This is a genomic window from Mycobacterium innocens (assembly GCF_900566055.1).
GTDB classification, from domain to species: Bacteria; Actinomycetota; Actinomycetes; order Mycobacteriales; family Mycobacteriaceae; genus Mycobacterium; species Mycobacterium innocens.
Genome location: NZ_UPHQ01000283.1, coordinates 1 through 57,671, shown reverse-complemented (window position 1 = coordinate 57,671; position 57,671 = coordinate 1). Strand labels below are relative to the sequence as shown.

Here is a 57,671-nt window from a genome sequence, read left to right as displayed (position 1 = left end):
CTGCGCACCCGCGCCCGAAATACGACGCCGATCGCGGCGGCCGGTACCGAGGTGATCGAGCGGGTATGAACGCCTCTCTGCGCCGGATCTCGGTGACCGTGATGGCGTTGATCGTGCTACTGCTGCTCAACGCCACGATCACGCAGGTCTTCACCGCCGACGGGTTGCGCGCCGATCCGCGCAATCAGCGGGTCCTGCTCGACGAGTATTCGCGCCAGCGCGGCCAGATCACCGCGGGCGGGCAACTGCTGGCCTACTCGGTCGCCACCGACAGCCGCTTCCGTTTCCTGCGGGTCTATCCCAACCCGGAGCTGTACGCGCCGGTCACCGGCTTCTACTCGCTGCGTTATTCCAGTACCGGTCTGGAACGTGCCGAAGACCCGCTGCTGAACGGGTCGGACGAGCGGTTGTTCGGCCGGCGACTGGCCGACTTCTTCACCGGGCGCGACCCGCGCGGCGGCAATGTCGACACCACTATCAACCCCCGCGTCCAACAGGCCGGCTGGGATGCGATGCAACAGGGCTGCGGCGGCCCCTGCAAAGGCGCGGTGGTGGCGCTGGAGCCGTCGACCGGCAAGATCCTGGCGCTGGTGTCGTCGCCGTCCTATGACCCCAACTTGCTCGCGTCGCACGATCCCGAGGTCCAGGCGCAAGCCTGGCAGCGGCTTCGCGACAACCCCGACTCGCCGCTGACCAACCGTGCCATCGCCGAAACGTACCCGCCGGGTTCCACCTTCAAAGTGATCACCACCGCGGCCGCGCTGCAGGCCGGAGCCACCGACACCGAGCAGCTGACCGCGGCCGCCGAGATTCCGCTGCCCGCAAGCACGGCGACATTGGAGAACTACGGCGGCACCCCGTGCGGCGCCGAGCCGACCGTGTCGCTGAGCGTGGCATTCGCCAAGTCGTGCAACACCGCATTCGTCCAGTTGGGCATCCTTGCCGGCGCAGCCGCGCTGCGCAGCACGGCGCAGGCGTTCGGCTTGGACACGTCGCCGGACCCGATACCGCTGCAGGTGGCCGAGTCGACCATCGGCCCGATCGCCGACACCGCCGCATTGGGTATGACCAGTATCGGGCAGAAGGACGTCGCGCTGACCCCGCTGCAGAACGCCGAGGTCGTGGCGACCATCGCCAACGGCGGGATCACCATGCGGCCGTACCTCGTGGACAACCTCCGCGGGCCCGACCTGGCCAACATCAGCACCACTGCGCCATATCAGCAGCGGCGCGCGGTGTCGCCGCAGGTCGCCGCTAAGCTAACAGAGCTGATGGTCGGCGCCGAGAAAGTCACACAGCAGAAAGGGGCCATCCCCGGCGTGCAGATCGCATCCAAGACGGGTACCGCAGAGCACGGCACAGACCCCCGTCATACTCCGCCCCATGCGTGGTACATCGCCTTCGCGCCGGCACAGGCGCCGAAGGTTGCCATCGCGGTGTTTGTGGAGAACGGGGGCGATCGTCTGTCCGCGACCGGTGGTGCGCTGGCCGCGCCGATCGGACGGGCCGTGATCGAAGCTGCGCTGCAGGGGGGGCCATGAGTCCCCGAGTTGGTATGACGCTGTCCGGCCGCTACCGCCTGCAGCGGCTCATCGCCACCGGCGGCATGGGGCAGGTCTGGGAAGCGGTCGACAGCCGGCTGGGCCGGCGGGTGGCCGTCAAGGTGCTCAAGAACGAGTTCTCATCCGACCCGGAGTTCATCGAACGGTTCCGGGCCGAGGCCCGCACCACGGCCATGCTGAACCACCCGGGGATCGCGGCCGTGCACGACTACGGCGAGAGCCAGATGGACGGCGAGGGTCGCACCGCGTACCTGGTGATGGAGCTGGTCAACGGCGAGCCGCTGAATTCGGTGCTCAAGCGCACCGGCCGACTGTCGCTGCGGCATGCGCTCGACATGCTCGAGCAGACCGGCCGCGCTCTTCAGGTTGCGCACGCGGCCGGACTGGTGCACCGCGACGTCAAGCCGGGCAACATCTTGATCACGCCCACCGGCCAGGTGAAGATCACCGACTTCGGGATCGCCAAGGCCGTCGACGCGGCACCGGTGACGCAGACCGGAATGGTGATGGGCACCGCCCAATACATCGCGCCCGAACAGGCTCTGGGTCACGACGCGACCCCGGCCAGTGACGTATATTCGTTGGGAGTTGTTGGCTACGAAGCGGTTTCGGGTAAGCGGCCGTTCACCGGTGACGGCGCCCTGACGGTGGCGATGAAGCACATCAAGGAACCGCCGCCGCCGCTGCCCGCCGAACTGCCGCCCAATGTGCGAGAACTCATCGAGATCACGCTGGTCAAAAACCCCCAGATGCGCTATCGCAGTGGGGGACCGTTCGCCGACGCCGTCGCTGCGGTACGGGCCGGCCGGCGACCGCCACGGCCCAGCCAGTCACCGCCGCCCGGGCGGGCCGCGCCAGCAGCGATTCCGTCGAGCGCGCCGGCCCGGATCGCGGGCAACCCCACCAGCCGGGCCACGGCCCCGCGCCGCTCCCGGCCGGCGACCGGAGGAAACCGGCCACCCGCGCGGCGTACGTTCTCGTCGGGCCAGCGGGCGTTGTTGTGGGCTGCCGGCGTCCTCGGGGCGCTGGCCATCATCATCGCGGTGCTCATCGTCATCAATTCGCGTGGCGACAACCAGCCGCAGCTACCGCCCCCGACCGTGACCGACACCGGAAGCCCGCCAGCCAGCCAGACGCCGACCGGTCAGGGTTTGCGACTCGGTGGGAAGAGTTTCGGCCCGGTCGACGATGCCGGCCATGACGGCTCGCAATGGGGGCGCTTCCAGCCGCCGGGGGCGAGCCGGACAGACCAACTCGGCCGGACTGTCGCGCTGCGACCGACTCACCATGTGTCGCTGGACCGATACGAGACGTCGCGATGACCACCCCTCGGCACCTCTCCGATCGCTATGAACTGGGCGACATCCTCGGCTTCGGGGGAATGTCCGAAGTTCACCTGGCCCGCGATCTGCGTCTACACCGGGACGTGGCGGTGAAGGTGCTGCGCGCCGATCTGGCCCGCGATCCCAGCTTTTACCTGCGCTTCCGGCGGGAGGCACAAAACGCGGCGGCACTGAACCACCCGGCGATCGTGGCGGTGTACGACACCGGCGAAGCCGAAACGTCCGCCGGTCCGTTGCCCTACATCGTCATGGAGTACGTCGACGGCGTCACCCTTCGTGACATCGTGCACACCGAAGGCCCGATGCCGCCGAAGCAGGCCATCGAGGTGATCGCCGATGCTTGCCAGGCGCTGAACTTCAGCCACCAAAACGGCATCATCCATCGTGACGTCAAGCCGGCCAACATCATGATCAGCTCGACCAATGCGGTGAAGGTGATGGACTTCGGCATTGCCCGGGCGATCGCCGACAGCGGCAACAGCGTCACCCAGACGGCCGCGGTGATCGGTACGGCGCAATATCTGTCCCCCGAACAAGCTCGCGGTGACGCGGTCGATGCGCGATCCGATGTCTATTCGTTGGGGTGTGTGCTGTACGAAATCCTCACCGGCGAACCGCCGTTCACCGGTGACTCGCCGGTGGCGGTGGCCTACCAGCACGTCCGCGAAGACCCCATCCCGCCCTCGGAACGCCATGAGGGCATCTCCGCCGACCTGGACGCCGTCGTCCTCAAGGCGCTGGCCAAGAACCCGGAAAACCGTTACCAGACCGCGGCGGAAATGCGGGCCGACCTGGTCCGGGTGCACAACGGTGAGCCACCGGAGGCACCCAAGGTGCTCAGCGGCGCCGAGCGACGCTCGTTGCTGGCGGCCACCCCCGGACATCCCGCCGGTCCGCGCACCGATCCGCTGCCTCGCCAGGTCCTCGACCACACCGGTCGTGAGCGCACCACCCCCTCGGTAGGCCGCTGGGTCGCCGTGGTCGCGGTGCTGGCGGTGCTGACGATCGCCGTCACGATCGCCATCAACACCTTCGGCGGCAACACCCACAAGGTCCAGGTGCCCGACGTGCGTGGCCAAGCATCCGCCGACGCCATAGCCGCGCTGCAAAACCGCGGCTTCAAAACCCGCACGCTGCAGAAACCGGACTCGACGATCCCGCCCGACCACGTCATCGGGACCGACCCGGCTGCCAACACCTCGGTGGGTGCAGGGGCCGACATCACCATCAACGTCTCCACCGGACCCGAGCAGCGTGAGCTGCCCGATGTCTCGTCGCTGACCTACGCCGAAGCGGTCAAGAAGCTGACCGCCGCCGGGTTCAGCAAATTCAAGCAGGCCGCCTCGCCCTCCTCGCCGGAGATGGCGGGCAAGGTCATCGGGACCAACCCGCCGGCCAACCAGACCTCAGCGATCACCAACGTGATCACGATCATCGTCGGCTCCGGGCCCGAGGCCAAACAGATTCCCGACGTCGCGGGTCAGACCGTCGACCTGGCGCAGAAGAACCTCAACGTCTACGGCTTCACCAAGTTCAGCCAAGCGCAGGTGGACAGCCCGAAGCCGGCGGGTGACGTGGTCGGCACCAACCCACCCGCGGGCACCACCGTTCCGGTCGATTCGGTGATCGAACTACAAGTGTCCAAGGGCAACCAATTCGTCATGCCCGACCTGTCCGGGATGTTCTGGACCGACGCCGAACCGCGGCTGCGCGCGCTGGGCTGGACCGGGGTGCTGGACAAGGGGCCCGACGTCGACGCCGGCGGATCCCAGCACAACCGGGTCGTCTACCAGAGCCCGCCCGCCGGTTCCGGCGTCAACCGGGACGGCATCATCACGCTGAAGTTCGGTCAGTAGTCCCGGCCGTGCCGGCCGCAGCGGTTGGCAGGTGCGGCCGGACGGCGGTGAGCACTTCGTTTTCCAGCCGGCGCACCAACGTGTCGTTGCGCGCCCAGCCGCAATAGGTCAGCCAGTTGGCCAGCATCCGATGTCCGCCCTCGGTCAGGATCGACTCCGGATGGAACTGGACACCGTGAATCGGCAACTCGCGGTGACGCACGCCCATGATCACCTCGCTGCGGGTATGGGCGGTGACCTCCAGCTCGGCCGGCAACGACTCCGGCAGGATGGTCAGCGAGTGATACCGGGTTGCCGTGAATGGGTCCGGAAGTCCTTGCAGTACACCGACATTCGTGTGGTAGACGCTGCTGGTCTTGCCATGCAACAACTCGGGCGCGCGGTCGACGGTGGCCCCGAACGCCACGCCGATGGCCTGGTGTCCCAGGCACACGCCCAGCAGCGGGGTCCGCGCCGCGGCGCACGCCGCGACCATGCTCACCGACGCGCCCGCGCGTTCCGGCGTCCCGGGGCCGGGACTGAGCAGCACACCGTCGAATTGCTCGGCGACGGCGCTCTCGTCAGCGAGCCGGGCGTCGTCGTTGCGCCACACTTGGGCCTCGACGCCCAACTGGCCCAGGTACTGGACCAGGTTGAACACGAAGCTGTCGTAGTTGTCGACAACCAGAATCCGCATCGTGACAGGTTACCGTCCGGCCTCAGTAACCCACGGGTCCCAGCGGCTGCGCGAAATGCATCCGGACCGGTTCGGAATGTCCGACGACCTGCACGTCGGACTTGACCTCTTCGTGGTAGCCCAATCCGAACCGGACCACGTACTGCTTGTAGAGGGTCACCAGCGGAGCCGCGGCCAAGGCTGCTTGCATGGCGGCGGGATTGCCGATCGCGGTGATCGTGTAGGGCGGGCTGTAAGTGCGTCCGTTGAGCAGCAACGTGTTGCCGACGCAACGCACCACCGTGCTCGCGATGATGCGCTGGTCTTGCATCTGGATCGCCTCGGCGCCCGCGCTCCACACCGCGTTGAAGACGGCATCAATGTCCTGCTGGTGCACCACCAGGTCGTCGGGGGAGGCGTCGCGGGGAAAGCGGCCATGGGCGTCGCGCTGCGCGTCGTTCAGCGTCACTACCACGCCAGGGCCGTGGACCGGGTTCATGCCCGCCTCACCGGCCAGTTCGGCGGCCCGCCTGAGCATCGCCGCCAATGCGGTATCCGACGACGGACCGTGCGCCGTGTCGATCCGTTTGGTCAGCGCCTCCCGCTGCGCATCCAGCCGGTTCACCGATGACTGGGCGTTACGGACGAGGTCCACGAGCCGCGGCGCGTCGCTGCGGCGAATCTCCGCACCGCCGGAAACCCCATGCGTGGCGGCCAGCAACAAGCCGGCGAGCAGGCACACCAGCGGAACGCCGAAACGCCACGGCGAGCGGCGCTCATCGGTCATCACGTCTCCGTTTCCTGGTCGCGAGACCAGTTGGGTTAGTCTCGTAGCCAAGCTTTGGCTGCAGTTGCAGTCGCAATCGTTGCACTTTGTCCGCTCACCGTGTTGTTGAGGTATCCCGAGGTATTACATGCCCAAGTCGAAGGTCCGCAAGAAGAAGGACTTCACCGTCAAGCCGGTGAGCCGCACACCCGTGAAAGTGAAGGTCGGACCATCCAGTGTGTGGTTCGTCTCGTTGTTCATCGGGTTGATGCTGATCGGCCTCGTCTGGTTGATGGTGTTTCAGTTGGCCGCCCTCGGTAGTCAGGCCCCCAAGGCGCTGCAGTGGATGGCGGATCTAGGCCCGTGGAACTACGCCATCGCGTTCGCTTTCATGATCACCGGATTGTTGCTCACCATGCGGTGGCACTGAGCCGCACCGCGCCCGAAATGAATTTATTTCATCCCGGGATCTTTACTGATCCAGCAACCTTGTGGTTCGTCAATCACATGGATGTGATTTATCCCCACTGTTGATAGCGTCTGTGGATAACCGAATCTGCGGTGGTCGGAGGGTCTGGATAGCGCATGCAGCAAACACAATGGTCGCCGCCGGCGGCAGGAATCGCTGGCTGCGGCGTTGCCGGCGCATTGATGGCTATCGGTTCTGTGACCTTGGTCACAGACCCGCCGGGGCGCGTGATGGCCATGGTTGCCGCACTGGGTTTGATCTTGTTTGCCGGCGTTTCCTGGCGGGCACGGCCGAAGCTGGCAATCACCGGCGACGGGCTGGCGGTCCGGGGGTGGTTGCGGACGCAGTTATTGCGGCGGCTCGACATCAAGATCATCCGGATCTCTCAGTTCCGGCGTTACGCGCGCAACGTTCGACTCCTCGAAATCGAGACCGTCAACGACCGACTGTTCATCTTGTCCCGTTGGGACCTCGGGACCGATCCGCTGAACGTGCTCGATGCCCTCACCGCAGCCGGCTACGCCGGCCCAGGGCGCGGATAGAGCGGCGGTTCAGGAGATGGTGATCGACTCGATCACCACCGGGTCGGTGGGCCGATCGTTGCCGTCGGTGGGTGTGGTCGCGATGGCGTCGACGACGCGCTGCGACTCCGGTTCGGTCACCTCACCAAAGATCGTGTGACGCCGGTTCAGGTGCGGAGTCTTGCCGACGGTGATGAAGAACTGTGAGCCGTTGGTGCCGGGCCCTGCGTTGGCCATCGCCAGCAGGTAGGGCTTATCGAATTGCAGTTCGGGGTGGAACTCGTCGGCGAACTTGTAGCCCGGCCCACCGCGGCCGGTGCCGGTCGGGTCACCGCCCTGGATCATGAAGCCGTTGATCACCCGGTGAAAGACCGCGCCGTCGTAGAACGGGCCGGCGGTGCCTCCCGATGCATTTTGGGTCGAGTAATCCTTGGTGCCCTGCGCCAGGCCGACGAAGTTGGCGACGGTCTTGGGCGCGTGGTTTCCGAAGAGGGCGACCTTGATGTCTCCGCGGTTGGTGTGCAGCGTGGCGGTGGCAGTCTGAAACGGGCTGTTAGTCACGGGATCACAGTGTGCCATTACCCGGTGGCGCGGCCGCAGCCGGTGCCACCCGACGCGAACCGCGCGGTATTGAGGCAATGGACCCGCAGACGTCCTCGTGGTGGCAGTCTGTGAGGGTATCGGAGTGGCTCTGGGCAAGTGAATCGACCAGCCAGACACCAGAAAGGCGGCAGATGAGCGAGAAGGTGGAAACCCGGTTGACCCCGAGGGAGCGACTGACCCGCGGCCTGACCTATTCGGCGGTTGGCCCCGTGGACGTGACCCGTGGCGTCGTCGGACTCGGAGTGCAGTCCGCGCAGTCGACCGCCTCGGATCTTCGTCGCCGCTATCGAGAAGGCCGGTTGGCCCGCGAGATCGCCGCCGCTCAAGAAACGCTCGCCCAGGAACTGGCCGCTGCCCAGGAAGTGGTGGCAAACCTGCCCCAGGTGCTTCAGGAAGCGCGCCGGTCCCAGCGCCGCGGCAAGAAGCGGGTGTGGGTGATCGCCGGAGCGGCCGCCGTCGTCGTCGTGGCCGGTGGTGCGGTGGCATTCACCATCGTGCGGCGCTCGTCGCGCCCGGAGCCCTCCCCGCGCCCGCCGAGTGTGGACGTCCAGCCGCGCCCGTAGGGCGCGGCATCACCGGGCCAGGCTTGCGATGTCGTTGATTGCCTTGGAAGAGCATTACGCGTGGGATCCGGTCAGCGCCGACAATGTCGTCGGCAGCTGGCTTCGGCTGCACAATCGCACCGCATACGAGCGGCTGTACGACCGGGGAGCGCTGCGGCTGGAGCAGATGGACGCCGCGGGAATCGACTTCCAGATCCTCTCGCTGTTCGACCCCGGCGTGCAGGCCGACGGCGACGTCCACCGGGCGGTCGACGGTGCGCGTCGCGCCAATGACGACCTGGCCGAGACGATCGCCGCCATGCCGGACCGATTCGGTGCGTTCGCGACCCTGGCGCCCCAGGATCCGCAGGCCGCGGCGGCCGAATTGACCCGCGCCGTCAGCGAATTGGGTTTCGTCGGAGGGCTGATCAACGGGCACACTCAGGGTCGTTATCTCGACGACCCGGCTTACTACGGGTTGTTCGAAGCCGCCGAAGCGCTGCGGGCACCGATCTATCTGCATCCGACCACTCCGCACCCCGCGGTGATGGACGCCTGGTTCAAGCCTTACCTAGGGGCCGGCCTGCACCTGGCGTCGTGGGGTTTCGGCGTAGAGACCGGCACGCATGCGCTGCGGCTGATCTACTCGGGCCTGTTCGACCGCTTTCCGCGGTTGCAGATGATCTTGGGCCACCTGGGCGAGATGCTGCCGTTCGCCGCCCACCGGATCGACCGCTACTACGGCCTTGCCGGCGATCCGGATGCCGGCCGCAAACTGCGCCGGTTGCCGTCGGACTACCTGCGCTCGAACTTCTATGTGACCACCAGCGGCAACTTCTCGGCGCCGGCGTTTGCTTGCACGCTGGAAGTCATGTCTGCCGATCGGGTGATGTTCTCGGTCGATTATCCGATGGACGACAACATGGCCGGCGCGAAGTTCCTCGCCGACTTCCCGTTCGACGACGAGCTGCGGCAAAAAGTCGCCGCCGGAAACGCACAGCGGCTGTTCAAGGACAAGATCCCGGCACTGTAGATGCGCTTTAAGCGGTACCGGCTGCGCTTTCGTCCTGTGGAGCCTAGGGGAATCGAACCCCTGACACCCGCCTTGCAAAGGCGGTGCTCTACCAACTGAGCTAAGGCCCCTCGTCGTTGCGAGGTGGGTGACCAGGCGCGTGATCAGAGGTGGGATCCGGCGCCACGTGCCACACTTCGGCGCTGCGCCGCGCCCGCACCGCCGCCACCACCGCAGCGATTGCTGCCAGTGATAACGCGAGCCGCACGCAGCACCTTGACGGGCACATGGTCGTGGGCCTAGGAGGACTCGAACCTCCGACCTCTTCGTTATCAGCGAAGCGCTCTAACCGCCTGAGCTATAGGCCCGGATTCCGGATACGGCCGAGCGACGAGATTACCGCAATCGCCGCCCCACCCCCAAAATGCTAATCCCGGTCGGCCAGCGTCACCTCGATGCCGCCGATCAGATCCGTGGTGAGGTTGTAGACGAACGCCCCAATGGTGGCCATCGTGGTCATCAAAACGATGTTGACCAAGCCGATCAGTACGGCGCCGCCGAAGATCGTGCCGCTGGAGACCAGTTCTGCGCTGCTGCCGCTGGTGTTGTTGAGCAGGTCGCCGACGTTGCTGTTGAGCTTGGCCCACACGCCCATGCCGCCGAGCACCAGGTACAGGAACGCCACCGAGATCATCCAGACGAAGAACAGGGCCACCGACAGCAGCAGCGACACCTTCAGCGTGCTCCACGGATCGATCCGCCGGATCTGCATGCTGGCCCGCACCGGTCCGCGGCCTCGTCGGGGCGAAACTTGCACACGGGATTCGCGAGATTCGGTGGTCACCGGACGGCTGGCGGTGGTCGTAGTTGCCGGCGCGTCGACCGGACGGTCGGGTGCGGACCTGCGTTGTGCCCGAGGGATAGATCCCGACAGATCGGGCAATTCGCTGGCGTAGGCCTCAACCGGTGGACCGTCACTGCGGGCCGGAAGGTCGTCGGGCTCCGGTGGGCTCGTCTTCACCGGCCCGGACGGGGCGCCCGACGGCGCCGAGGTACCGGTGATGAAGCGGTTCAACCGGGCGTCGACGGCCGAACTCGGGCCGGGTGGCCGCACGTCGGTCGGCGGATCGTTCGGTTGCCACTGCCCCGGCTGAGACGGCCAGGCGCCACCTCGGTGCCGCGACGCAGCGTCTGCGGGCTCTGACGGGCGGCCAGCTCCGGTCGTTGCCCGGTGTGCACCGGCACGCTCCGCCACAGCATCCCCATTCGGTAAGTCGCCCGTATTGGGGGCGCCCGGCTCGTTCGGTGAGGTCACCCCGACTCCTAACATGTGTACCCAGGCCGCTGAGTCTAGTTGCCCTGGTGTTCGGCGGCGGATCCGCCATCCTGATCGTCACCGGGCGGTGACGACATCGTCGCCACGTCACCGATGCGGCCGCCAAGCCCGGTGTCACCGCCGACCTCGTGTCCGGCCCGTCTAGCCAGACGGCGCCCGACCGGGCATCCGGACATTACGATCGATCCGCCGCACCGCAACCGCCACAACCGAAAGTACGAGGACTCGCCGTGAAAGCGGGCTCGCACACCGCGTCCCCTCCTCAGTCGGCCACCGGCGGGCCCACGGCCAGTATCGCCATCGTTGGCGGTGGGCTCGGGGTGGTGTTCGGCGACATTGGCACCAGCCCCATCTACACGGTTCAGACGCTCTTCAGCCCCAGCGACTCATCGGCCTGGCCGTGTTCACCGTGATGACCACCTGGCAGCAGGGCCGGGTGATCGTCACCCGGGTGCGCGAGCGGGAGGAAGGGCCGTTGCGGGGTTCGTCGAGGAGCTACGGCAATACGATCCGCCGCTGATGCGTACCCCGGGAACGGCGGTATTCCTCAACCGCGGCAACGAGACTGCGCCGCTGGCGATGCGAGCCGACGTCGAGCACAACCGCGTCGTGCACGAAAACGTCGTCATCATGTCGATCGACACGATGCCGGTGCCGCGAGTGCCGGATGCAGAGCGCACAACTATCGACAGCCTCGGCTATTCGCAAGACAGAATCATTCACGTCAGCGCCCCAACGTCCCGCACGCTCTGAGCCTGCTCGACGCCAAGGAGACGGGGGCTTTCTCGACGTTGACACGGCTTCCTACTTCTTGTCGAAAATCGAATTGACGGCCGGGGCGGAAGCCACCATGTCGCCTTGGCGCAAGCGCCTGTTCATCGCCACGTCGTACATCACCGCCAACGCCGCCGCGTATTTCAGTCTGCCGCTCGACCGAACAGTGATCATCGGTTCACGTATCGAGATCTGACACCAGATCACTTCCGCCACAGCAGTCTCTCGCAACAGGGCGTGGGAGTTTTGCCCGCCTCACCGCGACACGCGGGACCGCGCAAAGCCGTTAGCGGTGGACGTCGCGCGTACTTCCGTTTGGCGGCCGCCGCGCGCACCATGGAGAGATCGGCGGTTCTCACAAGACGGGAAGGAAGCGCGCGATGAAGGCGAAGGTCGGCGACTACCTCGTGGTCAAGGGCACCACCACCGAACGACATGACCAACATGCGGAGATCACCGAGGTGCGTTCCCAAGACGGCTCGCCGCCATACGTGGTGCGTTGGCTGGTGACCGGGCACGAGGCGACGGTGTACCCCGGGTCCGATGCGGTTGTCGTCAGCGCGGCCGAACACGAGGAAGCCGCACGACGCGCTGCCGGCCGGGCCGGACGCCCCGCGACATAGCCGGCACGTCGCTGGGCTTCACCGCGGCTACGGGCTACTTGCCCGAGCCGTTGCCGTCGTCGGTTTCCCCGACCGCCTCCTCGCTTTCCTCGGCGTTGCGTGCGATGGCCAACAGGGTGTCGCCCTCGCCCAGGTTCATCAAGCGGACACCCTTGGTCTGACGTCCCGCCTTGCGAACCTGTCGTGCCGCCGTCCGGATGACGCCACCTCCGGAGGTGATCGCGTACAGCTCGCTGTCGTCGTCGGCGATCAACGCTCCGACCAGCCTGCCGCGCCGACGGTCATACATCACGGTCAGTACACCCTTGCCGCCGCGGCCCTGCACCGGGTACTCCTCGATCGCGGTGCGTTTGGCGTAACCGCCGGACGTAGCGACCAGCAGATAGGTGCCTTCGCGGACGACGTTCAGCGACAGCAACCGATCGTCGGCGTTGAACCGCATGCCCTGTACCCCGGAGGTGGCCCGGCCCATCGGGCGTAGCGCCTCGTCGGTGGCCGAGAACCGGATCGACTGCCCGTTGGCCGAAACCAGCAACAGGTCATCCTCTGCCGAGCACAGCACCGCCCCGACCAGTTCGTCGTTGTCGCGCAGATTGATCGCCACGATGCCGCCGGAGCGGTTGGAGTCGAAGTCGGTCAGCTTAGACTTTTTGACCAGCCCGTTCTTGGTGGCCAGCACCAGATACGGCGCATCCTCGTAACCGCGGATCTGGATGACCTGGGCGATGCGCTCCTCGGGCTGGAAGGCCAACAGGTTGGCGACGTGCTGACCGCGCGCGGTGCGGGAGGCCTCGGGCAACTCATAGGCCTTGGCCCGGTACACCCGGCCCTGGGTGGTGAAGAACAATATCCAGTCGTGGGTCGAGCAGACGAAGAAGTGCGCGACGATGTCGTCCTGCTTGAGACCGGCGCCCTGTACGCCCTTCCCGCCGCGCTTTTGGCTGCGGTACAGGTCGGTCTTGGTGCGCTTGGCATAGCCGGTTTCGGTGATGGTGACCACGACGTCCTCGCGGGCGATCAGGTCTTCGTCGCTGACATCGCCGTCGGCGGCGACAATCCGGGTCCGACGGTCGTCGCCGTGCTTGTCGACGATCTCACCGAGTTCGTCGCGCACGATGCCGCGCTGTCGCTCGGGCTTGGCCAGGATGTCCTCCAGGTCGGCGATCTCGGCCTCGATCTTGGCGAGGTCGTCGACGATGCGCTGACGTTCCAGTGCCGCCAGGCGCCGCAGCTGCATATCGAGGATGGCCTGGGCCTGGATCTCGTCGATGTCGAGCAGCTCGATCAACCCGGCCCGGGCAATGTCGACGGTCTCCGACGCCCGGATCAGGGCGATCACTTCGTCCAGCGCGTCAAGCGCTTTGACTAGGCCGCGCAGGATGTGGGCCCGCTCGTTGGCTTTTCGCAGCCGGTAGCGGGTGCGCCGGATGATGACGTCGAGTTGGTGCTCGACGTAGTAGCGGATCATCTGGTCGAGCCGCAGCGTCCGCGGCACCCCGTCGACGATGGACAGCATGTTGGCGCCGAAGCTCGTTTGCAACTGGGTGTGCTTGTAGAGGTTGTTGAGCACCACCTTGGCCACGGCGTCGCGTTTGAGTTCGACGACGATGCGCACCCCGACCCGCTCGCTGCCCTGGTCCTCGATGTTGGCGATACCGGCGAGCTTGCCGTCGCGGACCTGCTCGGCGATCGAGGTGATGAAGTTGTCGTGGTTGACCTGATACGGCAGCTCGGTGATGACCAGAGAGGTGCGGCCGCGCGAATCTTCTTCCACCTCAACGACTCCGCGCATCCGGATGGAACCGCGACCGGTCTTGTACGCGTCGGCGATACCCTGGGATCCGACGATGAGCCCCGCGGTGGGAAAGTCGGGCCCCTTGACCCGCTCCATGACCGCGGCCAGCGTCGTCTCCTCGTCGGCGTCGTAATTGTCCAGTGCCCAGAACACCGCGTCGGCGAGTTCGCGCAGGTTGTGCGGCGGGATATTGGTGGCCATGCCCACCGCGATGCCGCCGGAACCGTTGGCCAGCAGGTTGGGGAACCGGCTGGGCAGCACCGTCGGTTCCTGCACCCGGCCGTCATAGTTGGGGATGAAATTGACTGTCTCCTCGTCGATTTCGCGCAGCATCTCCATGGCCAGCGGGGTCAGCCGGGCCTCGGTGTTGTGGCTGACGAAACCGTTGGTGAGGAACGCGTGGTCGTCGGTGTCGACCCGCAGGCTGTACACCGGCTGCACGCCGGCGTCGGTGATGGAGGCGACCCGCCCGTAGTAGAAGCGGCCGTCGGTCAGTTCGGTGGCGATGGTGCGGACATCGGGGTCGGCGATGTGCGAGAGGATTTCGGCACCGTCGCGCCGCCACCGTGAAAGGCGGTCGATATTGTGCTTGTGCAACCATTCCTTGTCGACCCACCGGCTGCCGCAGTGCCTACGAATAAACAGAGCTAGTCCTGGCACGTGATCGCTGTCTCTGCCGGCGCACGGGGGCATGCTGGCCAGGATCTTGGTCAGCTTGGTTTGCTTCGCGCCACCGAAACCGATTTGCGTTGCAAATAATTCGGCTTGCGCCCGATTGGTGATGACGACCTTGTACTCGCCGACCGCATGTAAGTATCGCCGGGATATCACACCGAACTCGAGCAACATCTGCTGCACGTCCATGGCCAGCTGCTTGCTGATGGTTGTATATGAGATCTGAATCGTATTGCGCGGCAGCATCGAACACGAACCGCCGCCCTCGAAGAGTGCTTGAAGGAAGGTGCGTTTGACGGCGGCGGGAGAGTGCCACAGCCACTCCGGCACATACTTGTCTGCCGACCGCACGCCCACTATCTGCCACAACCGGCTCTGCTTTAGAGCAGTCACTTTCTGGGTGTAGAGCGGGTGCTGCAGCGATCCCGAGGCGATTGTCTGCTGGTAGACATAGCGTTTGCCGCCGACGACGGCGTCGTAAGCTCCGGCCGCCATGGTGAAGTAGTCGCAGTCCAGATTGGCAAAGCCGGTGCGGGTTTCCGAAACATAGCCCTCACTAATGAATGCCCCCAACAGGAGCGCTTCCATCGTGCCGTGCCAGTCAGCGGGGCCCAATTCCATTGGGGGAGTGCGCTGCAGCGCCACATAATCGTCTGGGTGGATTTCTCCGATCAGCTTCCACAACAACGTGGGCACGCCACCAACGTCGACAAGGCACAGCAACGGGTGGTTTGCGGTGCCGGTGACTTCATAACCCTCGGCAGTGCGCACGGTGTAGGTCTGATGGTCACCGGAATGGAACAGGTGATCAGCCACTACCGGGTTGCCATGGCGATCGAGGACCTTCAGTTCGACCGCATTGTCAGAGTTGGGACCAGCGCCTGGCACCACATCGGCGATTCGGATCGACTGCCCAAATGGCAACCGCACCAACGCATCTCCGGTAGTGCAGTACCTCATCGCTGCCGGCGGGTCGTTGCCCGGCGAACCGAAGTTGCCCTGACCGTCGACGAGCGGATAGCGCAGCGACCATGGCTGCGCCATGCGCACCAGGGTGTCGTAGATCGACGCGTCGCCGTGCGGGTGGTAGTTGCCCATCGTCTCGGCGACCGACCGTGCCGACTTGGCGTGGCTGCGGTCCGGGCGAAAACCCGAGTCGTACATCGCGTAAAGCACTCGCCGGTGCACCGGTTTGAGTCCGTCGCGCACTTCCGGCAGGGCGCGGCCGACGATGACGCTCATCGCGTAATCGATGTAGCTGCGCTGCATCTCCTGCTGAATGTCGACCGGCTCGATCCGGTCGAGCGAGTCGTCACCAGGGGGCAGCGTCGTGTCTGTCATCTATTCCTCGTTTGCAACTGTGCGCGGGCACGCTTTAGACATCTAGGAAGCGAACGTCCTTGGCGTTGCGGGTGATAAAGCTTCGACGTGCATCCACGTCCTCGCCCATCAGGATGGAGAACAGCTCGTCGGCGGCCGCGGCGTCGTCCAACGTGACTTGACGCAACACCCGCACCGACGGGTCCATGGTGGTTTCCCACAATTCCTTGGCATCCATTTCGCCCAGACCCTTGTAGCGCTGGATGCCGTCTTCCTTGTTGATCTTCTTGCCGGCCTTGAGCCCTGCCTCCAGCAACCCGTCACGTTCACGATCGGAGTAGGCGAATTCGGGGTCGGAACGCTGCCATTTGAGTTTGTACAGCGGCGGCTGGGCCAGGAACACGTGGCCGTTCTCGATGAGCGGACGCATGAAGCGGAACAACAACGTCAACAACAACGTCGAGATGTGCTGGCCGTCGACATCGGCGTCGGCCATCAGCACGATCTTGTGGTAACGCAGTCTCGCGATGTCGAATTCGTCGTGGATCCCGGTACCCAACGCGGTGATGATCGCCTGGACTTCGGTGTTCTTCAGCACCCGGTCGATGCGGGCCTTCTCGACGTTGATGATCTTGCCGCGCAACGGCAGGATGGCCTGAAACATCGAGTCGCGGCCGCTCTTCGCCGAGCCGCCGGCTGAATCACCCTCCACCACATACAATTCGGACTTGCGTGGGTCGGTCGAGCGGCAGTCGGCCAACTTGCCCGGTAGTCCGCCCAGATCGGTTGCGCTCTTGCGGCGCACCAATTCGCGCGCCTTGCGGGCCGCAATCCTGGCCTGCGCCGATGAAACTGCCTTGTTGACGACGGTTTTAGCATCAGCGGGGTTGGCCTCGAACCAATGGGTGAGCTGTTCGTTGCACACCTTCTGCACGAACGACTTCACCTCGGTGTTGCCCAGTTTCGTCTTGGTCTGGCCCTCGAACTGCGGCTCACTGACCTTGACCGAAATCACCGCGGCCAACCCTTCCCGGATGTCGTCGCCGGTGAGGTTGGGGTCCTTTTCCTTGAGCAGTTTGCGGTCCTTGGCGTATTTGTTCACCACGGACGTCAGCGCGCTGCGGAACCCCTCTTCGTGGGTCCCGCCCTCATGGGTGTTGATGGTGTTGGCGAAGGTGTGCACCGACTCCGAATAGCCGGCATTCCACTGCATCGCGATCTCCACCTCGTGGCCGGTGCCTTTACCGGAGAAGTCGACGATGCTGCTGTGGATGGCGTTTTTGGTGCGGTTGATGTGCTTGACGAAGTCAACCAGGCCACCGGGATAGTGGAAGGTACGCTTTTTGACCTTGTGCGGGGCGGCGGATTCGGCCGCCTTCTCACTGGCCGACTTCGGGGCCTCGGCGACGTCGCTGACCACCTCGTCGACCACCTCGTCCTGGGTCACCCGTCGATCGGCCAGGTTGATGGTGAGTCCCTTGTTGAGAAACGCCATCTCCTGCAACCGCCGTGCGACGGTTTCGAAGTCGTACTCGGTGGTCTCAAAAACGTTGGGGTCGGCCCAGAACCGCACCGTCGTGCCGGTCTTCTTCGTCGGCGCGCCTTGTTTGAGTCCCATCGGCTCGGATTTCTCGTAAACCTGTGACCACTCATGGCCGTCACGCTTGATCTCCACTTCCAGCCGGCTGGACAGTGCATTGACCACCGAGACACCGACACCGTGCAGCCCGCCCGATATCGCATAGGCGTCGGAATCGAACTTCCCACCGGCGTGCAGCTGGGTCATCACCACGTCCACGGTCGGTATGCCGGAGGCGTGCATTGCGACCGGGATTCCGCGGCCGTCGTCGGTCACCTCGACACCGCCGTCCTCGAGCAGCACCACGCTTACGGTGGCCGCGTAACCAGCCATCGCCTCGTCGACCGCGTTGTCGACCACCTCCCAGATGAGATGGTGCAGACCACGTTCACCGGTCGAGCCGATGTACATGCCCGGGCGTTTGCGGACGGCCTCTAGCCCTTCGAGAATCGTGATGGATGCAGCGCCGTATTCGTCTTGAGCCTTCTTCTTCTGGGCAGCCACGGTCCGAATGCTCTCCTTGGGGTTGCAATGCGAGCGGTCCAGTCACCGCAGCGGGTCGGGTACCTACTCTACCGTGAGCACCTGTCCGCACCGATTCTCTAAGCGCGTTTCCACCTATCTAACTGCGCCGTGCGCTCGATATCTTCTTGGAGGACGCGTCCGGACGTCGGGGATACGGGTCCGCTCCGTCCTGGTGGATTTCAGACGTGGACGACATGCGGCTCGGGCCGACGCTTGATGGACCCCGGTCATGGGCTAGCCATAGGTGTCGCGAGGCCCCCTACCGGCGATGTGTCGCGGCCCTTTGCGCCACGACGGTGCGGCCGGCCCGGTGATTTTCAGCGTGGTCACCACGCCGTTACCCACCGCGGCGGCGATCTTGGCCAGTAGTTGGGATTGCATGATCCGCAACTGCGTGGCCCATGCTGTCGACTCGGCGGTCACGCTGAGCACACCGTCGTCCAGCGAGGTCGGAGTCGCATGGTCGGCGATCTGCTGGCCGACCACTGACGCCCACTGGCCCAGCACGGTGCCCTCGGCAACACGTCCGGACCAACCGCGCTTCTTCGCCAGTTCGCGGGCTAGCTTGCCCAACGGTTGCGGATCGCGAGCATCGGGTCCTGGACCCGACCAGCTTCGGCGCTGTCCGGCGACGCGTCGCGATGAAACCGGCTGCGCCGCCGACCGGCGCCCGAGATCCCGTCCCCGGGCACGAGCGGCGGCCCGAGCCTCTGCCAGGGTGCGTCGAACCAAGTCGATACCGTTGTCGGGTTGCGGGGTGTGCTCCGGGCTTGATTGCTCGCCGTTCACGCGGACACCACCGATACTCGTCCGTCGTCACCCTCGCGCAAATCGATCTGCACCCGTTTCGCGTCCCAACCCGCCGGAATGTCTTCCGGCACCGCCGCGGTCACCACAACCTGTTCGGCCGACTCCGCCACACTCGCCAGGGCCCTACGGCGCCTGGTATCCAGTTCGGCAAAAACGTCGTCCAACAACAACACCGGGTCACTACCCTCGACCCGCAACAGTTCATAGGCGGCCAGCCGCAGCGCCACCGCTATCGACCACGACTCCCCATGGCTGGCAAAACCTTTGGCGGGTTGGTCACCCAACCGCAATTCCAGGTCGTCGCGGTGCGGACCGACCAGACATACCCCGCGTTCCACCTCGGCATCACGACGCGCGCCCAGCGCCGCCAACAGCCGGGCCTCGAGGTATCCGCGATCGGCAGTCCCGTCCGGCTCGTCAGATCCGGGGACCACCGACGTCATGCTGGCCCGGTACTCGATGGACGCCGTGCGTGACTCCGGCGCCAGCAGTTGATACGCCTTCGCCACCTCCGGGGCCAGTTGACTGACCAAATCCATACGGGCGGCCATCAATTCGGCGCCGTGCTCGGCCAATCGGCTATCCCAGACATCGAGGGTGTCCAGCACACCGCGGTCCCCTCGATACCGCGCGCCCGCTACGGATTTCAGCAGTGCAGTACGCTGCCGCAGCACCTTGTCGTAATCGGCTCGCAGGGCGGCCACGGCCGGGCGGCGCACTGTGGCCAAATCGTCGAGGTAGCGACGCCGATCCGCCGGGTCCCCGCGGACCAATGCCAAATCCTCGGGAGCGAACAGCACTGCTCGCAACACCCCGACCACTTCGCGGGTGCTGCGCACCGGTGACCGGTTCAGCCGGGCCTTGTTCGCCCGTCCCGCGGCGATCTCGAGGTCCACCGCGCATTCCCGACCGTCGCTGACCACGATCGTCGAGATCACCGCCCGGTCGGCACCTGCCCGGATCAGCGGCGCGTCGGTGCCGACCCGATGTGAACCCAAAGTGCTCGAATACCACAGTGCCTCAATAAGATTCGTCTTGCCGAAGCCGTTCGGACCAACGAACACAGTCCGCCCCGGGTGCAATTCGAGGTCCGCGTGCGCCCACGAGCGGAAATCACGCAATCCCAAATACCGGACAAACACCTACTTCGACACCACGACGATCAGCCCGGCAACCGAACCGGCATCAGCAGGTAGACGTAGTCCGTCGGCACCGCCGGGAAGGGACCACTACCGGTCGGCTTGGCATCCTCAGCTGATGCGGGACGCAGCAGAGCGGGCTTTCCCGGGGTGGTGAAACCAAACGACACCCGCTCGGAATGCAACGACCCCAGACCGTCGGTCAGATATGTCGGGTTGAACGCGATCGTCAACGGTTCACCGGCGAAGTCGACGGCAAGGTCTTCCTCGGCTCGTCCGACATCGTCGCCGCCGGCGGAAAGCCTCAGCGTCCCTTCGGCGAATTCCATGCGAACCTGCGCGCCGCGATCGGCCACCAGCGCGACCAGCTTGATCGCTTCGGTCAACTCCGCCACATCCGCGGTGGCTACCGCGGTGTGCTCGACCGGCAGTAGTTGGCGAAATTTCGGAAACTCCGCGTCCAGCAGCCGGGTCGTGCTGCGCTTGCCGTTACCGCTGATCCCCAGCAGCCCGTCCTTGCCGACGCCGGTGCCGGCACCCAATGACAGCCGGACATCAGATCCGTCGCTGTTGGCTTTGGCGGCCTCGGCCAATGTCTTGGCCGGCACCAGCACCGACGCTTCGATGTCAGGCGACAATGCGGTCCACGTCAATTCGCGTACCGCCAGGCGGAACCTGTCGGTTGCCGCTAAAACCACCGTCTCACCGGAGATCTCGACGCGGATACCGGTCAACATGGGCAGTGTGTCGTCTCGGCCAGCCGCGATGGCGACCTGGCTGATGGCCTCGGCGAACAGATCCGGCGGCAACGTGCCGGTGTCAACGGGCAGCGTCGGCAGCGTCGGGTAGTCCTCCACCGCCATGGTCGGCAGCGAGAACCTGGCTTTTCCGCAGGTCAAAGCGACCCGGTTGCCGTCGACGTAGAAATCGACCGGCTTATTGGGCAAGGCGCGAGTGATGTCGGACAACAACCGCCCTGAAACCAAAACACTTCCCGGAGAAGCTATTTCGGCAGCAACCTGTACTTCGGCGGAAACCTCGTAATCGAATCCGGAAATTGTCAGCCCGTCGTCTGAGCCCGTCAACAGCACACCTGAGAGCACCGGCACGGCCGGCCTGGTCGGCAGGTTCTTCGCCACCCACGACACCGCCTCGGCGAACGACTCCTTCACCAAGCGAAACTTCAAGTCGGTGAGACCAGTCTGGGTCGTAGCCGCGTCCATTGCGTCCCTTCACCTAACAGTGAGTTCGATCCCTAGATCCGTGAGCCAGCTCCCGCCGCCGGCATCGCGAGTGCCCGTGACGTAACGCCGCAACGGCAGTCGAACAACAACCGTAGAACGTCTGGCCCCAAGTTGAAAGCTAATCGTCAACGCTGACATGTCGGGCTGCGCACCCTCGCGAGGGACCCTGTGTGCCAGGTGTCCCCAGACCCGTTCTTCTAAGGACAACCCTCGAATAGAACTCAATAACAGTAATAAGGGGTGTGAGTTTTGGGGATGGCGCGGTGTCGGTGCTGCTAGGCGGCGAAACCGGGATGTGGATGACGACGTTGTGGGTTGTGTGGGCCGTGTGAGCTGCTGGGGATGAGTCGGCAGGTGTGCAAAGGAAGACCTAAGTGTGCAATGCAGTTTCGAGTGGCTGTGCACACAACTACCCACACCGGATGGGTGTGGCTGCTGTGACTGGCGGGAGAGAAGTTTTTTCAGAAGGCGGCCGGAAATGGACCGGGTTCATCGCTTGGAGCGCTGACGGATCCTCGTGGTGAGCTCTTTGACGTGATCGAAGACTTCGCGGCGTTCGGCCATTTCGGACAAGATCTTGCGTTGGGCGTACATGACCGTGGTGTGGTCGCGGCCGAACGCCTGACCGATCTTGGGCAAAGACAGGTCGGTGAGTTCACGGCAGAGGTACATCGCGATCTGGCGCGACTGGGCCAGCGATCGGGTCTTGCCCGGTCCGCGCAGCTCTTCGACCGTGGTGTCGAAGTATTCGGCGGTGGCGGCCATGATGGTCGCCGCGCTGATTTGCATGGCGGTGGCGTCGGCGATGAGATCGCGCAGCACGATCTCGGCCAGGGCCTTGTCGATCGGGGTCTTGTTCAGCGAAGCGAATGCGGTGACCCGGATCAGTGCACCCTCGAGTTCGCGGATGTTGCGTTCGATGCTGCTGGCAATGAGTTCTAGCACATCGTCGGGTACCGCGAGCCGTTCCATCTGTGCCTTCTTGCGCAAGATGGCGATGCGGGTCTCCAACTCCGGGGGCTGCACATCGGTGATCAGGCCCCATTCGAACCGGGTCCGCAGCCGGTCTTCGAGCGTGGCGAGCTGTTTGGGCGGCCGGTCGGAGGAGATGACGATCTGCTTGTTTGCGTTGTGCAGCGTGTTGAAGGTGTGGAAGAACTCCTCCTGAATACCTTCCTTGCCTTCGATGAACTGGATGTCATCCACGAGCAACACGTCGACGTCGCGGTAGCTGCGCTTGAAGGCGACCTTGCGGTCGTCACGCAAGGAGTTGATGAAGTCGTTGGTGAATTCCTCGGTGGAGACGTACTTGACCCGCATCCCCGGGAATAGTCGCTGCGCGTAATTGCCGGCGGCGTGCAAGAGGTGAGTTTTCCCCAGTCCCGACTCGCCCCAGATGAAGAGGGGGTTGTAGGCGCGCGCAGGTGCTTCGGCAATGGCCAGGGTGGCGGCGTGCGCGAACCGATTGGAGGCGCCGATGACGAAGGTGTCGAAAGTGTAGCGGCGGTTGAGGCTGGTTCCACCGGTGGCAGCGACCGTATCGGTGCCCGACGGCCGCTTGGTGAAGTAGGTGGGCCAACTGGGTCGAGGACTGCCGGCGGTGTCGGCGGTGTCTTCGGCGGTTTCGGGTGATGTGTCGCGTGACGTTTCCAGGCCGGGCTCATCGGTCGGCTGCGCGCCCTCGTCGGCGTCACTGGCGGGTGGAGGTGGCGCGATGCGAACACCGAGTTGGATCTGGTGGCCGAGCCGTCGACTCAGCGCGTCGGTGATCGGGGTACGCAGGTGACGCTCGATCTCGTTTTGGACGAAGCTGCTCGGGACCGACAACAGCGCAAACCCCTCGACGATGGTGAGTGGTTGGACGAGGTTCAACCATGCTCGTTGCTGAGGGGTGAGGGGAGTGGTGAGGGCAGTGTCAGTGCCCACGATGCCGTCAGCGTTGAGTTCCCCGTTGAGTTCGGAGACGACCGCATTCCACACTGAGGCAAAGCCGGACCCGGGATCATCGGTCAACGACGCATCCCCCTGGTCCGACATCGAGGTGCAATTGTCGGCGACAAGCAAACTGTCCACATGGTTATCCACAGTTGTGGAAAGGACGGTCGACTGCATTCCGTAACCTTTCGGCCACGGCCCGCGATCTCCGCGCTGCATCCAACCACTGGGCTGTCGGGGCAGCTAGTCGATCCGCCATCCTCGCTTCATCGTCGGCCGCCGTTTCCGTCCGAAACAGCACTGCCCGAAGCTAACAGTTTTCGGTGCGGCTGCCAACAGTTCTCTCGTTTTCCGTTCGTGGTCTTTGGATGTGCGTGCAATATGGAGTGTGTTAGAGGGAGCCATCTTTCGGGGTGGGCGGGATCAGCCTGAGTGTGTTGGGACTGGCGAGGTTTGACCGGGCGAAGCCTCGTCAGTACCCTCAAACAGTCGCCCGAAAGTCGGCGATACGGCTGCGACCTGGATTATGCCTCCGGGGACCGCGCCGGCCAGCAGCCAGACCACCTCCGGCCGCCGACTGTGCGAGATGAGCGGGCGGATGGTATGCGAGACACATCGAGGAGAACGCCGTGGCCAAGGGCAAGCGGACCTTCCAGCCGAATAACCGGCGTCGAGCCCGCGTTCATGGTTTTCGACTGCGGATGCGTACCCGGGCCGGGCGAGCCATCGTCTCCGGCCGGCGCCGTAAGGGCCGCCGCGCACTGACTGCCTGATCGTCGCGGCAGGTTTCTTAGCGGTGCTGTCCGCACGCAACCGCATGAGGCGGTCAACCGAGTTTGACGCAACCGTCAAGTATGGGATTCGAACCGTACAGCCCGATGTTGTCGTCCATGTCCGTCGAGGTAACCAATCGAAGGATTGCAGCGGTCCGCGGGTGGGATTGATCATCGCCAAATCAGTGGGTACCGCGGTCGAACGCCATCGGGTGGCACGTCGGTTGCGACACGTTGCCCGGCCATTGTTGGGCATCTTGCATCCGTGCGACCAAGTGGTGATCCGGGCACTGCCGAGCAGTCGGCACGTCTCGTCGGTATGGCTGGAACAACAGGTGCGACGCGGCTTGCGCCGCGCGGCCGAATCGGGGGGTACCGTCCGGTGACCCAGTTGGCGTGGAGTCCCGCGCGCGCGGCGAAGGCCACCGGGCGATGGACAGCCCGCGGACTGATTTTCATGATCAATCTCTATCGGCACATGGTTTCCCCGCTACGGCCGGCCTCGTGTCGTTTCGTCCCAACCTGCAGCCAGTACGCCGTGGCTGCACTGACCGAATACGGTCTGATCCGGGGCAGTTGGCTGACGGTAGCCAGGCTCGCGAAGTGCGGACCCTGGCATCGGGGAGGATGGGATCCGATACCAGAGCGTCGGGGATGTTCGGACTGCGATGTCCGCGGGGGCCTGTCGGCGAAGCAAGGGGAGAGTGAGTCTTTTGTTTGATTTCTTCAGCCTCGACTTCGTCTACTACCCGGTGTCGTGGATCATGTGGGTCTGGTACAAGCTGTTCGCGCTGATCTTCGGGCCGTCGAACTTCTTCGCGTGGGCGCTGTCAGTGATGTTCCTGGTGTTCACGCTGCGTGCCCTGCTCTACAAACCATTCGTCCGCCAGATTCGTACCACCCGCCAGATGCAAGAACTGCAGCCGCAGATCAAGGCGCTGCAGAAGAAGTACGGCAAGGATCGCCAGCGCATGGCGATGGAGATGCAGAAGCTGCAACGCGAACACGGGTTCAACCCGATCCTGGGCTGTTTGCCGATGCTGGCGCAGATCCCGGTGTTCTTGGGCCTGTATCACGTGTTGCGTTCGTTCAACCGCACGACGGGCGGTTTCGGCCAGCCGCAGATGTCGGTGGTGGAGAACCGGCTCACCGGCAATTACGTTTTCACCCCGACCGACGTCGGCCACTTCCTGGACGCCAACCTGTTCGGCGCCCCGATCGGGGCGTCGATGACTCAGCGCGGTGGGCTGGACGCGTTCATCGATTTCAGTCGGCCCGCCGTGATTGCGGTCGGTGTGCCGGTGATGATCCTGGCCGGCATCGCAACCTACTTCAACAGCCGGGCGTCCATTGCCCGGCAGAGCGCGGAGGCGGCGGCGAACCCGCAGACCGCGATGATGAACAAGCTGGCGCTCTATGTGTTCCCGCTGGGCGTCGTCGTCGGTGGTCCGTTCCTTCCGCTGGCGATCATCCTCTACTGGTTTTCGAACAACATCTGGACGTTTGGCCAGCAGCACTACGTGTTCGGGATGATCGAAAAAGAGGACGAGGCCAAGAGACAGGAAGTGTTGCAGCGCAGGGCAGCCAACGCACCTGCGCCCGGAGCCAAGCCGAAGCGACTGCCCAAGACTGCGTCTGCCGGCGGTGAGGGGTCGGTGGCCGAGTCGGCGGCCGATCCGGATGCCGACGGGGGCGTGAAGAAAACAGACCCGACCGATCAGGGCCCGGAAGTCAAGTCCGAGAAGGCGCCGCGGACTCCGGCCGGCAAGCCGCCTCAGACCGGCCGGAACAACGTCCCCGGCCGTACACCGCGCCCGGGCGCGCGGCCAAAGAAGCGCAAGCGGTAAATGCGCGTCACAGCCTTTGCGGGACGAGCGGCACGACCGCCCAGAAAGCCTCAGCAGAATGCCGCGAAACATCGCCAACACTGACCCGTGAGTGAGGGAGAAAAGCCATGACTGATGCCGAAACCACCGAGCTCGACATAGAGAGCAAGCCAGCGGTGGGGGATGTGCCAGATGTCGCAGAAGACGTGATGCCGGCAGAAGACGTGATGCCGGCCGACGCCGATGGCGACGAGACCGATCTGGAAGAGCGGTTGGTCGCCGAGGGAGAGATCGCCGGGGACTACTTGGAAGAGTTGTTGGACCTGTTGGACTTCGACGGCGATATCGATCTGGACGTCGAGGGTAGCCGTGCGGTGGTTAGCATCGACGGCAGCGACGACCTGAACAAGTTGGTGGGTCGCGGGGGAGAGGTGCTGGATGCTCTGCAGGAGCTCACCCGATTGGCGGTGCACCAAAAGACCGGGGTGCGGAGTCGATTGATGCTCGACATCGCGAGCTGGCGCCGGCGCCGCCGAGAAGAATTGGCGGCGTTGGGGGAAAGGGTGGCGCGGCGCGTTGCCGAGAGCGGTGAACGTCAGGAGCTAGCGCCGATGACGCCGTTCGAACGCAAGATCGTCCACGATGCGGTGGCCGCAGTGCCCGGTGTGCACAGCGAAAGCGAGGGCGTAGAGCCGTCACGGCGAGTTGTGGTGCTGCGCGACTAACCCGCTATCCGACCGCGATCCCTCCGCAATGTCGGGTCGGTGAGTTGCAGCCATGTAGTTCCGGCGGACAGGGCCATCGGCGGAGCTCGGAAGATCGGAGATTGTTTCACGTGAAACATGGATGTTCTCCCGAGCCGGTTAGGCCGTTGCGGCCCGCATTGGAACCGATGCACCCCGACAGGTCCGGCATCCCGATGACCATCTTTGGCGACCGGCTTGGACTCGCCCGGAGATACGCCGACTGGTTGGCGGGACCCGGCGTCGAGCGCGGGTTACTGGGCCCGCGTGAAGCCGAACGAGTCTGGGAGCGACACCTAGTGAACTGTGCCGTCATCGGCGAGCGCGTCAATCCGGGTGAGCGGGTAGTTGACATTGGCAGCGGCGCCGGACTGCCCGGCGTGCCGCTGGCTCTCGCGCGGCCCGACCTTCGGATCATTCTCCTGGAGCCGCTGCTGCGCCGCAGCGAATTTCTGCACGAGGTCGTCGCGGACCTGGCGCTAGCAGTGGATGTGGTGCGCGGCCGGGCCGAGGATCCAGCGGTATCCAAGCGGCTTGGCGCCAGCGATGTCGCGGTGTCAAGAGCGGTGGCCCCATTGGACAAACTGACGAAGTGGAGTATGGCGTTGCTGAAGCGTGACGGGCGAATGCTTGCGATCAAGGGAGAGCGTGCCGCCGATGAAGTGGAGAAGTATCGGCGTGTAATGGCCGCATCGGGTGTGCGTGATGTCAGGGTAGTGGAATGTGGCGCGAACTATTTACGACCAACCGCAACCGTGGTGGTGGCACGGCGCGAAGGTCAGAGCCGGCCGGATCGGGGGCAATCAGCGGACGGGGTAACGATATGAAGCCGCGCCGGTTTTCCGCCGCATCGGCACCAGTTGCTCCTGGAGCGCAGACGGAGATCTCGTCGGCCCAGCCGTCACGGCCTGCATCACCTTCTTCGGTGCACGCACCGGGTGCGGATGCCCCGGGCGCATCTGCCAGGCCCCCAGTATCCGGGGCGCTGTCTACGGTTGCCGCCCGCTCGGCGAAGGCCTTCGGAGGTGCCAACACGGTCGATGGCGGTACCTTGACCGCGCTGCTACCTCCCGAGTTGGCGTCGGCGGCCGAAACAACGCACAATCCCACGGTGAATGTTTCACGTGAAACATCAACCGAAATCGACACCCCGATCGGCGCCGCAGCCGAACGCGCCATGCGTGTCCTGCACACCACCCACGAGCCGTTACCGCGGCCACACCAGCGACGCCTGTTCACGGTCGCCAACCAGAAGGGCGGTGTGGGCAAGACGACTACCGCCGTCAACCTCGCTGCCGCCCTCGCCGTTCAGGGACTCAAGACGCTCGTCATCGATCTCGACCCGCAGGGCAACGCGAGCACGGCGCTAGGTATCACCGAACGGCAATCCGGGACGCCGTCGTCCTACGAAGTGCTCATCGGCGAAGTGTCGTTGCGGCAGTCGATACGGCGTAGCCCGCACAGCGAGCGACTGTTCTGCGTCCCGGCGACCATCGACCTCGCCGGCGCCGAGATCGAACTGGTGAGTATGGTGGCGCGCGAAAACCGGTTGCGTACCGCGCTGGCCGAGCTCGACAACCTCGACTTCGACTACGTCTTTGTCGACTGCCCCCCGTCGTTGGGACTGCTTACCATCAATGCACTGGTCGCCGCTCCGGAGGTGCTGATCCCGATTCAGTGTGAGTATTACGCGCTGGAGGGCGTGTCACAGCTGATGCGCAACATCGAGATGGTGAAGGCACACCTCAACCCCGAACTCGAAGTCACCACGGTAATCCTGACGATGTACGACGGACGGACGAAGCTGGCCGATCAGGTGGCGGAAGAGGCCCGCCGGTATTTCGGCAGCAAGGTATTGCGGACGGTGATTCCCCGCAGCGTCAAGGTATCGGAGGCGCCGGGCTACAGCATGACGATCATCGATTACGATCCCGGTTCGCGGGGAGCAATGAGCTACCTCGATGCCAGTCGTGAACTGGCCGATCGTGATCGACCATCAGCCGGGAGGGGACGACCATGACGCAGCCGTCACGCCGGAAGGGCGGCCTTGGGCGCGGACTGGCGTCGCTTATTCCCACCGGTCCCGCCGATGGTGAGTCCGGGCCGTCGTTCGGCCCACGGATGGGGTCGGCGACCGCCGACGTCGTGATCGGCGGCCCCGCGCTCGATGCCAGCCCGATGGGTGCGGTGTACCGCGAGATCGCCCCGTCGGACATCGAGGCCAATCCCCGGCAACCACGCCAGGTCTTCGACCAAGAGGCACTGCAGGAATTGGTGCACTCGATCCGCGAGTTCGGGCTTTTGCAACCCATCGTCGTGCGGGCAATCGAGGCAACGCCAAGCGGTGCGCACTACCAAATCGTGATGGGGGAGCGACGTTGGCGCGCTGCCCAAGAGGCCGGCCTGGCCACGATTCCCGCTATCGTGCGCGAAACCGGTGACGACAGTCTGCTGCGCGACGCCCTATTGGAAAACATCCATCGGGTCCAATTGAACCCGCTGGAGGAGGCGGCCGCCTACCAACAGCTACTCGATGAATTCGGCGTCACCCACGATGAACTGGCCGCACGCATCGGCCGGTCGCGCCCGTTGATCACCAATATGATCCGGTTGCTCAAGCTGCCGATTCCCGTTCAGCGGCGGGTCGCCGCAGGGGTGTTGTCGGCTGGTCATGCGCGTGCGCTGCTGTCGCTGGAGGCCGGGCCGGAGGCACAGGAGGAGCTGGCGAGCCGGATCGTCGCCGAGGGTCTGTCGGTGCGAGCCACCGAGGAGGCCGTCACCCTGGCCAACCGAGCCGGTGCCAGCACACCGACCCCGCCGCGGCGCAAGCCGATCCATATGCCCGGACTTCAAGACGTTGCCGAGCGACTGTCGACCGCCTTCGACACCCGGGTCACGGTCAGTCTTGGCAAACGCAAGGGCAAGATCGTGGTGGAGTTCGGTTCGGTGGACGATTTGCAGCGAATCATCGGCTTGATGACCGATGCGAAGGTGTGACGTAACACCGGGTAATTACGTCACTGTGACAGTGACGCGGTTCCGGGAACAGGGAGGCAGTGCGTGTTGCGGTGCACTTCGACGCAGACCCTATGCGCGTCAACGGTTTTCGTGACGCGGCCGGTCGGTTGTGATCAGCGGAGCCGGTCGTGACGCGGCAGCGACCGGCGGCGGCCCGGGCGGCCAACCGATACTGGCCCAACCGCGACCAACTCTCCTATCCTGGAGAGGTTGCTGGTGCACATCAGCCGGGGGAGATCGGGGCTGTGGGCGTGGCCGTGCGACAACGCGGACCGAAGGGCCCGCAGAGGAGCGGGGCTGACAGTTGCAGTACCGCACGGAGGCCAGGAGACTAGTGTCTGCTCGTATCACAGCGCTGCGGCTCGAAGCCTTCGAGCAGCTTCCCAAGCACGCGCGCCGGTGCGTCTTCTGGGAAGTGGACCCCGCGACCCTGGGCAACGATCACCACCTCGCCGACCCCGAATTCGAAAAAGAGGCCTGGCTGTCAATGGTGATGTTGGAGTGGGGTTCGTGCGGTCAGGTGGCGACGGCCATTCCGGATGAACGCAGTGACGCCGAACCGCCCTGTTTGGGGTACGTGTTCTATGCTCCGCCGCGGGCGGTACCGCGGGCCCGCCGGTTCCCGACCGCGCCGGTGTCTGCCGATGCGGTGTTGTTGACGTCGATGGGTATCGAACGCGGACAAGCCCCCGATGATTTGCCGCACAGCCTGATCGCTGGGGTGGTCGACGAACTGGTCCGACGCGGGGTACGCGCGCTGGAGGCTTTCGGCCGCACGGCGGAGGTAGCCGACTTACAGGATCCTGGATTGGTCGATCCCGAAGTGCGCCCGGTGCTCGAGGCTGTCGGTGACTGCTCCGTCGACCACTGCGTCATCGACGCAGACTTCTTGACCGACATGGGTTTTGTGGTGGTGGCCCCGCACAGGTACTTCCCGCGGTTGCGGCTCGAACTGGACAAAGGCTTTGGGTGGAAGGCCGAGGTAGAGGCGGCTTTGGAGCGATTGCTGGAAAATGCGCAGCTGCAACAACCTGTGGGGGCGGCTTCCACGGCAAGTTCCAGCGCTAGTTCCAGGGCCGGCAACACCCTGTGACGGCTCGGAAAGCCATGTGCCCTGGGAGCTTCAAGAATTCAGGAACCGCCGAGCCTGCTGGCCCGCTCCACCGAAAGCTCGTGGGCCAATAACTCGGCGAAAGCGAAAGTGCCTGTGGGCCGGTCGTTTTTGCCCAACAAGTAGAGGCGTTTGACTGCGGCGCGGCTGGGCTTAAGTCAGTGTTACGCGCGGCCAGCGATTCTGGTGGGACGTCCCGATCTTTGGTCCGGCATTTGATGGTGACGGTGTCGGAATGCGATATGTCGCGTGCGATGTCGCCGCGGCCGGGATCGTCCAATGGTCGCCAGGCGATGCTTCCGTGACTTGTGTGACTACATCTGCCGCGTATCCCTGTTTAGGCCGTTGGCGCGTCCCCGCGACACTGCAGCCACACACACGACACGCCGATGGCAGTCACAGTGGCTGCAGTCTCGATGAACAAGAACCACAGGGGTTCCAGCACTGGTCTCCACTGCGCGCATAACCGCCCATTGCCGGGCATGTTGCGGCGATTCCGGAGCCGAAACCCAGTTGAGTCTGGCGGCTCGGAAAACGATGCGCCCTGGAACTTCAAGACAATTCAGGAACCGCTGAGCCTGCTGGCCCGCTCCACCGAAAGCTCGTGGGCCAATAACTCGGCGAAAGTGAAAGTGCCTGTGGGCCGGTCGTTTTTGCCCAACAAGTAGAGGCGTTTGACTGCGGCAAGAATACCTTCGGCAATGGCGTCGCGGGTCTGTGTTGAGACGAGCATCTCCCGGTCATGGGGGTTGGTGATGTAGCCGATGTCGACTTGAACGGTCGGCATCCGGGTCAGCCGCAACAGATCCCATGTCCGGCCATGGGTACGGCAATCCCGTAAACCAGTGCGTGCCACCACTTCTCGCTGAATGAAGTCAGACAGATTGCGACCGATGGTGGATACCGACCCGTGCGAGTTACCGAAGTGGAACGAGGCGACGCCGTTGGCCGAAGGACTTGCTTGGGTTTCGCAGCGCAGGCTGATCATCAGGTCTGCGCCAACCGCGTTGGCAGTGGCTGCGCGTTCGGCGTCTGACGGGCTGCGGTTGGCGGGTCGGGACAGGAAGGTCTCCATGCCGATGGCCGACATCCGTCCTTCGAGGCGACTCGCCAAGTCCCACAAGACGTCTGCCTCACTGATCGGCCCGGCCGGGCCTTGGGTGATCAGGCCGTGATCGGCACCCCCGCGGCCGGGATCGATGATGATGCGCTTGCCGGACAGCTTGGGACCCGAACGGCGGACCAGCTCCTCTTCACGAATCGCATGCGGTGAGCCGCCACTGACCCGGGAACTGAGAAAGTACAAGGACCGCAACGTGTCCGGGCCACAGATACCGTCGGCGTCGAGCCCGTACTCACGCTGGTACGACATCAGCGCATTGTGGGTCTGTAACCCGAAATATCCGTCTACCAGCCCCGTGTAGAACCCGAGATCTTGAAGTCGAGCCTGTAGTGTCGCCACATCGTCGCCGTAGAGAGGCGCACCGAATTGGTGATAGAGCGTGCGGGCGCCGAGTCGGTAGGAAGCCTCTTTCAACGCCCGATAGGTGGCCTCGCCGACGATGCCGTCAACGAGCAGTCCGCGATGCTGCTGGAAGGCACGTACCGCTTGGTCGAGTTCGGCGTCGAACACCTCGAGCGCGACGTGGCGGCCTGTGGTCAAATCTTCGTCGGGATTATCCAGCATCCCCAGCGCGGCCAGCGCAGCGCGGATCTCGGTGACAGCGGCGCTACGGTCACCACAGCGCAGCGCGTCGCCGTCTTCGCGGCGCGGACTCGGCATACCAAAGGCCCTCCAGGACTCACTGACTTCGCTGATAAATGCAGTACAGCTAGCCGCTATTGTCGCAGATGCTTCCCAATTTCGGGAAAACCCCAGGCTGATCCGGGGCCCGACGCGTCGTCCGGGTGGCGCTTGGTCGCGGCACCACAACTGCTGCGACATGACGATATGCCGAAGTGGCATTGCGGCGTGCGAAGGGTTCTTGCCACCGAAACCTGGGCGGCTTGGGCAATTTCCCGATGCTCTTTGGTGCCGTAAGCGGTGGCCGCGGCCTCGTGCGCAGCAGCCGTGCCCACACTATCGCTGCTGGCTTGCATTAGTTATTAGCCAGGCCAGATACGGGGCATAGGCCGCCGCGCACAGCTCCGCGCTGGGACCCCGCCAAGCCCCGGCCGCCACCGCGGCCAACACCATACTCACTTCCTCGGCCGTGCCGGCATACTGAGCACTTAGCGACGACCATTGCGCGGCGGCCGCCACCAACGGAGCCCCCGGACCAGCGCACAGCATCGCCGAATGCACCTCGGGCGGGCATGCCATCCAGATCGGTGCGATCATGCCAAACCAACCGTAGGGGCATACGTCAGCGCTGCGGCGGCATCACCGGCGGCATAACTGACCCCGGCCTCACCGATGCCCACACCAGAGCGGGCCAGCTCTTCGACACCCTCCGTGGCGATCCCCACGTGCTGCACGGCGCAGGCGCTGAGCCCTGCCGCGGTACGCAACGACACCGGGTCGGCCGCTGGAGCCACCACTCCCGTGATCAACGGCGCCGCGGCAGCATGCGCAGCCGCCAACCGAGCACCCAACGCCTCCACCGCCGCAGCCGCGCCGGTCAAACCCTCAGGAACCACCCACAACGTCAAATCGACACTCCTCGTTCTAATGCTTTATGACTCCGCGGTTTTCCGGTTGCCGAATTCGCGGTATCGAACGACTGACCGATTGCACCATGCCCGCCGACCCGGGGCAACGACGTGCCGATACATTCACCAACTCGGATCATAAGTACAAGTGATCAACGCGACACAGCGCAGGGTTTCAGCCTCGGAAGGGCTGCAACGTGCGCCTGTCTCAGGCGTATCTCGCTGACAGATAACAGAATTCGAGCGTCGCAAAGCGAAGGTTGACCGAAGAACGGAGCCGTGCTGAGCGACGGGCAAAGGAAGACGCGGACGCGCTGGGCGTTGGCGCAAGTCGGTAGCGGTGTTCGGCGGTGCGGATACAGATCATATCGGCGTGTGCCCAGGGGTGCTCGAATGCGAAAGTAACTGCGAAGCAGCAATTCTCACGTCCGAACGGGAGCCAAGCCGACGCGCCGGTCGGTGGCCCGGAAAGCGTTCTGTCTGACCAGATTTCACTACCATAGCAGCCGCATGCGGATAGCCGGAACCATCCGTCCGGTGGCGCCGGACCGCAACTGCGTGAGCACCGATCCGCCGCATCGCGAGTAACCGCCGCTGCCGGCTGTATGCAAGCGGGATCGCCGCTATACCCCGACGGGTCGTGAATCGGGTATCGGCCGAGCTACGAGCTACTAGCAGAGGTTCGGTACCACGTCAGAAATCTCGCGCAGCAAAGCCGCTTTCCCTTTGGCCCCGACGATTCGTTTCACCGGCTGGCCGTCCTTGAACAGGATCATCGTGGGAATCGAGATGACCTGAAAGTCGCGCGCGGTTTGCGGATTGGCGTCGACGTCGAGCTTGGCCACGGTGAGGCTGCCCGAACGCTCGGCGGCGATCTCTTCGAGCACCGGCGCCACCATCTTGCACGGGCCGCACCAGGTGGCCCAAAAGTCAACCAGCACAGGCTTATTGCTAGACAGCACAGTGGTGGAAAAGGATGCGTCGGAAACTTCGATTGTGGCGCCGGACTTCTCGGAATCGGTCATTGCTGTGCTCCAATCAGCGTGTCGGTACTGTCAGCGTGCCCCGTTGCTTCGCGTTCGGCCAGCCAGCGTTCGGCGTCTATGGCAGCCGCACAACCGCTGCCGGCTGCGGTGACCGCCTGCCGGTAGGTGCGGTCGACCAGGTCTCCGGCGGCGAATACCCCGTCCAGCGAAGTGCTTGTGGTGCCGCCGTTGACCAGCACGTAGCCGTCTGGATCCAGATCGACGGCATCGCGCACCAGGCCGGATCGCGGCTCGTGTCCGATCGCGACAAAGACGCCGGTTACCGGCAGTGTGGTTTCTGCACCGGTGGCGGTGTCGCGCAACCGCAGTCCGGTGACGGTCGTGTCCCCGTCCACGGCGAGCACCACCTTGTTGGTCAAGATGTTGATCTTGTCGTTTGCCTGGGCACGGTTGAGCATGATCTTGGAGGCCCGGAACTCCTCGCGGCGGTGCACCAGCGTGACACTGCGGGCAAACCGGGTCAGGAAGGTGGCCTCCTCCATGGCCGAGTCACCGCCGCCGATGACGGCGATGTCCTGGTCGCGGAAGAAGAACCCGTCACAGGTGGCACACGAACTCACTCCGCGCCCGAGCAGCTCCTGCTCGCCGGGCACGTGCAGGTAGCGCGCCGCCGCACCCATCGCCAGGATCACGGCGCGAGCGCGGTAGGTTTCCCCGTCGGCGGTGACGACCGACTTGATCGGTCCGTCCAGCGATACCGACTCCACGTCCTCCATGCGCAGGTCCGCACCGAACCGCAGCGCCTGTTCCCGCATTTGGTCCATCAACTCGGGACCGGTGATGCCGTCGCGGAAACCCGGATAGTTCTCCACCTCGGTGGTGGTCATCAGTGCCCCGCCGAACGAGGTGCCTTCGAACACCAGCGGAGCCAGTTGCGCCCGGGCGGTGTAGAGAGCGGCGGTGTATCCGGCAGGACCGCTGCCGATGATGATCACGTCGTGGATGGTGTCAGGAGTGGCGGGGGCGGCGGTCATGCGGGCCTTTCGGGTGCGGAAAGCTGGTCTCGGACTTTTATGAACGCCAGCGTAGGCACTGGTGTTCCCTTCCGCGCGTTGGACCATGTCGGGATGCCGCTACGAGCCGGTGGCTCGGGCGACTGTGGTGCTGGCCAACAGGCCGGTATCGGCGGCGCTGCAGTTGAGCGCCACTGCGTAGACCGCCAGGGTGTCGGGGCCGTCGCCGGGTACCACCAGCAGCACCCCGGGGCGGGCGTTGATGCCGATCGGTTGGGCGCCCAGGATCTGCGTGGATGCCGGGTAGCCCAGGCCGTTCAGGCAGGACGCGCGCCTTGACGGGTCGGCGAGGGCGGCGTCGACCGGACCGTAGTCGGGTGTGCGTTGCAGCAGTTCCAGCATTTGTTCATGCGACAGCGCAATCACCGGCGGCGACGTCGAGACGGTGATGTGCATTGCGGTGGTGGGCGTGCTCGGCGCCGGTGAGGGCGCAGTGAGCAGTGCGGCGGTACCCACGCCGATCGCCGCAACGGTCGCGCAGAACCCGGCTATCCCGGCAAGGATCTTCGCCGGGCGGATGCGCGGCCGGGCTGCGTGCGCGGCGGGCGACTCACTGGAAGCCACCGACCGCAGCGTCCCGGAGATTCTGGCGGTGGCATCGGCAGGAGGATCCGGCGCTGAGGCCGGATCAGCGCCGGCGGCCGCGAGGTCGCGGCGCACCTGCTGCAGGGCACGCAGGATTGCCGCTGCCTGCGGGTCGGTGCGGACTCGTCGGCGGATGCCGGCGGCGGCTTCGTCGTCGAGCAGACCCGCCTGCAAGTCGGCGAGGAGCTCGACGGTCAGCGGCGGGTTCGCGTCGGCTTCGTGTCCGGTTCCATTCATCCGCCCCAGTGTCCGTCATGCGTAGTTTGATCACCAGGTACCGCCCCGCCCAGAAATGCGGCGGGCCGTGCTAACCGGTGCTAACCGATGTCCAGGGCGCGGGTTCCGGTGTCGAGGTAGCCCAGCAGCCGCGCCAGCCGCGCCCGCCCGCGGGCGCAGCGGCTTTTGACGGTGCCCTCGGCCACACCCAGCATGCGTGCCGTGTCGGCGATCGAATAGCCCTGCATGTCGACTGCGACCACTGCGGCCCGTTGCTCGACCGGAAGCTGCAGCAGCGCTCGCTGCACCAAGATCTCCGTCTCGACTCGAGCCGTTGCATCCGGAACCGGATACACGTCGTCGAGCGGGGCGGTCGGCCGGGACCTGGCCTGGCGCAGCCGGTCCAGGCAGGCATTGACCACGATGCGGTGCAGCCAGGTGCTGACCGCCGCGTCATGCCGAAACGACGCCGCGCACCGGTGTGCCGAGATCATCGCGTCTTGCAGTGCGTCCTCGGCGTCTTCCGGGGTGCGGCTGGTGAGCTGGGCCAACCGGTACAGGTGGCGCTGATGGCGGCGGAACAACTGCTCGAAGGCGCGGTGCTCGCCGGCGACGAAAGCCGCCAGCAGCTCGGCGTCACTGCGTTCCCGTCTGCCCCCAAAACCCACGGCCGGACAGTAACCAATCGGTAGCCGCAGGGCACTTCACTCGTTTGCGGGGTTGTGCGGCAATCAGGATGCGGCCTGGACGGTGATCTCCGAGATGTCGGCGCGGCTCTTGCCGTCGGTGGTTCCCAACGTTGAAATCCACACCAGCAGGTTGGACGTCGGTGCCGACGATTTGACCGCGATGGTGTTGTGGCCGGGCTTGAGTGCGGTGGCCGAGGTCAGCACGGAGGTGTCGTCGAGCTTCGACGGGTTCGGCGTCGGTGACGAGCGGATCTCGACTTTCGTGCCGGTGCTGGAAATGTCGATGGTGACGGCTCCGACCACGGTCGGCTTCGGCAGCTGCAACATCAATCCGACGCCGTTCTTGAAAGCGGGGAACGGGACGGCGTCGGTGTAGGCGTCGGTTTGCCAGGAAGTGCTGGGATTGCCGTCGATAGCCAAATCGGCTTGGCCTGGGTTGTCGGCCTCCCCGTCGGGGGAGAAGACGGTGGCTTTGGTGGGTTTGACGGTGCTGCCGGCGGGGGCGGAACTGGCCTCCGACGCCGACGACGTTTGGGTGTTCAGGCCGAGCTGGTCACGGTTGAGGCCGGCGCCGACGTTGCCGAAGACCTTGTTGATCACCGAGACCAGAACCAGAAGAGCGACCAGCAGAACGGCGGCGCCGGCGCTGATACCGATGAGCAGGTTGCGGCGACGCCGCGCATAGGCTTCGCTGTCCTCCGCGGCCGAGCGGTGGACGGAGACCGGCGCCGCCGGCTCGACGGGACCGAGCACCTCGGTCCGGTCGGCCACCGCAGTCGCCTGCTGAAGCAGGTTCAAAAGCGTTGAGGCACTGCGTATTCCGCCGTCCTCCTGTACTGACCGGACGGCAACGGCGGAGATCTGGAAGGGAATGTCGCGGTCGACAACGGTCGGTTCGACGGGCTCGCCGGATGCATCCCGTTCGGCGGGGGGGAACCCGCTGCGGGTCCCGGACTCCGGCAGCGGCCACTGGTTGACCAGCAAGGCATACAGCGCGGCGCCAATGCCACGGATGTCGTCCTGCGGGTTGGCTTCCGGCATGGTTGCCGGATAAGCCAGTACCACGTTGCCTTCGATGCTGACGCGCACCCGGCTGGGGTGGTCGATCGAGAGGGCCGCTCCGGCGCGGTGCGCCGCGTCGGCGGCCGCGGCCAGCGACTGCATCGCCCGGATTGCCCCCACTGGCGACGGCGCGGTCTCGGCGACCTCGCGCAACGAACCGCCACGGATCCATTCGGCGACCACCAGACCCCCGGAACCGGTGTGCAGGACGTCGAGCACCCGCGCGATACCGGGTTTGTCGATGCGGCTCAGCCGCAGGGTGCGGGCCAGGATCCCCTGGCGCACCTCCTCGGGCAGCGCGCCCTCCGGGTCGACGAACGTCAACGCCACCTGGCGATCCAGCGCGGTGTCCAGCGCCTGCCAGAACCTCAGATGCGCTGTGCCGCCGTGGAAGATCAGCAGACGGTAGCGGCCGTTGGCAATGCGGGCACCCGGAACCAGGTTGACGTCGTCTCGCGGCACCGACGTTTCCGGGCCACGCTCGCGTGGCGCATCGAACGGAATCGGCCCGCGGGCATCGGCGTCGCCGTTGAGCCGGTCGGGCCGGCGGGGCCGCGACCCGGCACCCCGATCGGGGTCGGCGGGAATGTCGGGCTGAAAGTCGTCGGCAACCGGCCGCGGTAGGTCGGTGCCGGAGACGGCGTCGGACGCGGCGGCACTATCCGATGGGCGGTCGGTCACCTCCGGTCCTTTCGCTATCCCGGCTCTGATTGCCGGAGGTCTGCGCCGGATCGGCTGATGGACCGCAGTTTCCCCCGGCGCGGACGACTTTCTTTGCTCAGGGTACGTGACGCGGTAACGACCAGACGATCCATCCGCAGCAGTGACCCCGCGCCGACCGGGCTTGCCGGACCGAACGCCGAGCCGATGCTGGATCACCCGCAGCGCCGCCTGCGCCTCCGGGACCTGCGCGCCGAGCATGACCGCGGCCAGAATCGGCACCATGATCAGCCCCAGAACGAGCAGCCGCAGCAGTGAGCCGGCCCCACCGCCGTGGGCGGTCAACTGAGCCAGGCCGAGCAGCCGATCCGCGACGTGGGCAATCAGGCCGGCCAGCAACGACGCGGCGGTCGTCACCAGGATGGTGTGCGCCTCCTGGGCGCCGAGCAGCTGGCCACCGCGAGGCCGCAGCGCCCGTCGCAGCAGGTAGTAGCCGATCGTCGCGCCGGCCAAGAATCCGAGCCCGTTGGCCAGTCCCAGGTAACCGGCAACCAGCTCGCGGTCATCGGTGACGTGTGGCGCCAGCAGCGAGGCGACGATCTTGACGCCGGTGATGACCACGATGATGACGATCGGTGTCCATGGTTGCTCCCGGGCATAGAACACCCGCAGTTGCAGCAGCACCAGCCCGTAGGGAATCAAGGTGAACGCCGACAACCCGATCGCGGCGCCGAGGTATCCGGCGTCGACTTGGCCGAAATGTCCGTAGGCGAACAACGCGCTGCCCATCGCCGGCCCGCCGACAGTCATGAAGGCCACCGTGGGGATCAGCGTGATCATGGTCAGCCGGGTCGCCAGTGACAGGTCGGCGAGCACGGCCGGGATGTCGTCGGCGGCGGCATTACGGCTCAGTCGCGGCATCACCACGGTCAGCACGGTGACACCGATCATGCCGAACGGCAGCATCAGCACCAGCCAGGTGTAGTTGTAGATCGCCGGGCCGGAAGCCGCTGCCGTGCTGGCGATCTGGTTGCCGACGACTAGGCCGAGCTGACTGATCAGCACATACAGCACCATCGCGGCGGCCATCGCGCCAAATCGCTTGAGCCGCTGGTCGATTCCCCACAACGGCCGCAGGCTGATGTGCTCGCGCCCAATCGCCGCCAGCAGCACGGCGGTTTGGGCGAACACCCCCAACGTGGTGCCGATTCCCAGCACCAACAGCTTGGGGTTGCCCATCTTGACCGGATCGACCGACAGCTCACCGGGGGCCGCCAGATACACCCCCAGGGTCGCGATGGCGACCACGTTGTTGACGACCGGCGCCCAGGCCGGCGGCCCGAACACGTTGCGGGTGTTCAGGATCGCCATGAACACCGACGACAGGCCGTAGACGAGGACCTGGGGGAGTAGCAGGTAGGCGAAGGCGGTGGTCAGCGGCTCGTTGACCTGCGGATTGCGGCCCAGCATCAACCGCACCAGCAGCGGTGCCGCGGCCACCGACAGGACGGTGGCCACGACCAGCAGCGTGGTGGCCACCGTCACCAGTCGGCGCACGAACGCGGCGCCACCGTCGGGGTCGTCCCGCTCGGCACGGGCCAGCACCGGCACGAAGATCGCGGTGAAGGTGGCTTCCAGGACCAGCGCGGCCACCAGGTTCGGCAGCTGGTTGGCCACCGAGAACGAGCTGGACAATGCGGCACCCAGGATCGCGGCCAGCAGCATGATGCGGGCGAAGCCGGTGAGCCGGCTGATCAGCGTCGCGAAGGCCATTCCCCACGATCGCGACACCAGGGCGGCGTCGGACAGTTCAGCCCGGCGCGGGGCCGGCCGCTGATCCGGGCGCTGCGTCGCTGGGTGCACTCGCCGCGGAGCCGGTTTCATACCCGGTGCTCTTCTTGGACCCGACGGTCGGGCGCACCACCCTGTTCGGTGTGCCGGGCCGGGGGCGGGTCGGGGCGATCCAGGTCGGCGCGGTCGGGCTGGCCGCGGAACCGGTGCCAAAGCCGCCGTCCGGCCAGTGTCACCAGCACTGCCGCGGCGGTGAGGGTGATGGCGAACAGCACCTTGCCGTAGGCGTTGGAGTGCACCGACAACCGCACCGGTTCACCCAGCGCCATGCCGTCGGGCGTCTTGAGCGCGACGTCGATGGCGACCCGCTGGGTGAAGTTGACTTCGATGGGTACCCGCAGCGGCAGGTATCCGGGCGGCAGCTCGATTTGGCCGACGTCGGTGACCGTCATGCCGGGCGGAGCATCGACCTGCAGCTTGACCCGGATGGGTACGGCCAGACCGTTGTGCAGCGCCAGGGGAAGCGGACTGTGTTCGGTGGCCAGGGTGTAGGAGCCGCCCGGGTTGACGATGGTGACCGCACCGAAGAAGTCGTTGATGGTGTTGCCGACCACCGCCAGCCGCTGCTGGGCCAGGCCGTTGCGGGTGTCCGGCGCCACCGACTGGCTCAGCGCGCGCAGCATGTCCTCGCGAAGCGGCGCGGTGTATTGCACACCGGTCAGCCCGGTGCGCTCATCGGTGGTCAGCGCCGCGGTGAGCTTCCACAATCGGCCGACTTGGCCGGCGATCTGCGCGGTGATGTCGTCGCTGAACCGGCCGCGGGTGGCGGGGTTGGCCTCGGTGCCCGGGGGCTGCGGTGGCTCGGTGTGCGCCGCCGCCTCGGCGATCAGCGCGGGCAGCGGACGCGGCACGGCCAGTCCGGCGTGAATGGTGGTGGCCAGGGCGGTCAAGATGGCCTGGGCGTCGTCACCCTGCAGGTTCCAGGTCGCCGGTGGCACCAGGATCTGGGTGCGGGGGGCGGCGTCCGGGTACAGGCTGCGCCACAGCAGGGCACCTAGGGCGTCCTGGCGGCGGGCGGTGGCCGAGTCGTGGCTGATGCGAACCGACAGCGACAAGTCGAGGTAGGTGGGAACGATCGGGTTGCTGCCGGCCGCGGCCAGCGCGGCGCCGACGGCCGGGTCGAACGGCGCGGCGACCAGCTGGGGGGACAGCCGCCGGGGGGTGATGTCGGGGTTGGCGGAGGTTCCTTGACCGGTTTCGGATATGTCGGGGGCGGCAAAGTCGGCGGCCGCGATGGCGACCATGCCGTCGTTGGCGCTGAGCAGGTCGACCGCGCGGCTGGTCAACGGCCCGTCCGGCATCAGGGTTGCACCCCGCACGGAGTTGATGTCGAGAATCTTGTCGACGATGTCGCCGGCGCTTACGGTGGCGATCGTGCTCAGCCCGGGGTCGTTGACCCGCTGCAAGGCGTCCAGGTCGGCCTGGGAATACGGCAGCGGTGCCACGCAGGTGCGATGAGCCAGCGCGCGCAGCCGGTTCAGCCAGATGGTGGCCGCGGTTTGGCCCGTTCCCGGGTGGGTCGGGGTACCGGGTAGCTGCCCGGGGCCGTCGGGCGAGTCGGACACCACATAGCCGGCGGTCATCGCGTTGACGGTGACCAGCAGATCCGGATCGACCGCCAGACACAGCGCACGGGTGACGGCGCCCTCGGGGTCGACGTCGCGGCTGGTGGCGAGTTCGGATGCGGAGAGCAGGGTGTCGAGTCGGCCGCCGTTGGCCAGCGAGTTGGCCAGGTCGTCGTCGACGAGCCGCACCGGAATGGTGCCGCCCGGGACGCCGGGGGCCAGGCGGGGCCGGTCAGCGAGCGGCCACAGCATGGTGATCCATACCGGCTTGGTGGTTTCCGGTGCGATGGCGGTGTCAAAGCCGGCTGCCTTATCGGACTTGTCGGGGGGCACTCCCACGACGGGCAGCAGGAACCGGGCGTTGTCGAGCCGGGCGGGCGCCCCGTAGTCGGGCGTCCCGTTGACGTTGACCAGGATCGGGAAGATACCAGGTTGGTCGATGGTCAACGACGGCTTGGTCAGCGAGCGCAGCAGCGCGGACAGGGTGAACCCCGCCCCCTGTCCGCGCTGCAGTTCCGGGGCGACGGTGACGAAGTCGGTGGCCGGCTGGTATTGGTCGGTGCTGCCGTCGAGCGAGATGCGCAAGGCCGCCGACGACGTGACGGTCCCGGCATGCTCGAGCCGGACCATCACGTCACGGACCGGGCGGTCACCGATGTTGGTTACCGTGCCGCTGACGGTCACCACCGGGTCGCTGGTGGTGGTGACGACGTCCGGGGTCACCTGATCGATGCGCACCTGCACGAATGGCGTGGGGGTGGGCTCACCCGCGGTCGCGCGCGGTACTTGGAGCACGCCCGCGAAACCGGCCACGATGCCGATCACGGCGGCGAGGCGCCACAAACCGGCCCAAGGCACTCGCAACGCAGTCACGGCCCGTGAGAGTTCTTTCGCCTCGTCGGCGATCCGTCTGCGTGCCGGGTGCGTGAGTGGGTCTGCGGCCGTCGCCGCGGTGAGCTCGGCGGAAGCGGGGGAAGTGCGGCCGGGCCGTCGGTCTGCAGTTTGTCGATCAGTTCGTCGGCCACCTCGGCCAGGCGGCGCTCGTCGGCGTACGCCAGCCGGGACGGCAGCTCCCGAATCGGCACCCAGGCCACCTCGGCGACCTCGAGATCGTCGTCGGAAAGCTCGCCGCCCGAGAAGCGCATCAAATAGTGATGCACGGTCTTGTGCACCCGGCGGCCGTCGGTGACGAACCAGTAGTCGATGCGGCCCAGCGCGGCCAGCACGCTCCCGAGGATTCCGGTTTCCTCGGCGACCTCACGGATGGCGGTCTGTTCGGCCGTCTCGCCCATTTCGATGTGCCCCTTGGGCAGCGACCACAGCATGCGTCCGCGTCGGTCGATACGGCCGATCAGCGCCGCGACCTGCTCGTCGCGCGGTCCGTCGATACCGTCGATGACCAGGCCTCCGGCGGATGTCTCGTGCACCGTGCGCAGCCGGTCCGGACGGCCGCGACGCGAGCGCGGCCGGGCAGGTCTTGCCGATGACGGGGTGGCGGCGCCGTTGCCGGCAGGTTGGGTGTCCGTAGTATTTTCGGCGGAACCCGCAACGCCACGACCGCGGCGCCGGCCCCGGCGCCGACGTGGTTTGGCTTGTTCGCCCTGCGACACCCAAGCGATATTAGCTGGCACGGGCTGGTCTTCCGGATGTACTCGCCGTCGTGGGCTGCATCGTTGGTGCAGGTTCGGGTGGCCGGGTCGCGCGCGGGCACGCCGGTGGGTGGTCGGCGGCGGACGAGGCGAGTCCCGTCGGCCACTTGCGTCACAGGAGTCTCTGGGTTGGTGGACATGCGATGTGCCCACCTTCGAGCGACTGCGCTGCGGCCATCCGACTGAACCCCGGCTCGGTTGATCAGCCTCTCGGCGAGCCGGCAAATACCCGTCAGCTACCTGTCAATGCCACCCCGATCGATTCCCATTAGGCTGATCGAACGTGCCCGACACCGTCCAGGACGCCCACCTGCTGACCGCGGCCGCGGTCGCCCTCAATCGGCATGCCGCCGTGCTTCGCGAACTGGGGTCGGCATTCGCCGAAGCGGGTCACGAGTTGTATCTGGTCGGCGGTTCGGTGCGCGATGCGCTGCTGGGCCGGTTGAGCCCCGATCTGGATTTCACCACCGACGCCCGCCCCGAGCAGGTGCAGAAGCTCGTGCGGTCCTGGGCCGATGCGGTATGGGACACCGGTATCGACTTCGGCACCATCGGCGTCGGCAAGGACGCCTATCGGCTGGAGATCACCACGTTTCGCGCCGACAGCTACGACCAGGTGTCGCGGCATCCCGAGGTGTCTTTCGGCGACCGCCTGCACGACGATCTGGTGCGCCGCGACTTCACCGTGAACGCGATGGCGGTGCGCGTCACGCCGAACGGTCCGGGCGAATTTCTTGATCCGCTGGGCGGTTTGGCGTCGTTGCGGGACAAGGTGCTCGACACTCCGGCACCACCGTCGGAGTCCTTCGGCGACGACCCGTTGCGGATGTTGCGCGCCGCGCGGTTCGTCTCCCAACTGGGCTTCACCGTTGCGCCGCGGGTGCGGAGGGCGATCGAGGAGATGGCCCCGCAGCTGGGCCGGATCAGCGCCGAGCGGGTGGCCGCCGAACTGGACAAGCTGCTGCTCGGTGACGATCCGGTCGCGGGCATCGACCTGATGGTGCAGAGCGGCATGGGTGAGGTGGTGCTGCCCGAGGTCGGCGGCATGCGGATGGCGATCGACGAACACCACCAGCACAAGGACGTCTACCAGCATTCGCTGACCGTGTTGCGGCAGGCGATCGCGCTGGAAGATGAGGGCCCGGACCTGGTGCTGCGCTGGGCGGCGCTGCTGCATGACATCGGCAAGCCCGCGACCCGCCGGCACGAGGCCAACGGCGGGGTGAGCTTCCACCACCATGAGGTGGTCGGCGCCAAGATGGTCCGCAAGCGGATGCGCGCGCTCAAATACTCCAAACAGATGATCGACGACGTCGCGCAGCTGGTGTACCTACACTTGCGGTTTCACGGCTACGGCGACGGCAAGTGGACCGATTCCGCGGTGCGCCGCTATGTCACCGACGCCGGGCCGTTGCTGTCGCGGCTGCACAAGTTGGTGCGTGCCGATTGCACGACCCGCAACCAGCGCCGGGCGGCCCGGCTGCAGGCCAGTTACGACCGGCTGGAGGAGCGGATCGCCGAATTGGCCGCCCAAGAGGATTTGGCCCGGGTGCGTCCCGACTTGGACGGCAACCAGATCATGGAGCTGCTGGGTATTCCGGCGGGCCCGCAGGTCGGCGAGGCGTGGAGGTACTTGAAGGAGCTGCGGCTGGACCGCGGGCCGCTGAGCACCGAGGAAGCCACCGCCGAACTGTTGGCCTGGTGGAAAACTCGGGGGAACCCCTAGCTTGGGTGTTGCGTCAGATCGGTTGTGGAATATTGCATGGGCGGGGACAGCGGATCCGCGGCTATCTGGAACCGTGCACCCGACCTCGACCTCGACGGTGACGGCCGGCTCGATGCGATCGGGCTGGACTTGGATGGCGACGGGATGCGCGACGATGCGCTGACCGATTTCGACGGTGACGGGCTGGCCGACCATGCCGTACTCGACGTCGACAATGACGGGTTCCCGGAGAGCTATTTCACCGATGACGGGTCGGGGACGTGGGCGGTCGCGGTCGACCGGGGCGGACAAGTGCGCTGGTTCGGGCTGGATGGCGTCGAGCACACCGGCGGTCCGCTGGTCGACTTCGACGGGTACGGCCATGCGGACGACAGGTTGATCGACGCCGACGGCGACGGGCTGGCCGACCGGGTGCTGTGTGCCGGGGACGAGGGTGTGACCGCGTATGTCGACACCGACGGGGACGGGCATTGGAATGTACGGCTGCGTGACACCGATGGGGATGGCGCCGCCGACGGCGCCAGTCGATTGTGAATTGACCGGCACACGCACTGCCGTTAGCCTGGCCCGCAACTGCTGAGCCAAGCCGGGATCAATGCTCTCCGAAAAGAGGTGGCGATGTTCGTTGACACTGGATCGCTGCACTTGGGGGCCAACGATTCTCACCGTGCGGGTGACCATGCCCAGGACGGAGCCGGCCGTCTATCGCGCGGACCACTGGTGTCGGGGATGTTCGGGGAGTTTGCCGCAGCCGAGGCATTTCATGGCGCGGTCACCTCGGCGCATGCTCAGCAGATGAAAACGTTGCAGGCACATCAAGAGGTGCTCACCACGGTCGGCGGCAATGCGCGTCGAGCCGCGGCGGGGTTCACCGGAATGGATGAGCGCAACGCCGCGCAGCTGCGGGCGGTGCGATGCAGCTCCGCTACATAAGCGTTCCGCTGTTGATCGGCGAGGCCGGTGGTGATCCGTGGGCGATCAACTCCAGCCTCCAAAGTGGGCGCCCCGCACAGATTTCCGATTTGGCGCAGGCCTTTCATGATGCGGGCCGGTGTACCGCCGAATCCAGTGCGGCCTTCGACGAGGCGCGGCGCCGATTTGAGGTGGCGTGGAATCGGGAAAACGGTGATCATCCGATCAACGACTCGGCCGAAGTGCAGCGCGTGACTCAGTCGTTGGGCGCGCAGTCCTTGCAGTTGCCGAAGATCGGGGTCGATCTGGAGACCATTGCGGCGGCGTTGGCCGAGGCGCAGCGGTCGGCCAGTGGACAGATCGCGACGCTGGAGGGCCGGCTGCAACAGCTCGACAACCAGATCGGCCAAGCGGTCGAACTCGAGAAGGATATCCACCTCACCAATGCCGATAGGGAGGCACTCGAGACACTTAGCTCTGCCCTTGAGGATCAGGCAATCGCCGACACCAAAAGCGCCCTGGGACAACTGCAATCGATCCGCAACGGCTACTCGGACACCCTGCAGAAGTCGCTGAACACATTGCGAAGTGATGGGTATGACCCGGCAGGTATCCAGGCTCTCGACGCTCCACAATCACCACCGAAACCTGAAGAGCCGATTCAGATTCCGCCACCGGGAACTAGCGCTGAGGCGGTCAACAAGTGGTGGAAATCGCTGAGCCCTGAACAGCAACGACAACTGATCGCTGACCATCCGCCAGAGCTGGGGAACCTCAACGGAATTCCGGTCGACGTCCGCAGTCCGATTAACAAGGCAGTCATGGACGACGATCTTCATCGCGTGGCGGACGTTGCCGACAAATACGGTGTTTCGGTCAACGAGGTGGTCGCCGATCCGGGCAAGTATGGGCTGTCCGCGGCAGCAATTACCCGCTATAACAACGCCTGCCGTACTCAGGAGGGGCTGAACGCGTCTGCCAAGGCGAAGGATGAACGGAACAATCATCCCGAAGTATTTCTGTTGAAGTATCAACCCGATGCCTTCGGCGGCGAGGGGGCTGCCGCGATCGCCATGGGTAACCCCGACACCGCGGCTCACACTGCAGTACTGGTCAAGGGACTGGGTACCGGGGTTCGCGAGGGAACGCTTTCCAACCCCGACGGGGTGCGCCTGTACCAGGAGTCCAGCCGAGCCGACTGGGGAAAGCGAACCGCGGTGGTGATGTGGGTGGGCTATGACGCGCCCAACACCGTGACAGACCCGGGTTTGTACGAGCCGAACATGGCCGGTACCGGAGGGCAGGCGCTGGCCGCCGATGTGAACGCCCTGGCGGTCACCCACCACGACGACGTGCCGTCACACATGGCGGTGGTCGGACACTCCTACGGGTCCACTACGGTCTCGGATGCTGCGGCGGCCTACGGAATGCATGCCGACGATGTGGTGCTAGTCGGCTCGCCGGGAAGCGACCTGGCGCATTCGGCGGCCGATTTTCATCTATCTCCGGGTGGGCATCTTTATGTCGGGGCGGCTTCGGGGGATGCGGTGACCCGGTCGCCTGGTCATGTGACCGGACCCGGCCTCATCGGTCCGACGCTAGGTGGGCTTGGAGACGATCCCGCCGTCGACGGTTTCGGGGCCACCCGGTTCAAAGCCGAAGTCCCGGCGTATACCGGCAATCCGGTCTATGACCATTCGCACTACTTTGATGACGGGTCGGAATCGCTGTTCAGCATCTCTGACGTGGTCTCCGGTCACGGCGATGCGCTACAGCACGATGGGATGACCGCACATCATCGCGGTGAATACGGGATGGGGGAGTGGTTCGACCCCGAAGCGCTGCGATCGGCGACCACCGGGCACCGCCATAGCGGACCGACGGGCTGAATGCGTGCCGTTTCGCGATTTCGAAAAATCTTGAAAGGAAGTGGACGGGTGTGGACCCTGCCAGTCCGGATTGCCGTTGCGGCGATCGGAATCGGCCTTGTGCTCGGCGGATGTGCTGAGGTCGTGCGGCACCCGATTTCGCCTCAGCAGGCACGCGCCCAGGTTGTCGATGCGGTCCGCGACATCGTCAACTCCCTTCATGCCGAGGTGACTGAAGCGACATTCAGTTACGAATCATGTAATGACCAGGGAGAGCCACCGTTTCGTGGGGTGGTGGACTTGTCGTTTTGGATGCCCGGTGTCTCGCACGATGGACCGGCCGATCCTAAGACGGTGATCTCAACGTTGGTCGCCGACGGGTGGAGCACCGACTCCGATTTCATATCCCATTCGCCGACGCTGCGGAAGAAGGACGTCAACGCCATCGTGACGGTGGTACCGCCCGCGCTCCATGGGGAAGGATTTAACAGTCATGTCGGCGTCAAACTGGACGGCGAGTGCCGCGACACCTTCGACCACCGTAAGGACCACTCCATCTTGCCGGTCGATATCAGTAAGGAAATTCAGCAGCCCTGATGCCGTCGGCGATGAACACTGGATTCATGAGGTATCGGTGACTGAAATAGACCTGGAAAAGGCTCGAATGCGTGCTGTTGAGGCGATTGACAAATTGGCTGAGAAAGAGCGACTGCGTGAGCTCATGATCATTGATTCAGCGATCGTGGAGACAAACGGCGCATGGTATTGCCCGTACGACGCGGTCGCGTTCGTCGTACATGGAGATATTTCCGCTGCCTTGGCGGGGAATGTGCCAGTGAGGGTACCGCGAGATGGCAGCGCTCTCACCTACGAAGCGCCCGCTCAGTGGTGAAAAGGGGAGCGAGCCGCAATTTGTTGTAGGCCTTGCAGTGCGCCATCGTCACCTCTGGTGTCGTAAGTCACTTCGTGAGTGGTAGGGCGCTGGCTGAATTGTGGCGACGTGCCGATGTTGTTAAGTTGCCGCCATGGGCGCTGATGACACGTTGCGGGTAGAACCCGTGGTGATGCAGGGGTTCGCCGAGTCGTTGCGTGGTGCGGCTGAGCATTTTGCAACGCAGCTGGCCGAGCTTGATTCTGAGGTTGGCGAGTTGTTGGGCGGGTGGCGCGGCGCGTCGGGGAACTCGTATGGCTCGGCATGGGAGTTGTGGAATCGCGGTGCTGGTGAGGTGCAATTGGGGTTGGCGATCTTGGCGCAGGCGGTAGCCGAGGCGGGCGCGGGGTATCAGCAAAATGAGGCTGCGTCCGCCCAAGCGATGCGTGAGGTCGGTGGTGGCTGAGCCGTTTCGGGTCGATCCGGCGGCGCTGTCCGAGGCGGTGCAGCGGATGGCCGAGTTCGGGCGTCACACCGAAAGCATGCTCGCCGAAATCGACTCGTTGGTGACCCGCTTGCACGTGACGTGGACGGGGCAGGGCGCGGCGGCTCATGCTGAGGCGCACCGGCATTGGGCTCTTGGTGAGGCGATGATGCGCCAGGCATTGGCTCAATTGCGTACCGCGGGACAGGGCGCGCACGCCAATTACTCGGGTGCCATGTCGACGAATAGCCGTATGTGGTCGTGAGCTGATGACCACGCTGGCGGTGGATCCGCCGGCCCTTGATGGCGCCGGTGCGGCGGTGGTGGCCGCCGGTGAGAATCTAGGGTCGGTGACTTCGACGCTGACCGGTGCGCTGGCGGGATCCGCCGGGATGGCCGGGGATGATCCGGCCGGCGAGCAGTTCGGACGTGCTTATGACGAGACGGCGGCCACCGTGTTGCAGGCGATGGCCGTAACACGCAATGGGTTGTGCAACCTCGGCGATGGCGTGCGCATGACCGCGCACAACTACTCGGTGGCCGAGGCCATGTCCGATGTCGCCGGCCGCGCCGCGCCACTGCCGGTGCCGCAGCCGACGAGTTGCGCGGCCGCGAGTTCGGCGCCGTCGGCGATTGGTAATGGTGATAACGCCCCGGCGGGGTGGGGCTGGGTAGCTCCCTACATCGGGATGATCTGGCCCAATGGGGATTCAGGGAAGCTGCGTGCGGCGGCGGCGGCCTGGCGTAACGCCGGCACCCAGTTCGCGGTGGCTGAAATCCACGCGACCGCCGGGCCGATGAATGCCATTCGCGCTCAGCAACTCCCGGAAGCAGGGCTCATTGAGGGCGCGTTTTCCGATGCCTACTCCAGCGCGACCGCCATAGTGGGGCAGTGTCAGACCATCGCAACCGGGCTGGACAAATATGCGGCCAAGATCGACGCGGTGCATGCGGCGATCCTGGATTTGCTGTCGCGCATCTGCGATCCGCTGACAGGAATCAAAGAAGTCTGGGAGTTTCTCACCGACGAGGACGAAGACGAGATCGCCCGCATCGCCCATGACATCGCCACGGTGGTCGATAATTTCACCGGCGAAGTTGATGCGCTCGGCAACCAGATCAGTGAGGCGGTTGCGCAGGCCCATACGACGATCACCAACATGGGCCGGCTCGCTGCCAAGGAATGGCAGCAGTTCCTGCAAGGCAACCCGGTGGGTTGGTTAATCAATTTCACCGGGCAGCGGTTCAAAGGCATGGGCGAAATCGTCTGGGGATTGGGCGAAACGGCCTGGAACTATAACCAGATTCGCGCTCTGCTCGACCCGGTTGGCTATGGCCGTGATGTGGGCGGGATGGCCCTGGGTATGGCGCCGCTGGTTGGCCTCGGCGGCGACCACGCGCCATCGGTGTTTCAGTCGTGGAAGGAGGTCTTGAAAGACACCGTTCACTGGGACGATTGGGCAAGAAGCCCTGGCGAGGCCTACGGAAAAATGGAAGCCGACGTGGCGACGAACTTCTTTCCCGAGGGGCCGGCCGCCAGGTTGGAACAGGCCCGCGAGGCGGCCGATAAACTAAAAGCATTCAGGGAGAGGTTGTTCGGGACCCGCGACCCAGGTGACTCGAGTCCTCCCAAGCCGCCCGCAAGCACTGGCCCTAAGGCTGAACCGCCTGACCAGCCGCAGCCGCCGACGGACCAACAGCCCCGATCTGGCAGCCCGACGCCTGGGCCGCAGTCCAAACCTGGAGCGGGAGATAATCCGCTACCGAAGAGCCCCACTGAATCCAAGACACCAGTCGAGAACAAACCAGTCACCGGTGGGTCGGTCAAACCCACTGGGGCACAACCGGATTCGGTGGGTACGCCCGGGGGATCCGTTTCCGCCGCGTCAGGCGAGAAACTACCGGCAAGCCAATCGGAACAAGGTGGCTCCGTCCCTGCTCAGGCACCAGCGTCCGGTGGCAATTCCCCCAAACTGACTCTATCGGCGCAGCCGCCAGTAGCCGCACATCCACCGGAAGCAGCCCAAGCGGCGCCGCATTCCGCGCTTTCAACCGACCCCCCGCACGAAGTACCAGCCCACAGCGGCGCGGTCCATGGTAAACCCCCGGGCGCCCATCCAAATGAACGAGCGCCAGGTCCCGACGACTCGCCTCATGAAGCAGGCGGCAGCCAGGATCCGCATGAAGCGCATTCATCGGACGATTGCGGCTCAGCTAGCCATGACGGCTATGACATCGGTGGTCACCATGAGCCGCCCACTGGCAGGGACGTTTTTCCAGATGCGAAACCTTTTGGTGAGCTCGACGAAATAGAATATCGGACACAATTTGAGGACGAGAATGGCAATTTGATATATCCTGATAAGGATGATCCCGCCAAGCCCTACGCGATTCCAGGTACGGCGCATGATATGACCGAGGCAGCGATCTGGGCACTGGACGGAACAAAAGTTGATCGCATCGGTTATCCTGGCGGGGAATGGCTTGCCCCGGTAGGGACTCCCTATGAAGCTCGATCACTTCCCCACACTAATTTAGACAAGCCGTACTTTGCCTATACGGTAAATGTCAAAGCCGGATTGCCGCCTGGATGGAAACTCGAGGAATCCCTCGCTGCACCATGGTTTGGACACCCGGGAGGCGGACCCCAGTACAAAATTATGGCCCCACCGGATGACTGGCCCAAGGTCCAGGACCTCATTGACAGAGGGTTCTTGACGAGGGACTAAGAGCGAACCCTAGGAGTTCATGATGCCCAATTATCAGGTTGACCTAAGCATGTTCGCTCCGCCGGTACATCGGATTGTTAAGTCGTGGTATTCCTGGCAGGAGGTATACCTCCGAAAGCTGGGTAGTTACCCAGGTAAGAACGAACGCGAGCCGCGTGGCCGAGAGACTCAGGAGGAAGTATTCTGGGGCGGCAGGCCGCCAGTAATGATTAATGATCGCGAATTGCGGTTTTTTGACGATCTGGAACTTTCATATTATTTGGTATTTGAAGATAATCTTAACTATATCGACGGGATGTCAAGGGGCTCACGGCGTAGGTACATGATGTTCAGGCGTTTCGAGGATGCCGAAAAGTATATGCTTTTTTTGATTAGCCAGGCTGCACGGCCAGGCTATTACGAGGATTCACCAGGTTTTCGCTGGTATAAGCAGGGCTTGCATCCCAGGGTATCTTTATCTAAGCCTGATCCAATAAATCATCCGGGCCGTGTATCCATAACCGTCGATCAGGAGGCCACTGATAGAGGATGGATGAGCGAACATGACGCAATTGCTGCGTCACACGCCATCGTCTTGAGCTTTGAGGAGCTTGATGCTGTACTGCGCCAGGGAGTTCCACCTGCCTGGTTTACGATTAACGTAATTGGTGACTAGCTGACATTGGCACTGAGAGTGAGTATCGGGACACCGGCGCACGGGCGGAAGTTAAGCATCGCACTTAATAGTAAGCAGCCTCTAACTGAGAAAGCGGTGGCGTGATTTGAGGGCACGGTAATGGCGGCGATCAAATTGGAAGCGACTTCGTAGGATGCGGCAGAGTCGCTATCCGCAGACCTTTTCGGTGTGTCGTGCTTGTCACATGGTTGGGTCGTGCGTGTGCAGAGCCAAGCTATGATGTGAGTTCGCGGGGGCTACTGATCAATGAATGTTTCGATTTCGCATCCACGGAATTTATCTGTTGCGCCAAACTCTGTGCTTACTTTGTAGCACGTGCCGGGTCAACGATGGTGAACTGGCTGCGCGTCGATGGCACAGCGGGTGGACCCGGACTTCCGGAATGTCGCGTAAGAATGGTCACCAACTCACCGTGCAAGACGGTGAACTCTTTGCCTACGAAGTTAAATCCATATGAGTATGACGCGTACAGCCAATGGCCGTGTCGAGCGATACGATCTGCCGCGTTCCATCAACGTAGCCGATACCGCGCCCCCGCATCTGGCCGTTCGCGTTATCTCTTTGATCGCGGCGCTGCCAGCCAAAGCAGCGCAATCACGGCCCTCCTACGATGTTGAATCCATACGGGTCTGTCGCGTACGCCCAATGGGCGTTCCCGAGCGATACGATCTGCCATGTGACCCCGCCTTCTTCGTGGCCGACGCCGCGCCCCCGCACCTGGCCCATCCTCGTTACCGCTGTGATCGCCGCGCTGCTGGCCGCCGCAGCTCTTGTTGTGGCCCTCACACGGTCCACCGCTTCGGGCGCAAAGGCAACGCCAGCGATGCCGACCTATAGTGCTGCGGAAACAGTCGCGGCCCAACAGGAACTATGCGACACATACAAGCTGGCGGCCCGCGCAGTCGGGGTTGATACAAATGGCAATAACCCGGCATTAGCCCGAATCGCACTCACCAATGCTGCTGCGATGCTTGACGTCGCAGACGCTAATCCAGCACTCGATACCAAACACCGTGATGCTGCACGCGCGCTGGCGACGGCATACCGCACCCTCACGGCGAAGAGTAGTAGCGACGCTTTCACCGAAATCGAGTATCGGACCGCCCTCGGTGACGTCAATGCAAAGGAAGCCACGATGAAAGAGGTGTGCGCGGATGGTGGCAGGTGACCTCCCGGCTGGTAAATGGACAGTTGCACTTATCGGGCCGTGGTGGCCGGCTCCGTCGACTGCTCTGCGCGCGGGAGCCCGTCACTGGGGTACCTGGATGATGCAAAAACAAGAGCTCGCCCAGAGTCTGCGGAAGCAGCGGGAGTTCCTGTCATGTAACGAAGGCAAAACGGCCGAAGATCTGATCGCCCGGTATTTTGAGGGCGAGCAATCAGAACTTGACAGAGCTGAAAAGTATAAGGCTAAAGCGGAAGCCTTTGATGCGGGTGGCGATGCGATCGATTATCTGCGGACCAGATTGACGGGCATCGCGGATGGAGGCAATAAGGAAATAGATGACGTTCTCACGTCAAAGAAACCGCTTGCCGAGCAGCTAGCGGAGATACAGGTAATCCAAACTCGCTGCAATGCTGACGCGGCGAACGCATCCTGTGCAGCCGTCGACAAGATCATCGCAGCCACGGAGAAAGTACTCAATGCCGAAGGTGTCGGCGTCGATGCTCGAGAGTGGGCACGTGCAAACGGCTTTAACCTGGACGATGCTGTAGCACCGCGCCCGGTCAGTAAAGACGATCTGGATGTTGCGCCGACTGGCCCAGGCGCCCGCGCCAGTGGTGGTTCCGGAAGTCTTCATGGCACAACCGAGCCGATAACGCCTGCAATGACGGGGGGCGGCAGCTTTACCGGCAGTGGTGTTCAGTCGGCTAGCTCACAGGTCGTTCCTCCAGCTACGGGCGGCTCGAGTTGGAGCGGCAGCCAAAGACCGCTACCAATAAGCCCACCACCGGTAACCACACCAGGGATGCCCCCCGGCATACCAGCAGCCCCCGGCCTACCCGGCGGTTCATTCCCACCAGCGGCTACGGGACAAGGCATTTCACCTACCTCGCTTGGGCAATCGTTTGCCACCGGGATGATGACAGGGCAACCGGCTGCGGGTGCGCAGTCGTTGTCGGCTGGCGCCATGCATGCGATGGAATCGGGGGCAACACCAGCACCGCAGACGGCTTCTCCCTTACCTACACCGCCGCCGGTGGCTGCACCGACTATCGCTGCCGCCGGTATCGAATCAGCAGCAATCCACCCTCCGGTCGACACGTCAGCGACCGCGTCGAGCACCCCGGTGATGGCAGCCGGCGACACCGGCACGGCGGCGGTAACACCAACGGTGGTAACGGGTGCGCCGATGTCCGCGCCAGTGACGCCTGCGGTTGGCCCGGCGGTCCCTGCTGGACCGCTGCCCGCTTACGGCTCTGACCTGCGCTCACCCGTCGTCGCTGCCGGGCCCACTCCATCGGCTGTGGCAGCGCCGGTTTCCGGTGCGCCGGTGGCATCGTCGGCGTCGTCGTCACCATCAGCAGGGGGCCCGCTGGTTTCTCCGGTCGAGCGCACAGCGGCAGGCACCACCACGGGTGGGCAGGTTGGCACAAGCGGAACGACGATGGCCGCAGCGTCGGCAGCGTCGGCCACATCCGGGGCGGCCGCCGGTGCGGTGTCTGCTAGGACGGCCGAGCAACAACGGCTGGAGCGCCTCGTTGATGCGGTGGCTCGTCAGGAGCCGCGACTGTCCTGGGCGGCCGGACTGCGTGAGGATGGCACCACCACCTTGCTGGTCACAGATCTTGCAGGGGGGTGGATTCCGCCGCACATTCGACTGCCTGCCAACGTGACTCTGCTCGAGCCAACCGCACGACGTCGCGATGTCAGCGTGGTCGACTTGCTTGGAGCCGTCGTCGCCGCGGCTGCGCACGAGCCGAACGCCTACATTGGCGCGCCGGGTCCCGATGCGCCTCTGCTAAGCGGCGATCGCGCAGCTCGCTCCGCCGCGCCTCAAGTCGACGAACTCGGACCGACCCTCGTCGAGGCCGTGCGTCGTCGCGACGGCCTCCCGCGGATAGCGCAAGCCATCGCAGCGCCGGCAGTGCGCAAAACCGGCGTCCTGGAAAGCGAAACCCAATTGCTGCGGGAGCGGCTGACCGCGATCCAGGAGTCGGTGCTCCACGCGTACCCTGACCACGAGCTATCGGCTCTTGGCGATTGGATGCTCATGGCGGCAATCGATGCGCTGATCGACGAGCATCGGTATCTCGCGAACTATCACATTGCGTGGTTTGCCGTAGTCGCTCGACGCGAGGGCTCGGGAGGGTTTGCTGGGTAAGGAGTTTTTGGTGATTCCCGGCAGTGGGTTCCAGCACCGGGCGACGTTGCAGGACTGTCAGCTTCGGACCGCGGTAACGGATCCGTGCTGGATACTGTGGCATAGGCCCGCCGGTCCCTCAGGGTGAATACCTGTCAAGTTGTGCTGTGACAAAATCATGATGACGCACCCAGCGGCGGGTGGAAGGCAACAACCAAGGAGCGGCCTCAGGTCTGCCCAGATTAGGTTGAGGTGAAGACATGACCGGAGATCCGTTCCCGTTCCCGGTTCCGGGAGTTCCGGCTATTCCGCCCAACTCCAGCGGAGTCCCGATCAAGGTGACGCCCGAAACCTTATTGCAAGCGCTTTATGGACCGTTATCGCCGCCGGTCGAGCCGAATACCGTTCCACCACCAGGACCTGCCCCCGCAGACCAGGCTCAATCAGCATTGGGTGCCTCCGGGAATCTCGGCGTTCCCGGCGACGTCGCGTCTAGCAGTCAGGAAGATCTGGATCGTCGGGCGCACGCGGCCGATGCCGCGCGGAAGTTCCCGGCTAACGAGGCTGATGCAGCACAGCAGTTCCAAGGCGTCGGCGCGCAGGCGGGCGCCCAGGGGGCTACCCAGATGATCCAACAAGTGGTGTCCGGCATTACCGGTGCCGTTGGCGGGGCGGTTGGCGGCTTCTTGGGGCCACTCACTCAGCTTCCACAGCAGGCGATGCAGGCCGGCCAGGGCGCAATGCAGCCGCTGATGAGTGCGTTTCAGCAAGCCCATGGCGCGCAGGGGCTGGAGGCTGCGGACGGGGCGCGGCTCGTGGACAGCGTCGGCGAAGAATCCGGGCTCGGCGGCGGCAGTGGCGCCGGGGGCATCGGTGGCGGGGGCGGTAGCGGCACAACCCCGACGGGTTATCTGGGACCGCCGCCGGTGCCGACGTCGTCACCACCGACTACTCCTGCTGGGGCGCCAACCAAGTCGGTGACGGGAACGCCTACCGGCGGTACGTCGCCCACACCGGCGTCGATGGGTGGGACCGGGATGCCGATGGTTCCGCCCGGCGCGATGGGCCATGGCGGTGAAGGGGGGAGCAAGGACAAGCCGGTCGAGAAGCGGATAACCGCTCCGGGTGTGCCCAACGGCCAGCCGGTCAAGGGCCGCTTGACGGCTCCGCCTAGTATCCCCGTCAAGACTGGCGACGGCAAACCGCCCGTTACCAAGTCGGCCCGCCGGATCGTGGTATTGCCGACCGACGGGGAAGCGAAGGAATAGCCCGATTGCTTTGGAGCTGAGCTGAGACCGTTCCTCGGCCTCACCCGACCCGCTCGGAAGTCGCATATACCTCAAATCAAACAATGCGGTGCGTGGGCGTTCGGGTTGCCCAACCCTGCACCTATTCCGGTCCGCCCCCAGCGGGCGCGGCGTGGTCTCAGATGAATCGTCCCGGGTTTCGTGCGCACTTCCTTTCTTGGGAAGGATGGCACGATGCCAAGCAAGTACGACGAGAACACCAAGGCCAAGGCGGTCCGATTGGTCCGTGAGCATGCCGACGACTACGACT

General features: G+C 64.9%; 50 protein-coding genes, 2 tRNA genes and 3 pseudogenes (1 of these 55 running past the window's edge). 32 read left to right on the top strand and 23 right to left on the bottom strand.

Annotation, left to right across the window (positions count from 1 at the left end; all coding sequences use genetic code 11):
• The 4 genes in view from EET03_RS27495 to pknB are tightly spaced (each overlapping or abutting the next) and all read left to right on the top strand, a layout consistent with a single transcriptional unit that may run on beyond the window.
• Positions 1 to 69, top strand: the end of a protein-coding gene (locus EET03_RS27495; protein ID WP_075542577.1) for an FtsW/RodA/SpoVE family cell cycle protein. The gene continues 1,341 nt to the left of window position 1, outside the view; the window shows 69 of its 1,410 coding nt (coding positions 1,342-1,410); the start codon falls outside the window, past its left edge; its stop codon occupies positions 67 to 69.
• Positions 66 to 1,541 carry a D,D-transpeptidase PbpA gene (gene pbpA / locus EET03_RS27490; protein ID WP_075542578.1) on the top strand — a complete coding sequence of 492 codons (1,476 nt, stop codon included), beginning with the start codon at positions 66 to 68 and terminating at the stop codon, positions 1,539 to 1,541. Before EET03_RS27495 ends, pbpA begins: the two co-directional genes overlap by 4 nt.
• The gene (locus tag EET03_RS27485; RefSeq protein ID WP_099193867.1) at positions 1,538 to 2,884 is read left to right on the top strand and encodes a serine/threonine-protein kinase; all 1,347 of its coding nucleotides are present in this window, start codon (positions 1,538 to 1,540) and stop codon (positions 2,882 to 2,884) included. The genes pbpA and EET03_RS27485 overlap by 4 nt, the downstream gene beginning before the upstream one ends.
• Positions 2,881 to 4,761 (top strand): Stk1 family PASTA domain-containing Ser/Thr kinase, encoded by a 1,881-nt coding sequence (gene pknB, locus EET03_RS27480; protein WP_075542579.1) that lies wholly within the window; start codon positions 2,881 to 2,883, stop codon positions 4,759 to 4,761. The genes EET03_RS27485 and pknB overlap by 4 nt, the downstream gene beginning before the upstream one ends.
• On the opposite strand, the gene EET03_RS27475 is transcribed toward pknB, so the two are convergent.
• Complete coding sequence (locus tag EET03_RS27475) at positions 4,739 to 5,437, bottom strand: aminodeoxychorismate/anthranilate synthase component II (RefSeq protein WP_075542580.1); 699 nt, start codon at positions 5,435 to 5,437, stop codon at positions 4,739 to 4,741. The two genes, pknB and EET03_RS27475, sit on opposite strands and share 23 nt — an antisense overlap.
• 22 nt (positions 5,438 to 5,459) lie before the next feature.
• A complete protein-coding gene (locus EET03_RS27470) occupies positions 5,460 to 6,203 on the bottom strand; it encodes a DUF881 domain-containing protein (RefSeq protein ID WP_075542581.1) in 744 nt (247 codons plus the stop codon).
• A 127-nt stretch (positions 6,204 to 6,330) separates the two neighbouring features.
• Between EET03_RS27470 and crgA the strand changes: the two genes are divergently transcribed.
• Both crgA and EET03_RS27460 read left to right on the top strand, forming a co-directional pair.
• Positions 6,331 to 6,612, top strand: coding sequence for a cell division protein CrgA (crgA, locus tag EET03_RS27465; RefSeq protein WP_075542582.1), 282 nt, complete (start codon positions 6,331 to 6,333; stop codon positions 6,610 to 6,612).
• A 155-nt stretch (positions 6,613 to 6,767) separates the two neighbouring features.
• Entirely contained in the window at positions 6,768 to 7,193 is a 426-nt protein-coding gene (locus EET03_RS27460; protein WP_075542583.1) for a PH domain-containing protein, read from the top strand.
• Positions 7,194 to 7,202: 9 nt separating this feature from the next.
• Here EET03_RS27460 and EET03_RS27455 read toward each other — a convergent pair whose 3' ends face one another.
• On the bottom strand, positions 7,203 to 7,751 hold the full coding sequence (locus EET03_RS27455) for a peptidylprolyl isomerase (protein WP_075542584.1): 549 nt from the start codon (positions 7,749 to 7,751) through the stop codon (positions 7,203 to 7,205).
• Positions 7,752 to 7,906: 155 nt separating this feature from the next.
• Between EET03_RS27455 and cwsA the strand changes: the two genes are divergently transcribed.
• Entirely contained in the window at positions 7,907 to 8,338 is a 432-nt protein-coding gene (gene cwsA / locus EET03_RS27450; RefSeq protein ID WP_075542585.1) for a cell wall synthesis protein CwsA, read from the top strand.
• Positions 8,339 to 8,366: 28 nt separating this feature from the next.
• Positions 8,367 to 9,350: an amidohydrolase family protein gene (locus EET03_RS27445; protein ID WP_075542586.1), complete on the top strand. Its 984-nt coding sequence runs from the start codon at positions 8,367 to 8,369 to the stop codon at positions 9,348 to 9,350.
• A gap of 37 nt (positions 9,351 to 9,387) precedes the next feature.
• Here the strand turns inward: EET03_RS27445 and EET03_RS27440 are convergent.
• From EET03_RS27440 to EET03_RS27430, 3 genes are all read right to left on the bottom strand, one after another.
• Positions 9,388 to 9,460 (bottom strand) — tRNA-Ala (locus tag EET03_RS27440).
• Positions 9,461 to 9,623: 163 nt separating this feature from the next.
• Positions 9,624 to 9,697: transfer RNA gene (locus EET03_RS27435), tRNA-Ile, on the bottom strand.
• 59 nt (positions 9,698 to 9,756) lie between these two features.
• On the bottom strand, positions 9,757 to 10,644 hold the full coding sequence (locus EET03_RS27430) for a DUF3566 domain-containing protein (RefSeq protein WP_099193866.1): 888 nt from the start codon (positions 10,642 to 10,644) through the stop codon (positions 9,757 to 9,759).
• 406 nt (positions 10,645 to 11,050) lie between these two features.
• On the opposite strand from EET03_RS27430, the pseudogene EET03_RS27420 reads away from it, so the two are divergent.
• Positions 11,051 to 11,635 (top strand): annotated as a pseudogene (locus EET03_RS27420) (KUP/HAK/KT family potassium transporter); the annotation flags it as partial.
• A gap of 184 nt (positions 11,636 to 11,819) precedes the next feature.
• Entirely contained in the window at positions 11,820 to 12,062 is a 243-nt protein-coding gene (locus EET03_RS27415) for a DUF1918 domain-containing protein (RefSeq protein WP_075542589.1), read from the top strand.
• A 34-nt stretch (positions 12,063 to 12,096) separates the two neighbouring features.
• Here EET03_RS27415 and gyrA read toward each other — a convergent pair whose 3' ends face one another.
• The 6 genes from gyrA to dnaA all read right to left on the bottom strand — a co-directional run bounded on the left by gyrA (position 12,097) and on the right by dnaA (position 23,162).
• Positions 12,097 to 15,873, bottom strand: a complete 3,777-nt coding sequence (gene gyrA / locus EET03_RS27410; RefSeq protein WP_075542590.1) for an intein-containing DNA gyrase subunit A — start codon at positions 15,871 to 15,873, stop codon at positions 12,097 to 12,099.
• A gap of 34 nt (positions 15,874 to 15,907) precedes the next feature.
• On the bottom strand, positions 15,908 to 17,935 hold the full coding sequence (gyrB, locus tag EET03_RS27405) for a DNA topoisomerase (ATP-hydrolyzing) subunit B (protein WP_075542591.1): 2,028 nt from the start codon (positions 17,933 to 17,935) through the stop codon (positions 15,908 to 15,910).
• Between the two features lie 255 nt (positions 17,936 to 18,190).
• Positions 18,191 to 18,745 (bottom strand): DUF721 family protein, encoded by a 555-nt coding sequence (locus tag EET03_RS27400; RefSeq protein ID WP_075542592.1) that lies wholly within the window; start codon positions 18,743 to 18,745, stop codon positions 18,191 to 18,193.
• Positions 18,742 to 19,908 (bottom strand): DNA replication/repair protein RecF, encoded by a 1,167-nt coding sequence (gene recF / locus EET03_RS27395; RefSeq protein WP_075542593.1) that lies wholly within the window; start codon positions 19,906 to 19,908, stop codon positions 18,742 to 18,744. Before recF ends, EET03_RS27400 begins: the two co-directional genes overlap by 4 nt.
• A gap of 20 nt (positions 19,909 to 19,928) precedes the next feature.
• Complete coding sequence (gene dnaN, locus EET03_RS27390) at positions 19,929 to 21,128, bottom strand: DNA polymerase III subunit beta (protein ID WP_099193865.1); 1,200 nt, start codon at positions 21,126 to 21,128, stop codon at positions 19,929 to 19,931.
• Between the two features lie 510 nt (positions 21,129 to 21,638).
• Positions 21,639 to 23,162 (bottom strand): chromosomal replication initiator protein DnaA, encoded by a 1,524-nt coding sequence (gene dnaA / locus EET03_RS27385; protein WP_075542615.1) that lies wholly within the window; start codon positions 23,160 to 23,162, stop codon positions 21,639 to 21,641.
• Positions 23,163 to 23,713: 551 nt separating this feature from the next.
• Between dnaA and rpmH the strand changes: the two genes are divergently transcribed.
• From rpmH to EET03_RS27340, 9 genes are all read left to right on the top strand, one after another.
• Positions 23,714 to 23,857 (top strand): 50S ribosomal protein L34, encoded by a 144-nt coding sequence (gene rpmH, locus EET03_RS27380; protein ID WP_068111553.1) that lies wholly within the window; start codon positions 23,714 to 23,716, stop codon positions 23,855 to 23,857.
• A gap of 23 nt (positions 23,858 to 23,880) precedes the next feature.
• Positions 23,881 to 24,243 carry a ribonuclease P protein component gene (rnpA, locus tag EET03_RS27375; protein WP_063470823.1) on the top strand — a complete coding sequence of 121 codons (363 nt, stop codon included), beginning with the start codon at positions 23,881 to 23,883 and terminating at the stop codon, positions 24,241 to 24,243.
• Positions 24,244 to 24,314: 71 nt separating this feature from the next.
• On the top strand, positions 24,315 to 24,578 hold the full coding sequence (gene yidD, locus EET03_RS27370; RefSeq protein WP_244232572.1) for a membrane protein insertion efficiency factor YidD: 264 nt from the start codon (positions 24,315 to 24,317) through the stop codon (positions 24,576 to 24,578).
• The gene (gene yidC, locus EET03_RS27365) at positions 24,562 to 25,704 is read left to right on the top strand and encodes a membrane protein insertase YidC (RefSeq protein ID WP_075542595.1); all 1,143 of its coding nucleotides are present in this window, start codon (positions 24,562 to 24,564) and stop codon (positions 25,702 to 25,704) included. The genes yidD and yidC overlap by 17 nt, the downstream gene beginning before the upstream one ends.
• A 107-nt stretch (positions 25,705 to 25,811) precedes the next feature.
• Positions 25,812 to 26,408: a Jag family protein gene (locus tag EET03_RS27360; RefSeq protein WP_063470825.1), complete on the top strand. Its 597-nt coding sequence runs from the start codon at positions 25,812 to 25,814 to the stop codon at positions 26,406 to 26,408.
• A 101-nt stretch (positions 26,409 to 26,509) separates the two neighbouring features.
• Positions 26,510 to 27,253 carry a 16S rRNA (guanine(527)-N(7))-methyltransferase RsmG gene (gene rsmG, locus EET03_RS27355; RefSeq protein ID WP_425271568.1) on the top strand — a complete coding sequence of 248 codons (744 nt, stop codon included), beginning with the start codon at positions 26,510 to 26,512 and terminating at the stop codon, positions 27,251 to 27,253.
• Positions 27,250 to 28,446, top strand: coding sequence for a ParA family protein (locus EET03_RS27350; protein WP_425271567.1), 1,197 nt, complete (start codon positions 27,250 to 27,252; stop codon positions 28,444 to 28,446). The genes rsmG and EET03_RS27350 overlap by 4 nt, the downstream gene beginning before the upstream one ends.
• The gene (locus EET03_RS27345) at positions 28,443 to 29,423 is read left to right on the top strand and encodes a ParB/RepB/Spo0J family partition protein (RefSeq protein ID WP_099193864.1); all 981 of its coding nucleotides are present in this window, start codon (positions 28,443 to 28,445) and stop codon (positions 29,421 to 29,423) included. Before EET03_RS27350 ends, EET03_RS27345 begins: the two co-directional genes overlap by 4 nt.
• Before the next feature lie 355 nt (positions 29,424 to 29,778).
• Complete coding sequence (locus EET03_RS27340; protein ID WP_075542598.1) at positions 29,779 to 30,537, top strand: acetyltransferase; 759 nt, start codon at positions 29,779 to 29,781, stop codon at positions 30,535 to 30,537.
• 38 nt (positions 30,538 to 30,575) lie between these two features.
• Here the strand turns inward: EET03_RS27340 and EET03_RS33175 are convergent.
• From EET03_RS33175 to EET03_RS27285, 11 genes and pseudogenes are all read right to left on the bottom strand, one after another.
• Positions 30,576 to 30,698, bottom strand: a pseudogene (locus EET03_RS33175) (N-acetylmuramoyl-L-alanine amidase); the annotation flags it as partial.
• A 419-nt stretch (positions 30,699 to 31,117) separates the two neighbouring features.
• Complete coding sequence (locus tag EET03_RS27330) at positions 31,118 to 32,338, bottom strand: N-acetylmuramoyl-L-alanine amidase (RefSeq protein ID WP_075542599.1); 1,221 nt, start codon at positions 32,336 to 32,338, stop codon at positions 31,118 to 31,120.
• A gap of 254 nt (positions 32,339 to 32,592) precedes the next feature.
• Positions 32,593 to 32,896, bottom strand: a pseudogene (locus EET03_RS32110) (PPE domain-containing protein); the annotation flags it as partial.
• Entirely contained in the window at positions 32,893 to 33,207 is a 315-nt protein-coding gene (locus tag EET03_RS27320) for a PE family protein (protein WP_075542601.1), read from the bottom strand. The pseudogene EET03_RS32110 and the gene EET03_RS27320, both read right to left, overlap by 4 nt.
• Positions 33,208 to 33,878: 671 nt before the next feature.
• Positions 33,879 to 34,232: a thioredoxin gene (trxA, locus tag EET03_RS27315; protein WP_075542602.1), complete on the bottom strand. Its 354-nt coding sequence runs from the start codon at positions 34,230 to 34,232 to the stop codon at positions 33,879 to 33,881.
• On the bottom strand, positions 34,229 to 35,227 hold the full coding sequence (gene trxB, locus EET03_RS27310; protein ID WP_099193863.1) for a thioredoxin-disulfide reductase: 999 nt from the start codon (positions 35,225 to 35,227) through the stop codon (positions 34,229 to 34,231). The genes trxA and trxB overlap by 4 nt, the downstream gene beginning before the upstream one ends.
• 99 nt (positions 35,228 to 35,326) lie before the next feature.
• Positions 35,327 to 36,088: a hypothetical protein gene (locus EET03_RS27305; RefSeq protein WP_075542604.1), complete on the bottom strand. Its 762-nt coding sequence runs from the start codon at positions 36,086 to 36,088 to the stop codon at positions 35,327 to 35,329.
• Between the two features lie 80 nt (positions 36,089 to 36,168).
• Complete coding sequence (gene sigM / locus EET03_RS27300; RefSeq protein ID WP_075542605.1) at positions 36,169 to 36,735, bottom strand: RNA polymerase sigma factor SigM; 567 nt, start codon at positions 36,733 to 36,735, stop codon at positions 36,169 to 36,171.
• Between the two features lie 63 nt (positions 36,736 to 36,798).
• Entirely contained in the window at positions 36,799 to 40,362 is a 3,564-nt protein-coding gene (locus EET03_RS27295; RefSeq protein WP_075542606.1) for a lipid II flippase MurJ, read from the bottom strand.
• Positions 40,359 to 42,767 carry a hypothetical protein gene (locus tag EET03_RS27290; RefSeq protein WP_075542607.1) on the bottom strand — a complete coding sequence of 803 codons (2,409 nt, stop codon included), beginning with the start codon at positions 42,765 to 42,767 and terminating at the stop codon, positions 40,359 to 40,361. The genes EET03_RS27295 and EET03_RS27290 overlap by 4 nt, the downstream gene beginning before the upstream one ends.
• Complete coding sequence (locus tag EET03_RS27285) at positions 42,764 to 43,504, bottom strand: NUDIX hydrolase (protein WP_075542608.1); 741 nt, start codon at positions 43,502 to 43,504, stop codon at positions 42,764 to 42,766. The genes EET03_RS27290 and EET03_RS27285 overlap by 4 nt, the downstream gene beginning before the upstream one ends.
• Positions 43,505 to 43,826: 322 nt before the next feature.
• Here EET03_RS27285 and EET03_RS27280 point away from each other — a divergent pair, with 322 nt between their 5' ends.
• The 13 genes from EET03_RS27280 to EET03_RS27210 all read left to right on the top strand — a co-directional run bounded on the left by EET03_RS27280 (position 43,827) and on the right by EET03_RS27210 (position 57,382).
• Positions 43,827 to 45,269: a CCA tRNA nucleotidyltransferase gene (locus EET03_RS27280; protein WP_075542609.1), complete on the top strand. Its 1,443-nt coding sequence runs from the start codon at positions 43,827 to 43,829 to the stop codon at positions 45,267 to 45,269.
• A 24-nt stretch (positions 45,270 to 45,293) separates the two neighbouring features.
• Positions 45,294 to 45,803 (top strand): pullulanase, encoded by a 510-nt coding sequence (locus EET03_RS27275; protein ID WP_099193861.1) that lies wholly within the window; start codon positions 45,294 to 45,296, stop codon positions 45,801 to 45,803.
• An 84-nt stretch (positions 45,804 to 45,887) separates the two neighbouring features.
• On the top strand, positions 45,888 to 46,202 hold the full coding sequence (locus EET03_RS27270) for a DUF2563 family protein (RefSeq protein WP_075542617.1): 315 nt from the start codon (positions 45,888 to 45,890) through the stop codon (positions 46,200 to 46,202).
• Complete coding sequence (locus EET03_RS27265; protein WP_075542611.1) at positions 46,184 to 48,070, top strand: putative alpha/beta hydrolase; 1,887 nt, start codon at positions 46,184 to 46,186, stop codon at positions 48,068 to 48,070. Before EET03_RS27270 ends, EET03_RS27265 begins: the two co-directional genes overlap by 19 nt.
• Complete coding sequence (locus EET03_RS27260) at positions 48,071 to 48,646, top strand: hypothetical protein (RefSeq protein ID WP_244232569.1); 576 nt, start codon at positions 48,071 to 48,073, stop codon at positions 48,644 to 48,646. It begins immediately after the preceding gene.
• 37 nt (positions 48,647 to 48,683) lie between these two features.
• A complete protein-coding gene (locus EET03_RS30525) occupies positions 48,684 to 48,941 on the top strand; it encodes a YrhB domain-containing protein (RefSeq protein WP_167470712.1) in 258 nt (85 codons plus the stop codon).
• A 133-nt stretch (positions 48,942 to 49,074) separates the two neighbouring features.
• Positions 49,075 to 49,386 carry a WXG100 family type VII secretion target gene (locus EET03_RS27250; protein ID WP_063470842.1) on the top strand — a complete coding sequence of 104 codons (312 nt, stop codon included), beginning with the start codon at positions 49,075 to 49,077 and terminating at the stop codon, positions 49,384 to 49,386.
• On the top strand, positions 49,379 to 49,669 hold the full coding sequence (locus EET03_RS27245; RefSeq protein ID WP_063470843.1) for a WXG100 family type VII secretion target: 291 nt from the start codon (positions 49,379 to 49,381) through the stop codon (positions 49,667 to 49,669). Before EET03_RS27250 ends, EET03_RS27245 begins: the two co-directional genes overlap by 8 nt.
• A gap of 4 nt (positions 49,670 to 49,673) precedes the next feature.
• Positions 49,674 to 52,133: a glycohydrolase toxin TNT-related protein gene (locus EET03_RS27240; RefSeq protein ID WP_075542612.1), complete on the top strand. Its 2,460-nt coding sequence runs from the start codon at positions 49,674 to 49,676 to the stop codon at positions 52,131 to 52,133.
• Between the two features lie 22 nt (positions 52,134 to 52,155).
• Positions 52,156 to 52,788 (top strand): hypothetical protein, encoded by a 633-nt coding sequence (locus tag EET03_RS29930; protein WP_136625768.1) that lies wholly within the window; start codon positions 52,156 to 52,158, stop codon positions 52,786 to 52,788.
• A 631-nt stretch (positions 52,789 to 53,419) separates the two neighbouring features.
• Positions 53,420 to 53,977, top strand: coding sequence for a hypothetical protein (locus EET03_RS27235; protein WP_082274618.1), 558 nt, complete (start codon positions 53,420 to 53,422; stop codon positions 53,975 to 53,977).
• 97 nt (positions 53,978 to 54,074) lie between these two features.
• A complete protein-coding gene (locus tag EET03_RS30520) occupies positions 54,075 to 56,135 on the top strand; it encodes a DUF5631 domain-containing protein (protein ID WP_244232568.1) in 2,061 nt (686 codons plus the stop codon).
• Between the two features lie 239 nt (positions 56,136 to 56,374).
• Positions 56,375 to 57,382 carry a hypothetical protein gene (locus tag EET03_RS27210; protein ID WP_099193857.1) on the top strand — a complete coding sequence of 336 codons (1,008 nt, stop codon included), beginning with the start codon at positions 56,375 to 56,377 and terminating at the stop codon, positions 57,380 to 57,382.
• Positions 57,383 to 57,671 lie beyond the last annotated feature (289 nt).

Coding starts and splice junctions, on each gene's coding strand:
- pbpA (WP_075542578.1), top strand. CDS start 66: ATGAACGCCTCTCTGCGCCGGATCTCGGTGACCGTGATGGCGTTGATC.
- EET03_RS27485 (WP_099193867.1), top strand. CDS start 1,538: ATGAGTCCCCGAGTTGGTATGACGCTGTCCGGCCGCTACCGCCTGCAG.
- pknB (WP_075542579.1), top strand. CDS start 2,881: ATGACCACCCCTCGGCACCTCTCCGATCGCTATGAACTGGGCGACATC.
- EET03_RS27475 (WP_075542580.1), bottom strand. CDS start 5,437: ATGCGGATTCTGGTTGTCGACAACTACGACAGCTTCGTGTTCAACCTG.
- EET03_RS27470 (WP_075542581.1), bottom strand. CDS start 6,203: ATGACCGATGAGCGCCGCTCGCCGTGGCGTTTCGGCGTTCCGCTGGTG.
- crgA (WP_075542582.1), top strand. CDS start 6,331: ATGCCCAAGTCGAAGGTCCGCAAGAAGAAGGACTTCACCGTCAAGCCG.
- EET03_RS27460 (WP_075542583.1), top strand. CDS start 6,768: ATGCAGCAAACACAATGGTCGCCGCCGGCGGCAGGAATCGCTGGCTGC.
- EET03_RS27455 (WP_075542584.1), bottom strand. CDS start 7,751: ATGGCACACTGTGATCCCGTGACTAACAGCCCGTTTCAGACTGCCACC.
- cwsA (WP_075542585.1), top strand. CDS start 7,907: ATGAGCGAGAAGGTGGAAACCCGGTTGACCCCGAGGGAGCGACTGACC.
- EET03_RS27445 (WP_075542586.1), top strand. CDS start 8,367: ATGTCGTTGATTGCCTTGGAAGAGCATTACGCGTGGGATCCGGTCAGC.
- EET03_RS27415 (WP_075542589.1), top strand. CDS start 11,820: ATGAAGGCGAAGGTCGGCGACTACCTCGTGGTCAAGGGCACCACCACC.
- gyrA (WP_075542590.1), bottom strand. CDS start 15,873: ATGACAGACACGACGCTGCCCCCTGGTGACGACTCGCTCGACCGGATC.
- dnaN (WP_099193865.1), bottom strand. CDS start 21,128: ATGGACGCGGCTACGACCCAGACTGGTCTCACCGACTTGAAGTTTCGC.
- yidD (WP_244232572.1), top strand. CDS start 24,315: ATGATCAATCTCTATCGGCACATGGTTTCCCCGCTACGGCCGGCCTCG.
- EET03_RS27360 (WP_063470825.1), top strand. CDS start 25,812: ATGACTGATGCCGAAACCACCGAGCTCGACATAGAGAGCAAGCCAGCG.
- EET03_RS27350 (WP_425271567.1), top strand. CDS start 27,250: ATGAAGCCGCGCCGGTTTTCCGCCGCATCGGCACCAGTTGCTCCTGGA.
- EET03_RS27345 (WP_099193864.1), top strand. CDS start 28,443: ATGACGCAGCCGTCACGCCGGAAGGGCGGCCTTGGGCGCGGACTGGCG.
- EET03_RS27330 (WP_075542599.1), bottom strand. CDS start 32,338: ATGCCGAGTCCGCGCCGCGAAGACGGCGACGCGCTGCGCTGTGGTGAC.
- trxA (WP_075542602.1), bottom strand. CDS start 34,232: ATGACCGATTCCGAGAAGTCCGGCGCCACAATCGAAGTTTCCGACGCA.
- trxB (WP_099193863.1), bottom strand. CDS start 35,227: ATGACCGCCGCCCCCGCCACTCCTGACACCATCCACGACGTGATCATC.
- EET03_RS27305 (WP_075542604.1), bottom strand. CDS start 36,088: ATGAATGGAACCGGACACGAAGCCGACGCGAACCCGCCGCTGACCGTC.
- EET03_RS27295 (WP_075542606.1), bottom strand. CDS start 40,362: ATGAAACCGGCTCCGCGGCGAGTGCACCCAGCGACGCAGCGCCCGGAT.
- EET03_RS27270 (WP_075542617.1), top strand. CDS start 45,888: ATGTTCGTTGACACTGGATCGCTGCACTTGGGGGCCAACGATTCTCAC.
- EET03_RS27265 (WP_075542611.1), top strand. CDS start 46,184: ATGCAGCTCCGCTACATAAGCGTTCCGCTGTTGATCGGCGAGGCCGGT.
- EET03_RS27260 (WP_244232569.1), top strand. CDS start 48,071: ATGCGTGCCGTTTCGCGATTTCGAAAAATCTTGAAAGGAAGTGGACGG.
- EET03_RS27250 (WP_063470842.1), top strand. CDS start 49,075: ATGGGCGCTGATGACACGTTGCGGGTAGAACCCGTGGTGATGCAGGGG.
- EET03_RS27240 (WP_075542612.1), top strand. CDS start 49,674: ATGACCACGCTGGCGGTGGATCCGCCGGCCCTTGATGGCGCCGGTGCG.
- EET03_RS29930 (WP_136625768.1), top strand. CDS start 52,156: ATGCCCAATTATCAGGTTGACCTAAGCATGTTCGCTCCGCCGGTACAT.
- EET03_RS27235 (WP_082274618.1), top strand. CDS start 53,420: ATGTTGAATCCATACGGGTCTGTCGCGTACGCCCAATGGGCGTTCCCG.
- EET03_RS30520 (WP_244232568.1), top strand. CDS start 54,075: ATGATGCAAAAACAAGAGCTCGCCCAGAGTCTGCGGAAGCAGCGGGAG.
- EET03_RS27210 (WP_099193857.1), top strand. CDS start 56,375: ATGACCGGAGATCCGTTCCCGTTCCCGGTTCCGGGAGTTCCGGCTATT.